This window comes from Pseudomonas sp. (assembly GCF_049653025.1).
In the GTDB taxonomy this organism is placed as follows: Bacteria; Pseudomonadota; Gammaproteobacteria; order Pseudomonadales; family Pseudomonadaceae; genus Aquipseudomonas.
In genome coordinates, this window is sequence record NZ_JBASFM010000023.1 from 1 (window position 1) to 57,671 (window position 57,671).

The following is a 57,671-nucleotide window of genomic DNA, read 5'->3' on the forward strand; positions in this document are numbered from 1 at the left end:
ATGGCGCAGCGGACGGGACTCGAACCCGCGACCCCCGGCGTGACAGGCCGGTATTCTAACCGACTGAACTACCGCTGCATGTCGGTGGACTTACGTCCGTACAACTCTTGCTTCATCTGATGCATCAGCCTGCTAGGGCTTTTCCATCTCAGCTTGAGCGAACTCAAGCTGGAAAATATGGCGCAGCGGACGGGACTCGAACCCGCGACCCCCGGCGTGACAGGCCGGTATTCTAACCGACTGAACTACCGCTGCGCGTCGGTGGACTTTCGTCCAGTTTCACAAGAGTGGTGGGTGATGACGGGATCGAACCGCCGACCCTCTGCTTGTAAGGCAGATGCTCTCCCAGCTGAGCTAATCACCCGCTGCTTGCGAGGCGCGAAATTTACGCAAGGGCCGCACCTAAGTCAATACCCTGCTTCAAGTTTTTCTAAAAAGATGGAAAAGCCGATGCGCCCATCCAGTGCTCAAGCACAGCGCCATGCACTGTAATGCAGCTAGAGCAGGCCGTTACTGGGCAACCCTCAGGCTCAGCCGTGCAGCCACCAGATTGTCGCCACCACGATCCAGACCCGCCTCGGCGATCTGCACGCCCTGCTCCTGCAAGGCGGCAAACCAACGCAACAACTGGGCAAAGGGCGCCGCCTGCACGCTGACCTGCAACACGCCCTCGCCGTCGCTATCCAGGCGTTCAATGGTCAGGCCCTGAGTCGTGGCGCTAGCCGTCACCAGCCCTTGCAGCCGCGCGGGGTCGACACTGGCCTGCGGAACGCTCGCCAGGCTGCGCGCCAAGGGTGCCTGGCTGTGCAGGTAGGCATTCAGCTCGCGTTGCGTCTCGAACGCCGCGCGCGCCGCCGCCAAACGCTGCTGCGCCGGCTGCCAGAGCGTCAGGTACAGCAACACCAACAGCAGGAACCCGGCCAGGCTGGCCAGCGACAGTTGCTCACGCGGGGCCAGGGCGCGCCAGCGTTGTAGCAGCACCGAGCTGTCCAGCTGGGCGGTAAAACCTTTGTTTGCCTGACTCATGTTCATCCTCCGATCACCACGCGTGCGCTGACGCCCGCCGCTTCGCGACTGGCCGAACCCAACTGCACGGCCAGGCCGCTGGCCTGCAAGCGTTCACGCAAGCGCTCCAGTTCGGCAAAGCCGGCGGCCTGTACCTGCATGGCCAGGTCACCACGGCTTTCGCTGAAATCGACCTGACTGACTTGCACCCGCGCGCCTTCGGCCACCAGCGCCTCACTGACCTGCGCGAGCAGACCCAGCAGACGTGTTTGCCCGCTCGGTGCGCCGGCGTTCAGGTGCTGATCAAACTGCGCACGCAGGTTCACCAGTTTGCTGTCTTGCGGAAATAATTCCTGATAGAGCGCGGCGCTGGCGGCGGCATAGTCATCGGCCTGGCGCTGCAAGTGCCACGCCTGCGCCAAGTTGAACCCCCATTGCAGCAGCAGCCACATGCCCACCACGCCCAGCAAGGGTCGCCAGCGCTGCCAGTGCGCATTACTGCTTTGCGCGGCGAACTCGCCCTGCGCCAGGTTGTTGCGCAGCGGCTGTTGCGCCAGCCAGGCAAACGGTTCGGTAACCTGCACGCACTCGTCCAGTGGCTGCGGTGGCGCTTGTCCTGGCATGCACCAGGCCAGATGCGGCGACGCGCACAGGGCGCTCAGCTGCGGCCAATCCTGCGTAGCCAGTGCCATTCGGCTGACGTTCTCGCCACCCAGCAACCAACGACCATGCAGCGGCAGTAAGGGGCTGCCTTGCGCGGGCAGCAGGTCGGCGTCCACGGCAATTGCCTGGGGCGGCGTGGCGCACAGCGCCAACCAGGCGCTTAGCCAGCTGCGGCGCACGGCAAACACCCGGTGACGCCCATCGGCCAGCTCCTCGCCCAATGCCAGGTGCATCAGTTCAACATCTTCTGCGAGCAGCTCTTCCACCGCGAACGGCAGGGCCTGACGCAACCAGCGCGCCTTGCGCGTCGGCAGATTGACCGCACAAGCGGTCACCGCCTCGACGGGCAGCACCAGGGTCCAGCTGCCACCAGGCTGCGCCTCGGCAAATGACAGGGACTCACTGATCCCGGCGACCACCTGTTGCACCGGCAAATCTGCCCGCGCCCCGTGACAGGCGGCGGGTGGTAGAAACACATAGGTCTGACTCATGGCTCGACTTCCTCGACGGGCGCAGGCGGCATACCGCCCTGCCCCAGATCACGGGCTAGAACATACACCTGGCCATCAGTGGCGCGCTGCAAGGTGCTGCGTAAAACCTGACGACGATCACCGACACTGACTTCGCTGATCACCTGAAAATACTGGCTGCCGACGGCCAGGGCCTGGCTCTGCACCTTCAGCCCGCCCAGCTGGGCGGTAAAGCTCGGCACATCGCGATAACCTTCGGCACCGCGCGCGGCGACCAGGCCTTGCGCAGTGCTCAGCGGCAAGCCGTCGGCCAGACTGGCCAGCACCCGCGCACTGGCGGTGTTGACGTTAAGCGTGGCATCCGCCGGCAAGGTACTGACATAGGGCAACAGGCGCTGATAATCCACCTCGCTCATTTCCAGCAGCAGGCGCAGTTCCGAGACATCGGCCAATACTCGATTGCCGGTTCGGTAAGCGGGTTGCGCCAGCAGGTATTGATTGTCTTCCGCGCCATAACCGCCAGTCGGCTGCTCGTCGCCATCCAGCCAATCGAGCAGGCGTTCGGCGTAGGGCGCATCGATCTGCAGCCCCAACAACAGACGCCGAAATTGCGCCATGGCGGCCTCGTTGGGCTGGCCCTGTCGCAGCAGACTGTTGAGGTTGAAACGCCCGCTCGGGTCACTGATCTGCACCCGCAGCGCGCCACCTTCATCCAGGGCAAAGGGTGCGCGGGACTTGGCCCAGGCCTCGCCCAGATGATCCACCGGCGCGCGCGGATCACCCTGGCGCAGGTCACGCTGCAGAATCGCCTTGGCCAGGGTTTCGCCGCCCAAGGCGTAGTGCCAGGCCTGACGCACATGCAGCTGATTGGCGCTGCTGCGGATCGACAGCTGCTGACGGGCGATGATCCCGGCACTGACCACGGTAACCACCGCCACCACCAGCAGGACCGTGATCAAGGCCATGCCACGTTGCCGGCTCATGACTGCGGCTCCACTGGAGTCTCGCCACCGGGCTCGGCAGGGTCTTCGGGATTCGACCCAGGGGCCTTCTCCAGACGTTCGGGCAAACCTTCTGGCAGGCGCAGCAGACGGCGCAACTCGCCATAACGGCGATGTTCGAGGATCAGTTCGACGGCGTGCGGCAAGGCGATCAAGGCATCGGCCGGATTCTTCTGCTCGGGCGGCCAGCTGTCATGCCAGGCCCCTTTCTGATCGCGGTAGCGCAGCTGCAGTCGCGTCACTCCGTCCAGCGCCTGTTGCACCTGGGGTTGGCTGTCCTGGGCCTGGTCCAGCACCGTCCAGTACAGACGCTGCCATTGTTCGCCGCTGCGCTGCCAGCGCACCCGCTGCACGGTCGCGCGCGCCTGCCCCAGTGGGTTGCGCCAGCCGCTGCGCGTCAGTTCCAGGGCTGGGCTTTCGCCCTCTTCGCCGAGCAGCGCGGCGCGCGGCTCGCCAAAGGCATCACGCGCCGGGCGCGCCTGCACTTGCAGCAGGTCACGCTCGAACGCCGCCATGGCGCGCACCAGCTCACGCAACTGCTGCTCGTGGGCGCGGGTAACCTTGTCGGTTTGCAGCACACTGTCGAGCATGCGGTAGGTGCCCAATCCCAGCAGGGCGAAAATGGCGATGGCGATCAGCAGTTCAAGCAGGGTAAACCCGCGCGCGGCCTTCATTGCATCGCCCCGAGAAAGCCGTTGAGGCTGACCACCGCCCGCTCGCGCAGGTCCGTGGCGAAACGCTCATCGGTCAGCGGCGCGACCCACAGGATGACGCGGCGCATGTCCGGCTCGCTGGTGGCCTCAACCTCGCTCTGCCACTGCCAGCGCCGCCCGGCGAATTCCAGCTCGCCCTGCTCGCGGCCATCGGCCACTGGGCTTTGCGCCAGTTGCAGCTCAGTCAGGCGGTTATCGGCAATCCACATCGCCAGGGTCTTGTCTTCCAGGCGCGAGGCGGTTTGCAGGCTGCGCGCAGTGGCGGTCAGCACACTGGCGGCGACCAGGGCGAAAATCGCCAGGGCCACCAGCACTTCCAACAGGGTGAAACCGCCGCTGCGCTTCATCGGCTGCGCCCTGCCGGCTGTTCGACCTCGACCTTGGGCAACTGGAAACCATCGCTGAGCAGTTGCAGGCGCAAGCCGTCGGCGCGGCGCTCGGCCAGACGCAAACGAAACGGGCTGATCTCACCACTTGAAAGCAGCAACAGCTGCGGCACCAGCGCGGCCTTGGCCGGTTTCTCACCCTCCGCTGCCGGCAACCCGAGGGCCGCGCCGTCCAGCTCGACACTCAGTTCGGCCCAGCCCGGCAGCTGATGGGGCTTAGCCGACAAAGCCTGCCAGCCCTGCTTCGCCGAGTCGTAACGCAACACCTGGTAGGCCTCGCGACTGAGCAACAGGCCGTACTCCTGGTTATCCAGCACCGCCTCCTCGGCCAGCACGCCAATCAACCCCGCCAGTCGCTCGGCTTCGTTGTGCAGCTCGCGCCCAGGGCCAGCGATGCCCACACCGAGCACCGCAATACCGATCAGGCTGCCGAGAATCACCAGCACCACCAGCAGCTCGATCAGGGTAAAACCCCTGGTTTGATTCGGTTGCTGGCGCATGGGCGATTAGAGGTCCCAGTTACCGATATCAGTATCCTGATCGGCGCCGCCTTCCTTGCTGTCGGCCCCCAGGGAATACAGGTCGAAGGGGCCCTTGGTGCCCGGTGCCAGGTACTGGTAGACGTTGCCCCACGGATCAATCGGCAGGCGCTTGAGGTAGCCGTCGCGGTTCCAGTTCTTTGGCTGCGGATTGCCTGAAGGCTTCTTCACCAGAGCCTCAAGGCCCTGCTGGGTGCTCGGATAGGCATGGTTGTCCAGCTTGTACATATCCAGTGCGGCGGCGACCGCCTTGATATCACCCTTGGCCACAGTGACCTTGGCCTGGTCGGGCCGGCTCATCACCTGCGGCACCACCAGGGCAGCCAGAATCCCCAAGATGACCACCACCACCATGATTTCGATCAGCGTAAAACCGGATTGACGCTTGTTCACTGCTTAGCCCACCAATTGATTGAGAGACAGAATCGGCAGCAGGATGGCCAGTACGATCACCAGCACCACCGCCCCCATAAAGACCAGCATAAAGGGCTCGAACAGCCCGACCAGCAGCGCCACCTGGGCACCCAGATCGTTTTCCTGATTGCGCGCAGTACGTGCCAGCATCTGGTCCAGTTCGCCGGAGCGCTCACCGCTGGCGATCATATGCAGCATCATCGGCGGAAACTGGCCGCTGGCTTCCAGCGCGCGGGTCAGGCTGCCGCCCTCACGAACCTTTTGCGCGGCAATCACCACATCGGCGCGAATCACCCGGTTGGCGATCACCTGGGCACCGATGCCGAGCGCCTCCACCAAGGGCACGCCGCTGCGGGTGAGAATCGCCAGGGTCGAGGCGAAACGCGCGCAGTCGGTGGCGCGAATCAAGCGCCCCACCAGCGGGATGCGCAACAGAAAACCATGCCAGCGCGCCTTGACCGCGTCATCACGCAACGCCCAACGCAGGGCGAACATGCCGAGCACCGCAATAATCACCGCCAGCCAGCCCCAGCCCTTGACCCAGTCGCTCAGGGCAATCAGGCCGCGGGTCAGCGCCGGCAGTTGCTGGCCGGAGTCGATAAATACGCGCACCACGTCCGGCACCACATAGCCGAGCAGAAAGCCGACGATCAGCAATGACGCGCACATCAGAATCAACGGATAGAGCAGCGCCAGCTGGATCTTCTGCCGCGACTGCTGACGTTGTTCGGTGTAGTCGGCCAGCTGTTCCAGTACCGGGCCGAGGTGACCAGCATGCTCACCCGCCGCCACCGTAGCGCGGTACAGCTCGGGGAAGGCCGAGGGGAATTCTTTCAGGCTGCTGGCCAGGTCATGACCTTCCAGCACCCGCGCGCGCACCGCCAGCAACATGCTTTGGATACGTGGTGAGCTGGCCTGCGCGGCCGCCGCGCGCAGGGACTCTTCAATGGGCAAGGCGGCCTGCACCAACGTGGCCAGCTGGCGGGTGATCAGCGCCAGATCACGCGCCGAAATGCCCCGGGTAAAACTGAAGTGCCCTGCAGCGCTGACATTTTCCCGGGTGCGGGTGGCTTTGACGTCCAGCGGAGCCAGTTGCCGCTCGCGCAGGATCTGCCGCACCTGCCGCGCGCTGTCGGCTTCCAGCACACCTTTCTGTTGGCGGCCATTGCCATCCAGGGCGAGGTATTCGAAGGCGGCCATTATTCTTCCCTGCTCATTCTTCGCGAGTCACGCGCAACACTTCCTCGACCGTGGTCGCGCCTTCCAGCACCTTGCGCCGGCCATCCTCACGGATGCTCGGGCCGAGGCTGCGAGCGTGGCGGGTCATGTCCTGCTCGGAGGCAGCGTTGTGGATCAGGGTGCGCAGGTGATCGTCAAACACCACCAATTCATAGATACCGGTACGGCCGCGGTAGCCTTGCTGATGGCACTCGGTGCAGCCACGGGCGTGATACAGGGTCGGCGGCTGGGCGAACGGCACGCCGAGCAATTTGCACTCGGCTTCGTCGGCCTGGTAAGCCTGTTTGCAATGTGGGCAGAGCACCCGCACCAGGCGCTGGGCCAGCACGCCGAGCAAGGACGACGACAGCAGGAACGGCTCAATGCCCATATCCACCAGGCGGGTAATCGCGCCGATGGCACTGTTGGTGTGCAGGGTCGAAAGCACCAGGTGACCGGTCAGGGAGGCCTGCACAGCGATCTCGGCGGTTTCCTTGTCGCGAATCTCGCCGACCATCACCACATCCGGGTCCTGGCGCAGGATGGCGCGCAGGCCGCGGGCGAAGGTCATGTCGACCTTGGAATTGACCTGGGTCTGGCCGATGCCTTCGAGGTGGTATTCGATCGGGTCTTCGACCGTGAGGATATTGCGTGTGCGGTCATTCAGGCTGACCAGGCTGGCGTACAGCGTGGTGGTCTTGCCCGAGCCGGTGGGACCGGTGACCAGCAGAATACCGTGGGGCTTGCGTACGGTGGCTTCCATCAGGTCGCGGTCGCGTGCGCTCATGCCCAGATGCTGCAGGTTGAGGCGTCCGGCCTGCTTATCGAGCAGACGCAACACCACCCGCTCGCCATTGGCCGACGGCAGGGTCGAAACCCGCACATCCACCTCGCGACCGCCGACTTTCAGGGAAATACGCCCGTCCTGAGGGATGCGTTTTTCGGCAATATCCAGGCGCGCCATCACCTTAATCCGCGACACCAGCAAGGCCGCCAGTTCGCGCTTGGGTTCGAGCACCTCACGCAGGATGCCGTCCACGCGGAAGCGTACGACTAAACGTTTCTCGAAGGTTTCCAGGTGAATATCCGAGGCGTTTTCCTTGATCGCCTCGCCGAGGATGGCGTTGATCAAGCGGATGATCGGCGCGTCGTCTTCCTGCTCCAGCAGGTCTTCGGTTTCCGGTACCTGCTCGGCCAAGGCGGCCAGATCGAGGCTGCCGCCGATGTCCTCGGCCAGCTGCATGGAGGCCGAGTCGTGCTGATAAGCCTTGGCCAATGCCTGCTCGAAAGCTTCAAGCGACAGCGCGTGCAGTGGCAACTGCGCGCCCACAAAGCGCTGCGCCTCGGCCAGTGCCACCAGTTCTACGCCTGGACGATAGGCCAGGCCCGGCACGCCATCAGCCGTCAGCAGGACCACGCCATGGCGCCGGGCAAAGCTGAATGGCAATCGCCTTGAGGGCACTTCGATAAGCAGCGCATTCATTCGTAACATGCCTTAAGCACAATAACCCGACGCGACATCAAAAGACGCTAAACGAAGACTAGGAAGCCAGGGTTCTGTGAATTAATTGTTGTAAGTTGCTCACAGTCGAGCGAAAACAGCGCGCTATCTTTAGCACATTGAGCTGACCGACACACTACCCCATGGGGGGGCTGCCAAATGCTTGGCAAGTGTCTATGATCAGCGCGCGATCCACGCCACATAATAATAAGTTCCGGAGTGACGCCCCTTGCCCCTTTTGGCTTCCCAACGCTGGCTGCAGCGGCACGCCACCACCCTGGTGGGTATTGCCCTGATCCTGGCCATGAGCGTCAGCCTGGCCTGGCAGAGTGCCGATTGGCTGCGCCTGCTGCGCACCCCGACGACCACCAGCAGCAACGCCCCCGACGCCCAACCGCCAGCCATCGACAACCCGCAGATCAGCGAACTGTTCGGCGGCAGCGCAGTGTCTGGCGGCTCGCCAGCGCCGAGCACCAGCCTGCGCCTGACCCTGCTCGGCAGCTTCGTGCATGCCGACCCCAAACGCTCCAGCGCCATTATCCGCAGCGAGGGCAGCAGCGCGCAGCGCTACACCATCGACAGCGAAATCAGCAGCGGCGTGCGCCTGCACTCGGTCGCCGCCGACCGCGTCGAGCTGCTACGCAATGGCCGCCGCGAAAGCCTCAGTTTCCCACTCAGCGGCTCGTCGAGCAGCGACCTGCTGTCGAGCAACAACAGCGAGGCCAGCGTCGACCCGCTCGCCCAGCTCAGCGACCTGGAAGCCGACAACCTGAGCCAACTGCGCGAGCGCATGGACGCCCTGCGCCAACAGATGGAAAGCGCCGACACTGTGCCGACAGATGCAGAACCCACCGATCAGCCCACGGAAAACAACTGACACGATGACCCCGACACTCTCGCGCCTTACCATCGCCCTGCTGGCCGTGGGCCTCACCTGCAGCCCGTTGCCGCTGAGCGCCGCGGTCACCGCCATTGCGCCAAGCGCCAGCCAGCAGGAAGAAAGCTGGACCATCAACCTCAAGGGTGCCGATATCCGTGAGTTTATCGACCAGGTCGCGCAGATCAGCGGGCAAACCTTTGTCGTCGACCCGCGGGTCAAGGGCCAGGTCAGCGTGGTGTCCAACAGCCCGCTGACACTGACCGAGGTCTACCAGCTGTTTCTCTCGGTGATGGCCACCCACGGTTTCAGCGTGATCACCCAGGGCGACCAGGCGCGCATCGTGCCCAACGCCGAGGCCAAGGCCGACGCGGATGCCGGCCGCAACGCCCCGGACCGCCTGGAAACCCGACTGATCCAGGTGCAGCACGGCTCGGCCACCGAACTGATTCCGCTGATCCGTCCACTGGTGCCGCAATACGGCCACCTGGCGGCGATCAGCAGTGCCAACGCGATCATCATCAGCGACCGCACGGCCAATATCGAACGCATCGAAGACCTGCTGCGCCAGCTCGACCAGAAGGGCCAACACGACTACAGCGTGCTCAACCTGCAACACGCCTGGGTGATGGACACCGCCGAAGTGCTGCGTAACGCCGTGGACCGCGGCCAGGCCAAGGGGGCGTCTGGCACCCAGGTGATTGCCGACGGTCGCACCAACCGCCTGATTCTGCTCGGCCCGCCGGCCGCTCGGGCCAAATTGATGACCCTGGCGCAATCGCTGGACACCCCCACCAGCCGCTCGGCCAATACCCGGGTGATCCGCCTGCGCCATGGCGATGCCAAGAGCCTGGCAGAAACCCTCGGTGAGATTTCCGAGAAGCTCAAACCGGAAACCGGCGGCGAAACCACCGGCAAGCCGCAGACCATCCTGATCCGCGCCGACGAGAGCCTCAACGCCCTGGTGCTGTTGGCCGAACCTGATGTGGTGGCGACCCTGGAAGACATCGTGCGTCAACTCGACGTACCGCGTGCCCAGGTAATGGTCGAAGCAGCGATTGTCGAAGTGTCCGGCGATATCAGCGACGCCCTCGGCGTGCAGTGGGCGGTAGATGCCCGTGGCGGCACCGGCGGCCTGGGTGGCACCAACTTCAGCGGCACCGGTTTATCGATTGGCAGCGTGCTGCAGGCGATTCAGGACAAGGATAAGGACACCGACAACAACACCCTGGCCAACCTGCCGGACGGTGCGATCATCGGCCTGGGCACCGACAGCTTCGGCGTGCTGATCACCGCACTGTCGGCCAACAGCAAGAGCAACCTGCTGTCGACGCCAAGCCTGCTGACCCTCGATCACCAGAAAGCGGAAATCCTGGTCGGGCAGAACGTGCCGTTCCAGACCGGCTCCTTCACCACCAGCGCCTCGGGTGCCGACAACCCCTTCACCACCATCGAGCGCCAGGACATCGGCGTGACCCTCAAGGTCACTCCGCATATCAACGAAGGCGCCTCCCTGCGCCTGGAAATCGAGCAGGAAATCTCCTCGATCGCCCCCACCAGCCAGGGCGTCAATGCCGTCGACCTGATCACCAACAAGCGCTCGATCAAGAGCACCATCCTCGCCGAGAACGGCCAGGTCATCGTGCTCGGTGGGCTGATTCAGGATGACGTCACTCAGGCTGACTCCAAGGTGCCGCTGCTCGGCGACCTGCCCCTGATCGGCCGGCTGTTCCGCTCGACCAAGGAAACCCGGGTCAAGCGCAACCTGATGGTCTTTCTGCGCCCCACCGTGATCCGCGACGGCGCAGGCATGGCGGCGTTGTCCGGGAAGAAATACAGCGATATCCGCGTACTCGGCGATGTGCGTGAGGACTACAGCCCAGGCATCCTGCCGAGCAACCCGGAGCATCTGTTCGACAAGGCAGCGCCAGGGGCCGTCGATCTGCGCCAATAAACCCGCAAGCGCTAGGAAGCGGCAATAAAAAAGGCCTCGGTATCACTACCGAGGCCTTTTGCTTTACTGCGTTTAACGCTTACTTGTCTTCGTTGCGCTGGTGCTTGAAGAACACCCCGTTGTCGCCGAAGGCCGAGGCGATAAACGCCGAGGTTAGCTCCATCTCGCCGATCTTCACCGCGCTGCTGCGACGCTGGGCGGCGTAGCTGCGGCTGATCGAAGGGATGATCGAGGTCTTGATCTCCATCGAGGTGGCGTACACGTCATAGACCTTGGTGCCGGCAGTCAGCGTCTGCAGGTCCGCGCGGAAATCATGCGCCGTGCTGGCAAAGCGGTTGCGCAGCTCCGTGCGTGGCACAAAGTAGATTTGCGTCGGTGCCTTTGGCTTGGCCACCACCGCGCCGTTCTGACTGACTTCTGACATATCGTTGAGCAGCAGCAAGGTCGGTTTCAGGCTCACCGCCGAGAACAGAATGGTGGTGCCCAGAGTGTCGTTGACTTCCGGCACCACGTACTGCGACAGCTCGTTGGCGAAGAAATTATGGTTAGTGCCCTGCCCGCTCAGGGTGTAGAGCGCCGAGACGTTCTCCGACGGTTTGCCATCGACGAAGGCTTTCCACGCCAGGCCCGGAGCGAAGCCGCGATCGGCGGGGTCACCGGTCACCGACAAGCGCAGCAAACCGCTGTCGGAGCCTTGGAACAGGCCGCTGAAGGGGTTATTTGGCACTGCGACGAACTTGACCTTGGCCATCACACCATGGGGGTGAATCGGCTTCTCGTAACCGGCTGGCGCCACATCGCTGCGGGTTTTCACCTTGTTCCACAGGATCGAGCTGATCAGCCCACCGATATCCACCGGCTGCAAGGTCGGCAGCTTGTCTGCGGCGTACTGGGTGCGCAGCGCACCGTTGACCCAGAGGTTTTCCTGTTTGCCGGCAGCTGGCCAGCTTTCGTAATCGTCGGGGATATTCAGGCCCCAGGGTTTGAAGGCGTTTTCCACGCCGACCAGGCTGGCTTGCAGCTGTGGGTTATGCCGACGCAGCACATCGACCATGGTGGTGTGTTCGACCCAGTCGATCCCTTCCTGGGTGTACACCTCGGGACGGTAGTCCTTGGTGTAGAAGCGGTCGGCCATCAGGCGGCGCGAGGCGTTCATGATGAAAATCTGGAACGCCGTTTCACCGAAGGCAAAGCCCTCTGGGCGCACGGTTTCGGCCAGCTGACCAACCAGGGTGTCGATCTTCTCGATGTCGTTGTTGTACAGGCGCTTGAGCTCGGCCAGGGTCGCCGCGTCCTTGGTCAGGTCCTCGAACTTGGTGATCGGGTTGAGGCCGATCTGCCGGCGGAACTCGTTGTAGCGCGGCACGCCACGCTCGCGGTCACGCAGCACGTCGATGGCGGCCAGGTCGATATCGCCCACCAGTGGCATCGACAGGTTACGCAGGACGTTCGGGTAGTTGTTCAGCGTCAGCGAACCCGGGTTGGTGATGCCGAAGGAGTACCACAGGCGCTCCGGGCGCTCGTCGTTGAGCAGGGTCTCGGCGTCGCGGTCACGGGTGTTCTGTAGCGCGATGGTGCGCGCGACCTGGTTCGAGCCGATGTCATACACCTGCACGTTGTCGCGCATCAGCGGGTGCATGCGGTACACCGCGACAAACTCCTCAGTGAGGGTGAACGGCACGCCGTAGTTGTTCGGCGCAGTGGAACCGACGATGCCGGTCAAGGCGTGGTCGATGGCGCTGTTGCCGACACCCGGGGCAACGTTCGGGTCGAAACCAAGGATGCGTTTGACGAAGGAGTCGGACTTGGCCAGATCCGCCTGCAGCATGCGCACTTCGGCCTGGAAGTCGTCACGCGGGCCACCCTGACCGAGCAGGCCCCACCAGTTGGAATACATGGCGCGCTCGGTGATCGGGTTGGCGATCACCGCCGGGGTCCACTCCACGGTATGGATCTTGGCCATCAGCGCCGAGTTGATCAGGCGCGCACGGTCGTACAGCCACTGATCGCTCTGCGCCGGATACTTCTGCTTGAGCTTGCTGGCAATGGCGTTGTGTTCGAGGGTGAACAGCTGATGCAGCATGCTCAGGCCCACCCACCAGTTTTCGTTGAACCCGGTGACCGGTTTGCCGCTGAGCAGCTCGTGCGGCAGCGTGCCGTCGGCATTGACCTTAAGCTTGCCGTCGACGAAGGAACGCACCTTGTCGTTGGTTTCCTTGCTGCTGCCATACAACTGCGAACCATCCCACCAGTGGGTGTTGTGGTTGCGGTAGGTCTGCGGCTTGCCGGCGTCGGCACCACTGCGAGTCGGGTCAGGCTGGGTCCGCTTGACCGACATGCTGCCGCTGCCTAGCACATCGCCAGGCGGCAGCGGGAACTGGATCGGCTCGGCATCGGCATTCGGGCCGTGGTCGAACCAGTCGTGCACCATAAATTGAATCCAGGCAGCGGCGATAAAGTTCAGGCTGGCGGCCGGCTTGAACTCATCGCGCGCCATCAACTTGTTACTCACTTCACGCGGGTTAGGCGTGAGCAAGGTGGTGGTTTCACCCTGGGTCACCGCAGGGTTGACGTTACGCCCGAAGCGCCGATACACCGAACCCTCGGCCGGGTTACTGAGAATGTTGCAGGTCCCGTCTTCGGTACGAGCCGCCTGGCTGCGCGCATCACAGGTGATGGTGGCGTTGTAGCCGGCGTAGTTTTCGACATCGAAGAGGTTGTTCTCGAACAACGACTGGCGCTCAACCGCCAGCACCAGTAGCCCGGAGACTACGCCCAGCGTTCCCAGCTTGGTCAAAGCTGGCCAAGTGACCCATACCGACATGGCTAATGCTCCCGTTTTTATTGTTGTACGGACAAGGCGGCTACTGACATAGCAGCGCAGGATCAAGCCTATCGACGGGTACGGCGCAACGCCCCCTTCCAGCGGAGGGGCTATGGCCAATCAGTTATGCAGAGCGATTTAGCTGAGCGAGGCGCGCGGCCGTACGGCGAGAATCGCCTCGGTGCGGCTGGAGACGTTGAGCTTGGAATAGATGTTTTTCAGGTGCCACTTGGTGGTGGACAAGGCAATCCCGGTCTTGTCGCTGATCTGGGTGTTCGACAGGCCGCTGAGCAGGCACTCGAACACTTCCACTTCGCGCCCGGTCAGCAGGTGGGTGGACAGCGGGCTGGTTTCTGGCAGCTGTTGCGCCGGCTGGAAAAACTCAGCGTAGTGCTCACGGTACTTCTCCGGAACGCTGAGCAACCCGGCCTGCGCCAGGCTCAGCACGCCCGCACCGAAACCCGGTGCTTCATCAAAGACCGAACGGTTGATATTGACGATGCCGTAGGTCTCGACCAGGCCACCCAAGGCCTCCAGTTGCTGGCTCTTGCTCTGCGCCGGGGCCGCCAGCACCAGACGGTTGGCTTCGACGATCAGCAGCCGCGCGCGCATCTCGCTTTGCCGCAATGAGGCCGCCAGCACTTTGAGAATCCGCTCGGCCTGGGCCTGCGCGCCGCGCGCGCGCAGCCAGTAGACGCAGGCCAAGCCCAGGCGCTCCCAGTTTTCGTCATAGGGCTGTGCGGTTTGCCAGTCGCCCGCTTGCAAGCGTTCGGCCAGGCCATAGCGCTGAGCCACGGTATCCATGGCAGCACTCTTACCGCTCAGGTACGCCTGGCGCATGCTTTCCTGGGCCACCTGGCTGACAAAGCGCGCGTAGTTGCCCAACTGCAGAATGCACGACAATTGGTCGAGCAAGCGGCTGGCGCGCGCCGTCTGCTGCTGCCGATGTAGCAGCCGCGACAAGGTGATGTAGACCGTGGCAATCGCCTCGGTGGCCGAGGACGAGTTGACCATTGCCATCAGCTCGTCACACAGCTGCTGCGCCTCGACCAGCTGATTCTGCTCATACAGCACCACCACCATCGCCGTCGCGCGGTTGACCCAGGCCGGGGCGGCTTTGTCGGTGCGCAGGTAATCGCTGCACACCTCTTTGCGCGCATGAGTGGCGCGCCCGGCATTGCGGTGGCAGAGCGCGATGATCAGATCGGTGTAACTCTCCAGAAAGCTGTGCCCGCACTGCGCGAGCAACTGTTTGGACTCGCTGGCGAAGCGGATGGCGTCCTGCAGGCGCGCCGCCAACAGATGCCAGTAGGCAATCACCACCAGGGTGCAGGCACGGATTTCCAGGTCCTGGCCTGGCCCGAGCAATTCACGCCAGGCGGATGGCAGCACAAAGTCCTTGTCCTGCTCGAACAAGCCCAGCAACAGCGCCAGAAACTGCCGGGTAGCCGCTTCTACAGGCATTCCAGTCGGGCCGCTGCCGAGGGTGTCGAGCAATTCCAAGTAGTAATGCGCCTGATGAAAACGCCGCGACAGCGACAGCGCTGCGACCAGCCAACCGAGCAACTTGGGTTGCGCCAACAGCAACGCCTCCGGCAACGGCTCCAGCCAACGCAGGATGTCGCCGAACTGGCCACTGCGTACCCAGCTGGCGCAACTGCCTTCGAGCATGCCGAGAAAAATCGTCTGCTCGCTGCAACGCTGGGCATGCTGCAAGGCCTGCTCATGCTCGCCCAGGCTCAGGTAATAGTCGGCGGCGCGGCTGTGCAGCTGATCCAGGCGTGCATATTCCTCGACCAGCAGGCGGCGACAGAGAAAATCCTGCAACAGGGCATGGAAACGGAACCAGCCCGGCTGGTTCTCCACAGGCAACAGGAACAGCTGGCGTTCGGCCAGTTCCTCAAGCAGCAAAGCCGAGCCCGTGCGCTGCATGACATAGTCGCAAAGCGCACCATCGAAGCGCTCGAACAGGCCGCTGCAGAGCAGGAATTCGCGCAGGTGCGGCGGCAACTGGCGCAGCACCACATGGCCGAAATAATCGACGATTTCCGGTTGGCTGCCGTTGAACCGCTCTAGCGCCTGGGTACCAAAACGCGCATAGGCCAGCAGAGCAATCTTCACTCCGGCTACCCAGCCCTCGGTCATACCCAGCAGGCTACCGACATAGGCATCGCTCAAGGCATGCCCGCCCAAGTGCGCGTTGAGCTGCTGCACCTGCACGGGTGACAGACGCAGATCGTGCTGGTCGATGCACAGCAGGCGGTTTTCCAGCTTCAGCTGGCTCAGGGAAAAGCCAGGGTGGTTACGGCTGGCCAGAATCAGCCGCACATTGGCCGGCAACTGCGCAAGCACGCTGGCCACCACCTCGAGGATGCTCGGGCAATCGATCCACTGAAAATCGTCCAGCACGATAAACAGCGGTTGCTCAATCCGCTCCAGCGCGTCGCTGAGCAGATCACTGAGCAGTTGCGGCGACAGGCTGGCGGCCACCGCCAAGGGGTTGAACCAGGACGTGTCGAAGTCACTCACCTGGGCGCGGATGCTGTCAGCCAAACGGCGAAAAAAACACAGAGGGTCGTTGTCCCGCGCTTGCAGCGGGTAATGCACCACCGTCGCCGCACAACGGGCGCGCCAGTGTTGCAACAGCGTCGATTTGCCCGAACCGGCCGGAGCCAGCAGTAAGGTCAGGGAAAAGCGTTCACTGCGCGCCAGCAGTTCCAGCAAGCTTTCGCGCAGCACACCATTGGCCAGCAGCACGAATGGCGGTGGATGATCCATACGCAGGCACCCTTGTCAGGCGTCGATTTATTATTTTCACGCTGTCAGGCGCAGCGCTTGGCGGTGGATGCTAGCGCCTGCGCGCCCTCAGACTTTGAAGTGCGTCATGTTTTGCCGGCCGCTAACCAAAGGTTTGCCCACAGCCATACGCGCCAGAGAATTTGGCGAGGCGATGGAGGGCGATTGGGGAGAAATGAAGCAACCTGGCGGACAAGCTCGCCAGGTTTTAAGAACGGCTTAGAGTGCCGCCAGACCGCGGGCCAGATCCGCCTGCAAGTCCACTAGGTCTTCCAGGCCGACCGCGACGCGGATCAGGTTGTCGCGGATACCGGCGTTAGCACGCTCGGCGGGGCTCAAACGACCGTGCGAGGTGGTCGCCGGATGGGCGATGGTGGTCTTGGTGTCACCGAGGTTGGTGGTGATCGAAATCACCCGCGTGGCATCGATAAAACGCCAGGCCGCCTCTTTGCCGCCCTTGACCTCAAAACTCACCACGGCACCGAACGCGCTTTGCTGGCGCTTGGCCAATTCATGCTGCGGGTGGCTGGGCAAGCCGGCGTAGTAGACATGTTCGATGCCTGGCTGCTGCTCCAGCCACTGCGCCAATTGCAGCGCGCTGGCGCAATGCGCTTGCATACGAATGCGCAGGGTTTCCAGACCCTTGAGGAAGATCCAGGCGTTAAACGGGCTGAGCGTCGGCCCGGCGGTACGCAGAAAACCTACCACTTCGGTCATCAGCTTGGCCGAGCCTGCGACCACACCGCCCATGCTGCGGCCCTGACCGTCGATGTACTTGGTCGCCGAATGCATGACCACGTCGGCACCGAGCTTGAGTGGCTGCTGCAACGCCGGGGTGCAGAAGCAGTTGTCCACCGCCAGCAGCGCGCCCTTGCTGTGGGCGATGTCTGCCAAGGCAGCGATATCCACCAGTTCGGCCAACGGATTGGATGGCGACTCGACAAACAACAGCTTGGTATTGGCCTTGAAGGCAGCAGCCCAGCCATCCAAATCCGCCAGCGGCACGTAGTCGACCTGCACGCCAAAGCGCTTGAGGTACTTCTCGAACAGGCTAATGGTCGAACCGAATACGCTGCGCGACACCAGCACATGGTCACCGGCGCTGCACAGGCTCATGACGATGGCCAGAATCGCCGACATACCGGAGGACGTCGCCACCGCCTGCTCAGCCCCTTCCAGGGCAGCGATGCGCCCCTCGAAGGCGCGCACAGTCGGGTTGGTGTAACGCGAGTAGACGTTGCCCGGCACTTCACCGGCAAAACGCGCGGCTGCATCGGCCGCGGTGCGGAACACATAGCTGGAGGTCGGATAGATCGCCTCGCTGTGCTCACCTTCCGGCGAGCGGTGCTGACCGGCACGCACCGCCAGGGTATCGAAACCGACGCCGTCGAGATCGCTGTCCAGACGCCCGGCTTGCCATTCAATCGTCATTGCCAATCCCCTCAACCGGCCCGCCGTAACGGCCCGGGCTGCAACCTAGTTGTTGTACAGGTCGATAATCGCGCTGACCGCCTGGGACTTGATCTTCGAGGCGTCATTGCGCGCCTGTTCGATCTTGTTCAGGTACGCCTCGTCGACGTCACCGGTGACATATTTACCATCGAACACCGCGCAGTCGAAGTTCTCGATCTTCACCTTGCCGCCACCGACCGCCTCAATCAGGTCCGGCAGGTCCTGATAGACCAGCCAGTCGGCACCGATCAGTTCGGCGACTTCCTCGGTGCTACGGTTGTGCGCGATCAGCTCGTGGGCGCTGGGCATGTCGATGCCGTACACGTTCGGGTAACGCACCGCCGGCGCAGCCGAGCAGAAGTACACGTTCTTCGCCCCGGCTTCGCGGGCCATCTGGATGATCTGCTTGCAGGTGGTGCCACGGACGATGGAGTCGTCCACCAGCATCACGTTCTTGCCGCGGAATTCCAGCTCGATGGCGTTGAGCTTCTGCCGCACGGATTTCTTGCGTGCCGCCTGGCCCGGCATGATAAAGGTGCGGCCGATATAGCGGTTCTTGACGAAGCCTTCGCGGAACTTCACGCCCAGGTGGTTGGCCAGCTCCAGCGCCGCCGTGCGGCTGGTATCCGGAATCGGGATGACCACGTCGATGTCGTGCTGCGGACGTTCGTGCAGAATCTTCTCGGCGAGTTTCTCGCCCATGCGCAGGCGCGCCTTGTACACCGAGACGCCGTCGATGATCGAGTCCGGGCGGGCCAGGTAGACGTGTTCGAAGATGCATGGAGTCAATTTGGGGTTGGTCGCGCACTGACGGGTATAGAGCTTGCCGTCTTCGGTGATGTACACCGCTTCACCCGGCGCGAGGTCGCGAATCAGAGTGAAGCCGAGCACGTCCAGCGACACGCTTTCCGAGGCGATCATGTATTCCACGCCTTCGTCGGTATGACGCTGGCCGAAGACGATCGGGCGAATGCCATTGGGGTCGCGGAAGCCGACGATGCCGTAACCGGTGATCATCGCCACCACCGCGTAACCGCCCAAGCAACGTTTGTGCACGTCGGTGACGGCTGCGAACACGTCATCCTCGGTCGGCTGCAACTTGCCGCGCTGGGCCAGTTCATGAGCAAACACGTTGAGCAGCACTTCCGAGTCGGAATTGGTATTCACGTGGCGCAGGTCAGACTCATAGATTTCCTTGGCCAGTTGCTCGACATTGGTCAAGTTGCCGTTGTGCGCCAGGGTGATGCCGTACGGCGAGTTGACGTAGAACGGCTGCGCCTCGGCCGAGGTGGAGCTGCCCGCCGTCGGGTAGCGCACGTGGCCAATACCCATATGGCCAACCAGGCGCTGCATGTGGCGTTGCTGGAACACGTCACGCACCAGACCGTTGTCCTTGCGCAGGAACAGACGGCCATCATGGCTGGTGACAATACCGGCAGCATCCTGGCCGCGGTGCTGGAGGACGGTCAGCCCGTCATACAGCGCCTGATTGACGTTCGATTTACCGACGATACCGACAATGCCGCACATGTGACGCAACCCCTACTCAATGAAACGGAAGATTCTTAACAGACCAGGCCTGCTATGCGCTTAGGGCAGTTTAGGCCCCGACAGCGCCTCTTTGAACGGTAACTCAACCGGTGCCGTAACACCGCTGGCAAGCCATTGACTGGACATGCCGAGAATCAGGTTTTTCGACCAATCGGCCACCATCAGAAAATGCGGCAACAGCGCCGATTGCTGCCACCAACTGTCTTGCTGCACCGGAGCCAGGCTGATCAACCCGACCAGCACCACGACCAGCAGGCCGCCGCGCGCCGCGCCGAAGACCATGCCGAGAAAACGATCAGTACCCGAGAGGCCGGTGACACGAATCAGCTCGCCGATCAAGAAGTTGACCAGGGCTCCAACCAGCAAGGTGACGACAAAGAGAATGGCGCACCCGGCGATCACACGCGCCGAGGGCGTTTCGATAAAACCGGCAAGGTGCTGCGACAGCGCGCCGCCGAACATCCAGGCGACCACACCGGCAATGATCCAGGTGAGCAACGACAGGGCTTCCTTGACGAAGCCACGGCTCAGGCTGATCAAACTTGAAATGGTGACAACGGCGATAATCGCCCAATCGACCCAGGTGAATGCCACGATGCAGGTTACCGACGGGAAAGGCGCTGCATTTTAACAGAGCGCCTGTCTCGGGGTAAGCAAAGGATTAAGCGACCGCTGAAATGCAGGATCGCAATGCACATGGAGCAGCGACTGTCCTGGCTGCACAGCGTGCACAACCAGGCCAGCGCCCAGACAATCAGCCCGCTTCTGGCTGGAAACGCACCACGAAACCGTTGAGTTTGTGCTGGCGATTGAGCTGATCACGCAGGCGATCCGCTTCGGCGCGTTCAATCAGGGGGCCGACGAACACCCGGTTCATGCCGTCCACGCTACGGATATAGGCGTTATAACCCTGGCTGCGCAGGGTTTTCTGCAGGTTCTGCGCGCCATCGCTACTGGACAGGCTCGCCAACTGCACCGACCAGCTGATCGGCAGACTGTTGGCGTCCAGCTTACTCGGCGCAGGCTGAGGCGGCGTTACAACAGGTTCAGGCGCTGCCGTGGGCACAGAGGGAGTGATTGGCGCAGCCGGTTGCTCGGCCACAACGGGCCGATCTGGTTCCAGGCTTTGCGCAGCTTCGGCATCAACCGGCTCATCCGGCAACAATTGCGGCTCCGGAACGGCAACCGGTTGCAGCTCGACTTCCGGCATAGCCGGCGCGGCAGGCATCTCAGGCGCATCGACCAGCACGCGGCGCGATTCATCTTCACGCGACAGCAGCATCGGCAGGAAAATCACTGCCAGCGCCAACAATACCAGCGCACCGACCATGCGCTGCTTCAATCCTTTATCCAGCAAAGCCATCCTGCACGCCCCCATTGGCTTGGCGGGCCAGCCAATCCAGGGCCTCGGCCACGCAGTAGAAAGATCCGAACAGCAGTATTTCATCACCACTCGCGGCCTGCACACACTGAGCCTCAAGCGCAGCCTGCACACTGGCATGTGCCGTCACCTGGGCACCACTGTTGTGCAGACAAGCCTGCAACTCGGCGGCACTACGCGTGCGGCTGGTCGGCAAGGCCGCCACAGCCCATGCCGCGACCTCACTCAGCAGCGGTGCCACCACGCCGGGCAAGTCCTTATCGGCAAGCAGACCGAAAACCGCCAGGCGCTTACCCGACAGCGGCCTACTGGCCAGGCGCTGGGCCAGATACTCGGCGGCATGGGGATTATGCCCAACATCGAGCAGCAGGGTGAGTGACTTACCCTGCCAATTGAGCATTCTGCGGTCCAGTCGCCCAGTCACCCGAGTGCGCTGCAAGGCACTAACAAGCGACTGCGCCTGCCAAGGCAGCTGCAGCACCGCATACGCCTGCAAGGCCAGGGCCGCGTTTTCCATCGGCAGATCGAGCAGTGGCAGCTGTTCCAGACGCAGAACTTCGCCCAGATGATTCAAACCATACCAGGACCAGCCCTGCTCACCAACGCTCAGGTCATAGTCACGGCCGCGTAGATAAAAGGGGCTATCGAGTAACGCCACCTGATCGAGCAACGGTTGCGGCGGCTCCAGGTCGCCACACAGAGCCGGCTTGCCGGCGCGAAAAATACCGGCCTTTTCAAACGCCACCGACTCGCGGGTATCGCCCAGCCAATCGGCATGGTCGATGCCGATACTGGTGACCAGAGCAACGTCGGCATCCACCAGATTCACCGCATCCAGACGACCACCGAGGCCCACTTCAAGCACCAGGGCATCCAACCCCGCCTGCTGAAACAGCCAAAAGGCCGCCAGGGTGCCCATTTCGAAATAAGTCAGGGAAGTTTCGCCGCGCGCCGCCTCAACCACGGCGAAGGCCTGGCAGAGCATGGCGTCGCTGGCTTCTACGCCAGCAATCTGCACACGCTCGTTGTAACGCAACAGGTGGGGTGAGCTGTACACCCCGACCTTGAGCCCCTGCTCTTGCAGCAGTGAGGCGAGAAAAGCACAGGTCGAACCCTTGCCGTTGGTACCGGTGACCGTGATCACCCGTGGCGCAAGCTTGGTCAGACCAAGCCGCTGCGCCACTTCCCGGGAGCGCTCCAGGCCCATATCAATGGCGCTTGGATGCAGCTGCTCGAGGTAGGCCAGCCAATCGGCGAGGGAACGTTCGATCATGCAGTGGCCGGCACGGCTACAGGCGACGGCAGCCCCATAAACTGGGCCAACAGACGCGCCAGGCGCGGACGCAACTCGGCGCGATGAATGATCATGTCGATGGCACCGTGCTCCAGCAGGAACTCACTGCGCTGGAAGCCTTCCGGGAGTTTTTCGCGCACGGTCTGCTCGATCACCCGCGGGCCGGCAAAACCGATCAGCGCACGGGGCTCGGCGACAATCACATCACCGAGCATGGCCAGGCTGGCGGACACGCCGCCATACACCGGGTCGGTCAATACCGAAATAAACGGAATACCCTCTTCGCGCAGGCGCGCCAGCACGGCCGAGGTCTTGGCCATCTGCATCAGCGAGATCAGTGCTTCCTGCATGCGTGCGCCGCCGGATGCGGAGAAACACACCAGCGGGCAACGCTGTTCGAGCGCGGCATTGGCGGCACGCACGAAACGCTCGCCAACAATTGCGCCCATCGAGCCGCCCATAAAGGAGAACTCAAAGGCGCAGGTGACGATCGGCATGCCTTCCAGGGTGCCACGAATGGACACTAGGGCATCTTTCTCGCCGGTCTGCTTCTGCGCGCCAACCAGGCGATCCTTGTACTTCTTGCTGTCGCGGAATTTCAGGCGATCGACCGGCTCGAGGTCTGCCCCCAGCTCTTCGCGACCCTCGGCATCGAGGAAGATATCCAGGCGCGCACGCGCGTCGATGCGCATGTGGTGATTGCACTTGGGGCAAACATCCAGGGTCTTTTCCAACTCCGGCTTGTACAACACCGCGTCGCATGACGGGCACTTGTGCCACAAGCCTTCCGGCACCGAACTCTTTTTGACCTCGGAACGCATGATCGATGGGATCAGTTTGTCTACCAACCAGTTGCTCATGCTCTTGACTCTCCAAAGCGGTTAACCGGCCGACCTGTGGACTATGCGACCAGGCCTGGCCGGGAAAATTCATGAGTGCAGTCGCTTCAGGGGCCTGCGCATTGCCGATGCGAAATGCCTAGCGCGCAACCCGCCACCTTGTATAACGATTGCCTACAGCGTTCATACTTACTGCAACAGGGTTATGGACGGCCAAGCCTACAGCGCCGTCACATCGACCCGCGCTGCGCCTCAGCCGGCTTTTACCGCCTGCATAAACGCGCGAATCTTCTCGGCATCTTTGATGCCCTTCTGCGCCTCGACACCGCCGCTGACATCCACCGCGTACGGCCGCACCTGGGCGATTGCCGCAGCAACGTTGCCGGCATGCAAACCACCAGCGAGGATGATCGGCTTGGCCAGGCCCTGCGGCACCAACGACCAATCAAATGTTTCACCCGTGCCGCCAGGAATTCCTGGCACATAGGTATCGAGCAAAACCCCGGACGCATTCTGATAACGCTCGACCTGGGCGGCAATGTCATCACCCGGTTTGACCCGCAGCGCCTTGATATAGGGCCGCTGAAAACCGTCGCAGTCAGCCGGGCTTTCGTCACCGTGGAACTGCAACAGGTCGAGCGGCACCAGCTCGAGAATTTCATTGAGCTCGCAGCGGCTGGCGTCGACAAACAGTCCTACAGTGGTCACGAACGGCGGCAATTGGGCGATGATCGCGCGCGCCTGCTGCGCCGTAACGGCTCGCGGACTCTTGGCATAAAACACCAGGCCAATCGCATCCGCGCCAGCATCCACGGCCAACAATGCGTCTTCTATCCGGGTAATGCCACAGATCTTGCTGCGAACGGCTGTCAACAGGATGACCTCAACAAATTCAGTTAACGCCGGATGCTAGCAAATAGCCGCTCAGGCGTCAGCCGCCACATCCGGCAAGCCGGAGAGAAAATGCGGCCCCAGGTAGCGCTTGGGCAGGTCGAACTCCGGCGGATAATCGACCTGCACCAGGTACAGCCCATAGGGGTGCGCTGTCACGCCACCCGTACGCCGCACGCGGGTTTCCAGCACCTCTTGTGCCCACTCGGTCGGCCGCTCACCCGCACCGATGGTCATCAGCACGCCGGCGATGTTGCGCACCATATGGTGGAGGAAGGCATTGGCGCGGATGTCGAGCACGATAAACCGCCCGTGTTGGAGTAACTCCAGGTGATGCACGGTCTTGATCGGCGACTTGGCCTGGCACTGGCGCGCACGGAATGCGCTGAAGTCATGGGTGCCAATAAACGCCTTGGCAGCCTCGCGCATGCGTTCGACATCCAGCGGCCGATGGTTCCAAGTCACTTCCTCGGCCATATGGGCCGGGCGGATCTGGTCGTTGTAGATCACGTACCGGTAGCGCCGCGCCTGAGCGCAGAAGCGCGCATCGAAATGCGCCGGCATCGACTTGGCCCAGGTCACGCTGATATCGCCGGGCAGGTTCATGTTCGCACCCATGACCCAGGCGTGCATGGAGCGCTCAACCGGCGTCGTGAAATGCACCACCTGAGCACTGGCATGCACCAGGGCATCGGTGCGCCCCGCGCAGCTCAGCACCACCGGCGCGCCACCGGCGACTTTTGACAGGGCTTTTTCCAGGGATTCCTGAATCGAAGGCACGCCCGCCCGCTGACGCTGAAAGCCGCGATAACGCGAGCCTTTGTATTCGACACCGAGGGCGATTTTGAAAACGCCAACGGCAGCCGAAGCGGCTGCCGTTGTAGTGAGACCATCAGACATGTATCAAACCAATTTAGCGATCAGCTCGCGAGCTTCCTGTTGCTGACCTTCGTTACCTTCAGTGATGACCTCATCGAGGATGTCACGGGCACCTTCGGTATCGCCCATGTCGATGTAGGCGCGCGCCAGGTCGAGCTTGGTCGCGGTCTCATCGGTCCCGGAGAGGAAGTCGAAGTCATCATCATTGTCCAGCGCCGCGCTGGAAGCAGCGGCGACCGGCATATCCAGCTCGACCGATTGATCGAGATCATCAGCAAGCAAATCCAGCTCAGCATTCACTTCATCGAGCTGGGCCGCAAAGCTATCGCCGGAAGGCTGAGCCGGCGCTTCATCATTCAGCGACAGATCGAAATCGGCCGGCAGATCGAACGCACCACCCGCCTCTTCTTCAGCTGGCAAGTCGAAACTTGGCGCTGGCGCAACCGGCGCAGCGCTTGGCTCATCATCCAGGCTCAGAAGGAAATCATCTTCGGCAGCAGCGGAAGGCTTGCTTGGCTCATCCAGATCCAGGCTGAAGTCAGCCAGGTCGCCATCCAGATCCAGGCTGTCACTGCCAGTATCGGCCAGGCTCAGATCAAAGCCCAGGTCGTCATCGGTGTTATTGGCTTGCTCAACTGGCGAACTGAAGTCCAGATCGCTGTCCAGCGACAGGCTGTCCAAGTCATTCAGTGCAGCAGAGTCACCCGCAGCTTGCAGGTCACGATCCAGCTCCGACTCAAGATCATCCAGGCTCAGGTCGAAACCATCATCCTGATCGGCAACAGCTGCCTTGGCAGTCGGTTCGTCGAGGGTCAGGTCATCCAGGCTGAAGCTGTCCAGGCTCTCTTCGGCGGCCACGGCAGCAAGGCCGGCAGCGGCGATCATGGCTGGATACTTGGCCTTGATCTGATCAAGCTCGGCAGCACTGCCACCGATTTCACGTAGTTCATTTTCCTGACGGGCAAAACCATTACGGTCGCCCATCTCGGCATAGACTTCCATCAGTTTCAGGCGCAGGTCGCCGCGTTGCGGCTCGTCGTTGATAGCACCCTGCAGCAATTCGGCAGCCTGAGGGAAACGACCGTAGGCGATGTAGATATCCGCCTCGCCCAGCGCATCGCCGGTTTGCGCGGTCACACGCTCTTCACCTGCGGCAGTGCTCTGCTGGCTATCGGCCAGATCGTCAGCCAAACCATCAAAACTGTCGCCCGGCAGATCGATGCCGCCCAGCTCGCCAGCGTGCTCGTCAGCCGCCAGGCTTTCCTGCAACTCGGCTTCTTTCATGGCATTGCGGCGCGACAGCATCATCAGCGCGACCAGCAGCACCAACAACGCGCCGCCACCGGCGACACCCAACAGCATCGGGTTGGCCAGCAGATCATCAATAGCGCTGCTATCTACTGCTACTTCCTCAACGGGCGGCGTTGCCACTGCCGGAGCAGCAGGCTCGACCACTTCAGGAGCAGGAACAACGACCGGAGCCGGCTCTGGCGCAACCACTTCAGGCTTGGCCGCTTCTTCGCTGTAGTTGAAATCCTGTTCGGCAGGTACCGCCGGTACTACTGGCGCAGCGGCCGCTGGCTCTTGGGCCGTAACAACTGGCGCTGGCTCTACAGGTGCAGGCTCGGCTGCTACCACTGGCGTTTCTGCCACAGCTGCCGGTGCAACTGGGACGACTGGGGCGGCTTTGCCCTGAGCGGCCAGATCGGCTTGCAACTTGGCCATCTGGTCGTCTTTGAGCTGAATCAGACGCTGCAGCTTGTCCAATTGGCTTTGCAGGTCGCCCATGCGGCCTTTCAGTTCGTCGTTCTCACGACGGCTGGAATCGAGACTTTCCTGGGTGACCGCCAGCTTGTCGGTCAGAGCCTTGCTGTCAGGCGCGCCCTTGTCGCTGCCGGCAGTGGCTTTGCCGCTATCGGCAGCCACCAGCTTCAGCTTGTCGCCGGTAGCGACCTTGGCCGGAGTGTCTGCCGCCGAGGTACGCTTGGTTGCATCCAGCTGCCGCGCACTGGCCGCGACACTGCGACCTTCGCGCCATGCGGCATTCTGTTCGGCGACCTGAGCGATAGCTTCGCCCTGGGCACGGCTCTTGATCTGCTGCTCATCGGGCAGGCGCAGCACTTGGCCGTTCTTCAAGCGATTGATGTTGCCGCCAACAAAGGCATCCGGATTCAGATCCTGAATCGCCAGCATGGCTTGGTGCACGCTGCCGCCATCGCGTACGCGCTGGGCAATTTCCCAGAGGGTGTCGTTGGCGGTGGTTTTGTATTCATTGCCTTCCAGCGGGGTCGCAGCTGGAGCGGCAGGCGCTGTTGGCGCAGCAGGGCGTACTGGCGCAGTAGCGGCTGGAGCGGCAGCCACCGGGCGCGGCGCAACGGCTGGGGCCTGCACACGCGGTGCCGGGGCTGCAGCGGCTACCGGCAGACGGGCAGCAGCCGGAATCACGCTTTGCGGGGTGTAGAGCGGCGGGTCGAGCAGCAGGGTGTACTCACGCAGCAAGCGGCCATTGGGCCACAGCACCTCTACCAGGAAGTTCAGGTAAGGCTCACGCATGGGTTTGCTGGAGGTCACCCGAATAACGCTTTTGCCATTGGGCTTGAGCACCGGGGTGAACTTCAGGTCAGTCAGAAAATACTGACGATCCACACCGGCTTTGTTGAATGCTTCCGGGGACGCCAGGGTCGGCAGGACTTCATTGGAAGCCAGGTCGCGCACTTCCAGCAACTCAATCTCAGCCACCAAAGGCTGATTGAGCGCCGATTGCAAGGTCACTTCACCCAGCCCCAGCGCATGCGCCATACCGGATGACAGTGCCGAAGCAGCTGCGATTGCCAGCACCAGTTTGCGAACCCGAACCATAGCGTTATCCCTTGTTTTATCTTTTTTTCTCGACAAGCGAGAGGATCTTGAAAATTGCTGCCTGCCCCACCCGAAGGTGTAACCCCGCACAGCAATCAACTCAGCCAGTATTGCCAAGCTCGAAAGATTCTTCAAATTTCTAGGTAAGTATCTTTTACAGATAGTGTTTTATCAACAACTCGGCTATTTGCACAGCATTCAGCGCCGCGCCTTTTCGCACATTATCAGACGCAATCCACAAATTGAGTTCGGCCGGATCAGCCAAACCGGCGCGCACCCGGCCAACATAGACCACATCTTGGCCGACAGCATCGCCAACCGCCGTCGGATAATCGCCCAGCTCAACCAATTCCAGTGCGGGCGCGGCGTCCAATGCGGCGTAGACCTGTTTCAGGTCAATGGCCGATTCAGCCTGCAGCGACACACTCAAGCTGTCGCCAAAAAACACCGGTGCCTGGATGCAGGACACCGCGACCTGCAACTGCGGCAACCCCAACAGCTCTTTAAGTTCAGCGGCGATCTGCCGTTCCAGCACGCCATGCCCCTGCTCATCGCCTTGATCGACCTGCGCCAGCAGGTTGAATGCCATTTGCCGATCAAACAGCTGCGGCTCGAAAGAGCGACCATTAAGCAGCTCAGCGGTCTGCCGCGCCAGCTCAGAGACTCCTTCACGCCCGCGACTGGAAACCGCCAGGCAAGCCGTCACGATCACCCGCCGAATATTGATCTGCTCAGGCAACGCCGCCAGCACGGCGGCCAAGGCAATACTTGGAGCACTTGGACTGGTCAACAGATAGGGGGCGGTCAGCCCAGCCAGCACGTCGGGGTTAACTTCCGGAATAACCCGCGGAGCCTGCTCGGACGGCAGGCCTGCGGCCAAATCGATCACCGCGCAACCGGCAGCGCCGGCCTGCGCCGCATATTTCTGCGTCACTTTGCTGCCGGCGGCGAAAAACACCAGACGCACACTGGCAAAATCAAAGGTTTCCAGATCACGTACGCGCAGATTCTTGCCCTTGTAAGACAAGGAGCGCCCAGCCGACTCACCGCTGGCCACCAGATGCAGATTGGCCGCCGGAAACTCGCGCTCCTCCAGCAGCTGCACCAAGGCCTCGCCCACGCTACCGGTGGCACCAATGACGGCAATTTCAAAAGTACGGGTCATGACAAGGCTCGCGGAAATAAGCCCAGCACTGTATAGCTGCACCCGCCAAATGCAAAGGAGCGGACTGACGGGCGCTCGATTTGACTCGTTCACCCGCCAGCCCGCTCCTCGCAGACAGCCTGTTTGCGTATCAGCGCAGCGCGATTAACGCTCCAGCAGGATGCGCAGCATGCGCCGCAGCGGCTCGGCCGCGCCCCACAGCAGCTGGTCACCCACGGTGAACGCGCCGAGGTATTGCGAGCCCATATTGAGCTTGCGCAGACGCCCAACCGGTACGCTCAAGGTGCCGGTTACAGCAGTCGGGCCCAGCTCGCGGATGCTCGCTTCACGCTGGTTTGGCACCAGTTTGACCCAAGGATTGTGCTGGCTGATCAGGCCTTCGATGTCCGACAGCGGTACATCTTTGTTCAACTTGATGGTTAATGCCTGGCTGTGGCAGCGCATCGCGCCGATACGCACGCACAGGCCGTCGACCGGGATCGGGCTCTTGAAGCGACCGAGGATCTTGTTGGTTTCCGCCTGGCCTTTCCACTCTTCACGGCTCTGGCCGTTCGGCAGTTCCTTGTCGATGTATGGGATCAGGCTGCCGGCCAGCGGTACGCCGAAGTTGTCCACCGGGAACGACTCGCCGCGCATGGCTTGCGCCACCTTGCGGTCGATATCCAGGATGGCGCTGGCCGGGTCAGCCAGTTCATCGGCCACACTGGCGTTGATCGCGCCCATCTGCTTGATCAGCTCACGCATATTCTGCGCGCCGGCACCGGATGCCGCCTGATAGGTCATGGCGCTCATCCACTCGACCAGGCCGGCTTCATACAGGCCGCCTAGGGCCATCAGCATCAGGCTGACGGTGCAGTTGCCGCCGATGTAGTTCTTGGTACCGGCATCCAGCTGCTGGTCGATGACCTTGCGGTTGACCGGGTCGAGCACGATGACCGAGCTGTCGTCCATGCGCAGCGACGAGGCGGCATCGATCCAGTAACCCTGCCAGCCAGCTTCGCGCAGCTTGGGGAAGACTTCATTGGTGTAGTCGCCACCCTGACAAGTGAGGATCACGTCCAGGCTTTTCAGCTCGTCAATGCTGTAGGCGTCCTTCAAGGGCGCCGTTTCCTTGCCAATCGCCGGGCCTTGGCCGCCGACATTGGAGGTGGTGAAGAACACCGGCTCGATCAAGTCGAAATCCTGCTCTTCCAGCATGCGTTGCATCAGCACGGAACCGACCATGCCGCGCCAACCGATCAGACCTACACGTTTCATAACCACTACACCTATATGAGCTGACCGCCGGAGACCCTCAGGCGAGCCAGGAAGATTACCAGGCTGTTGAAAAACTACCTACGTTGCCATCACTGCGTTAAAAACAGGCTCAAAATGCTCATTTACAACTCGTAAACTCCGCTTTTTCGCCTGTTTTTGCCTTGCGCTGGCTGCCTCGCTAACGTTTTTCACCGGCCTGTTACAGACTACGCAGCGCTTCGACTACCGCATCACCCATTGCCGCGGTGCCGACCTTGGTCGTGCCGGCGCTATGGATATCACCAGTGCGCAGGCCCTGATCGAGCACCTTGCTCACGGCCAGTTCGATGGCATCGGCTGCAGCCGTCTGATTGAAGCTGTAACGCAGCATCATCGACACCGACAGAATGGTCGCCAACGGGTTGGCAATGCCATGCCCGGCGATATCCGGCGCGCTGCCGTGGCACGGCTCGTACATGCCCTTGTTGTTGGCATCCAGCGACGCCGACGGCAGCATGCCGATGGAGCCGGTGAGCATGGAGGCTTCATCCGAAAGGATGTCGCCGAACATGTTGTCGGTGACCATCACGTCGAACTGCTTCGGTGCGCGCACCAGCTGCATGGCGGCGTTATCCACGTACATGTGGCTCAGTTCAACGTCCGGGTAATCCTTGGCCACTTCAATCACCACGGCGCGCCAGAGTTGGCTGGAGGCCAGCACGTTGGCCTTGTCCACCGAGCAGAGCTTCTTGCCACGTACACGGGCCATGTCGAAGCCGACCCGGGCAATACGACGGATTTCACTCTCGCTGTACGGCAGGGTGTCGTAGGCCATGCGCTCGCCGTTTTCCAGCACCTTGCTCTCGCGCGGTTGGCCGAAATAGATGCCACCGGTCAGCTCACGCACGATGAGGATATCCAGACCGGCGACGATCTCGCGCTTGAGGCTGGAGGCATCGGCCAGTTGCGGATAGAGAATCGCCGGGCGCAGGTTGCCGAACAGGCCCAGCTGCGAGCGAATCTTCAGCAGGCCGCGCTCCGGGCGGATCGCCGGGTCAATGGCGTCCCACTTCGGGCCGCCCACAGCGCCGAGCAGAATGGCATCGGCGGCCTTGGCGCGAGCCAGGGTTTCGTCAGCCAGCGGCACGCCGTAACGGTCGATGGCCGCGCCACCGAGGTCATCGAAGCTCAGCTCGAAACCCAGGTTGTACTTGTCGTTGGCCAGGTTCAGCACCTTGACCGCTTCGGCCATGATTTCCGGGCCGATACCGTCGCCGGGGAGAATCAAAATCTGTTTGGACATGCTTTTCTCAACTCATTAATCGGCGAGTGGTGGATACACTCGCCCGCTGATTACTTGATTGCGCCGAACAGCCAAGGGCTGCGCTGCTGATATGTGGTTTCAAAGGTCTTGATCGCATCGCTGTCCTGCAGGGTCAGGCCGATATCGTCCAGGCCATTGAGCAGGCAATGCTTGCGGAAAGCATCGACCTCGAAGCTGTACTGCACGCCATCCGGACGGGTCACGGTTTGCGCAGCCAGGTCGACGGTCAGTTGGTAGCCAACAGCGGCCTCCGCCTGCTGGAACAACGCATCGACCTCTTCTTCTTTAAGGATGATCGGCAGCAAACCGTTCTTAAAGCTGTTGTTGAAGAAGATATCGGCAAAGCTCGGCGCGATGATCGTGCGGAAACCGTACTCTTCAAGCGCCCAAGGCGCGTGTTCGCGGCTCGAACCGCAACCGAAGTTCTCCCGCGCCAGCAGCACGCTGGCACCCTGGTAACGCGCGAAGTTCAGCACGAACTCCTGATTCACCGGGCGCTTGGAGTTGTCTTGGTTCGGCTGGCCGACATCGTGGTAACGCCACTCATCGAACAGGTTGGGGCCGAAGCCTGAGCGCTTGATCGACTTCAAGAACTGCTTGGGGATGATCTGGTCGGTGTCGACGTTGGCCCGATCGAGCGGTGCAACGAGACCGGTGTGTTGGGTAAAGGCTTTCATGGTCGGTCTCCTCAGGCCTGGATCAATTCGCGCACATCGATAAAGCGGCCGGTCACCGCAGCGGCGGCGGCCATCGCCGGGCTGACCAGATGGGTACGCCCACCGGCCCCCTGACGGCCTTCGAAGTTGCGGTTGGAGGTGGACGCGCAATGCTCGCCACTGCCGAGTTTGTCCGGGTTCATCGCCAAGCACATCGAGCAACCCGGCTCGCGCCATTCAAAACCGGCTTCGATGAAGATGTGGTGCAAACCTTCTTTTTCCGCCTGGGCTTTGACCAGGCCGGAGCCCGGCACCACCATCGCCTGCTTGATGGTGCTGGCGACCTTGCGGCCCTTGGCGACCTCAGCGGCAGCGCGCAGGTCTTCGATGCGCGAGTTGGTGCAGGAGCCGATGAATACGCGGTCCAGCTGGATATCGGTGATTGCCTGATTGGCCTGCAAACCCATGTATTTCAGGGCGCGGATGATCGAATCCTTCTTCACCGGATCGCTTTCGGCGGCCGGGTCCGGCACGTTCTGATCCACCGCCAGCACCATTTCCGGCGAAGTGCCCCAGCTGACCTGCGGCTTGATGTCCTCGGCACGCAATTCGACCACGGTGTCGAAATGCGCATCGGCATCGGACACCAGGTCCTGCCACTGCGCCACAGCGGCGGCCCAATCGGCACCTTTCGGGGCAAACGGACGACCTTCGACGTAGGCGATGGTCTTCTCATCCACCGCAACCAGGCCGACGCGGGCACCGGCTTCGATGGACATGTTGCAGATGGTCATGCGCCCTTCCAGCGACAAGTCGCGGATCGCGCTACCGGTGAACTCCAACGCATGGCCATTGCCGCCGGCGGTGCCAATCTTGCCGATCACCGCGAGGACGATGTCCTTGGCGGTCACGCCGAACGGCAACTGGCCTTCGACCGCGACCTTCATGTTCTTCATCTTCTTCGCCACCAGGCACTGGGTGGCCAGCACATGCTCGACCTCCGAGGTGCCAATGCCATGCGCCAGCGCGCCGAATGCGCCGTGGGTCGAGGTGTGCGAGTCGCCGCAGACCACGGTCATGCCCGGCAAGGTCGCGCCCTGCTCCGGGCCGACCACGTGGACGATGCCCTGGCGGATGTCGTTCATCTTGAATTCGAGGATGCCGAAGTCATCGCAGTTCTCATCCAGGGTTTGCACCTGAATCCGCGACACTTCATCGGCGATGGCTTCCAGTCCGCCCTGACGCTCGGCCTTGGTGGTCGGCACGTTGTGGTCCGGGGTGGCGATGTTGGCGTCGATGCGCCACGGTTTGCGGCTGGCCAGACGCAAGCCTTCAAAGGCCTGGGGCGAGGTCACTTCGTGGAGGATATGCCGGTCGATGTAGATCAGCGACGAACCATCGTCGCGGCGCTTCACTTCGTGCATGTCCCAGAGCTTGTCGTAGAGCGTTTTGCCGGCCATCAGCTTTCCCTCATCAACCTATTTCTATGCCAGGGCAAATGGCCCTTCGGCTTATGGGGTAATCCTATGGGCTTGAATTAAATTACTCAAATTCATATTTTTCATCCGAAGGATTCCTCATTGGAATACAAGTAAGCTTGAGTCGCGCGCAATGCGCTCCGCCCACTGCCAGGAACAGCCGCATGGACCTCGCCACCCTGAATGCCTTTATTGCCATCGCCGAGCTCGGCAGCTTTTCCGAAGCGGCGGAGCGCCTGCACCTGACCCAGCCGGCGGTGAGCAAACGCATCGCCAGCCTGGAGCAACAGCTCAATGTGCGCCTGTTCGATCGCCTGGGCCGCGAGGTCAGCCTGACCGAGGCCGGCCGCGCGCTGTTGCCGCGGGCTTACCAGATTCTCAATGTGCTCGATGATACGCGCCGTGCGCTGACCAATCTGAATGGCGAGATAAGCGGCCGCTTGACCTTGGCCACCAGCCACCATATTGGCCTGCATCGCCTGCCGCCGTTGCTGCGCGCCTTTACCCGCGCGCACCCGCAGGTGGCGCTGGATATCCAGTTTCTCGACTCCGAAGTGGCCTATGAAGAAGTGCTGCACGGCCGCGCCGAGCTGGCAGTCATCACCCTGGCCCCGGAAACCCGTGAGCCGGTGCATGCGGTGGCCGTGTGGGACGACCCGTTGGACTTCGTCGCCGCGCCGGAACACCCGCTGGCGCGCAACGGCGCAGTCAGCCTGGCCGATGTGGCGCATCACCCGGCGGTATTTCCCGGCGGCAACACCTTCACCCACCATATCGTGCGCCGCCTGTTCGAGGCCCAGGGGCTGACGCCGAACATCGCCATGAGCACCAACTACCTGGAAACCATCAAGATGATGGTTTCCATCGGCCTGGCCTGGAGCGTGCTGCCGCGCACCATGCTCGATGAGCAGGTCGCGCGCCTGCCTCTGCCGGGCATTCAGCTGACGCGCCAGCTGGGCTATATCAGCCATACCGAACGCACCCTTTCCAACGCTGCGCGAGCCTTTATGGACCTGCTGGATGCCCAGCGTGATGGCCTTGCAATGGCCAGGGACTAAGGGCTAACGTGGGCTTATAACGATAAGAAAGGTTTCTGCATGACTCAGCCCAGTTGCTCAGCCAGCGACCACGAAACCCACGCATGCACAGGAAGAGTTGGTCGTGGCTAAATCCAGTGATCGCCGTCCGCCCCTGCCCTTTATCCCGGCACTCGATCCCGCCGAGTTCGAAAACACTTGGAATGATGCACCGCGCCTGCTGCGCGCCCTCAATGGGGCCAACCTGGGAGCCTGGTACTGGGATATCGAAAGCGGCCGAGTCAGCTGGTCGCGCGGCGCGCAGGCATTGTTCGGCCTTGACCCCAAAAAGCCGCTGCGCAAACAGATCGACTATATCGAGCTGATCCCCGAAGAGGATCGTGCCGGCGTCCTGCTGCTATTCGAGCAACTGCTCGCCGGCAACCCGAGCAACCGCGCCTTTCGCCACCGCATCCGTTGGCCCGACGGCAGCCTGCACTGGCTGGAAATCAGCGGCAGCCTGCAGCAGGACGCCGACGGCAAGCCACGGGTGATGGGTGTCATCCGTGACATCAGCAATCAGCAATCGCGCGACCAGGCGCTGCGCAGCAGCGAGGAAAAATTCGCCCAGGCCTTCAACTACAGCCCCGACGCGGTGGTGATCACCGACAAGAGCAGCGGACGCTTTATCGAAGTCAACGCCGGGTTCGAACGCCAGTTTGGCTGGAGCAGCGAGCAAACCCTGGGGCGCACCTCGCTGGAAATGGGCATCTGGGCGCGCCTGGAAGACCGTCAACGGATGATGGATGCGGTCAAGAACAACACACTCAACGGCCTTGAGATCCCGCTTTATCACCGCGACGGCAGCATCCGCAAAAACCTGATATTTGGCGGTGAAATCACCCTCGACGGCATGCCCTGCCTGGTCCTGTCGCTGCGCGACATCACCCTGCAACGCCAGCAGGAGCAGGCCCTGCAAGACAGCCAGGAACGCCTGAACCTGGCCCTGGACTCCGCCGACCTGGGCACCTGGGACTGGCATATCCCCAGCAATATGTTGTTCGGCTCGGCGCGCGCCGCAAAGCTGCACGGCCTGGCGGACGAGCCCTTCCATGACGATTTCCGCAAATTCTTCAGCTACGTACCGCTGGAAGATCGCCAAGCCATGCGCAAACACTTCAATCACCTGGCGCAGGGCCTTACCCAGGACTACCAGGTGACCTACCGCGCGGTCTATGCCAACCAGCAAGTGCACTACCTGGAAAGCACCGCCAAGCTCTACCGCGATGCCGACGGCAAGCCCGAGCGCATGGCCGGCATCCTGATCGACATCAGCGAACGGGTGCGCCGCGAACAGAGCCTGGCCGCCTCCGAGGAGAAGTTTGCCAGCCTGTTCCAGGCCAGCCCCGACCCGATTTCTCTGACCACCTTGCCCGACGGCATCGCCCTGGAAATCAATGCCAGCTTCAGTCAGGCCTTCGGCTGGCAACCCGAGGAGGTGATCGGGCACAAGATGACCGACATCAAACTGTGGGCCGATCTCAATCAACGCAATCGCCTCGCAGGAAAGCTCAAGCACGACCAAGTTCTGCACAACGAAGTTGCAGACTACCGCGCCAAAAATGGCCGCATCATTACGTGCGTGGTCTCCTCTCGGGTTGTACTTGTCAGCAACCAGCGCTGCATTCTTACCACCTTCCGCGATATCAGCGAACGGCAGAAAGCCCAAGCCGAGCTGCAAGCCAGCCAGGAGAAATTCGCCCTGGCGTTCCACTCCAGCCCCGACGCCATCACCATTACCGAACGCGACAACGGCCGCTATATCGAGGTCAACGAAGGCTTCGGCCGCCTCACTGGCTATGCACCCAATGAAGTAATCGGCCGCAGTGCCATGGAGCTCAACGTCTGGGCGGACCTGAGCGAACGTGAGCAGATGGTGCAGCGACTCAAGCGCGACGGCCATGTCTACCACATGGAAATGCGCGGCAAGCACCGTGACGGCACGATCAAGCTGGTCGAGGTGTCGGTCGAACCCATCGAACTCAACAACACCCCCTGCCTGCTGCTCACCGCCCGCGACATCGGCGAGCTGAAAAGCGCCCAAGCCCAGATACAACACCTGGCCTACCACGACTCGCTGACCAACCTGCCCAACCGCGCCCTGCTGCTCGACCGCCTGACCCAGCAGATCGCCCTGCTCAAACGCCATCAGTTGCGCGGCGCGCTGCTGTTTATCGACCTCGACCACTTCAAGCACATCAACGACTCGCTCGGTCACCCGGTCGGCGATGCCGTGCTCAAGCTGGTTACCGCACGCCTGGAAGCCAGCGTGCGCCAGGAAGACACGGTGGCGCGCCTCGGCGGCGATGAGTTTGTCGTGCTGATCTCCGGCCTCGAAGGCAAGCGCGCGAGCGTGGTCCAGCATGTGCGCGCCGTGGCGGAGAAGCTGCGCCAGTTGCTAGCCGAACCGATGCTGCTCGACGGTCACCAGTTGCAGGTCACTCCGAGCATCGGCATCGCCCTGATTCCCGACCATGGCGACACCCCAGCCGACCTGCTGAAACGTGCCGATATCGCCCTTTACCGCGCCAAGGATTCCGGGCGCAATACCATCCAGCTGTTTCGCAACACCATGCAGAAGGCCGCCAGCGAACGCCTGCGCCTGGAGAACGACCTGCGCCTGGCCCTCGCCAGGGGCGAGTTCGAGCTGTATTTCCAACCCCAGGTGGATGCGCGCAACAACCAAATCATTGGTGCCGAAGCCCTGCTGCGCTGGATGCACCCGACACTGGGCGCACAATCGCCGGCGCTGTTTATCCACATCCTGGAAGAAAGCGGGCTGATTCTCGAAGTCGGCGGCTGGGTACTCGCCGAAGCCTGCCACAGCTGCGCGCAACTGCTCGCCCAGGGCCTGGTCGAGTCCCACGAGTTCAGCCTGTGTGTAAACATCAGCCCACGCCAGTTCCGCCAGCCGGACTTCGTCGAGCGAGTGGAAACCAGCCTGGCCAACAGTCAGCTGCCGCCGGCCATGCTCAAACTGGAAATCACCGAAGGCATCGTGATCCAGAACATCGACGACACCATCGCCAAGATGAACCGCCTCAAGCGCCTCGGCGTGAGCTTCGCCATGGATGACTTCGGCACCGGCTACAGCTCGCTGACCTACCTCAAGCGCCTGCCGGTGGATGTGCTGAAGATCGACCAGTCCTTCGTCCGCGACGCCACCCTGGACGTCAACGACGCCGAAATCATCCGCGCCATCGTCGCCATGGCCCGCAGCCTGGGCCTGGCCATGATTGCCGAGGGCGTCGAACAAGCCGACCAGCTGGAGTTCCTCCAGCAACAAGGCTGCCACCACTACCAGGGCTACCTGTTCAGCAAACCGGTGCCGCTGCCACAGTTCCGCCAGCTGCTGAGCGACAGCCCGCAGCAAGCCAGGCGCTGAAACAAAAAAGGGCACCTAGATAGGTGCCCTTCTCATCCGCAACTAACCGCGTGGCTTAGCTGTGCAACACGCTGCGGCCTGCACCGATCGGGATGCGCTTGGCCTTGGCCTCTTCCGGCACGATGCGCACCAGGTCGATATTCAGCAGGCCGTTGACCAGGCTGGCGGACTTGACCTCGATATGGTCGGCCAAGCGGAACGACAGTTTGAACGCACGCTGGGCGATGCCCTGGTACAGATAAATCACGCTCTCGGCGCTGGTGTCGCGCTTGCCGCCGGTAACGGTCAACACGCCGCGCTCGACCTGCAGCTCCAGGTCGTCTTCCTGGAAACCGGCCGCCGCGACGACGATGCGGTATTGGTCGTCGGCATACTTCTCGACGTTGTAGGGTGGATAGCTGCTACCCGCCTCGTTGCGCATGGCCGACTCGAACAGGTCATTGAAACGGTCGAAACCAACGGACTGACGAAACAGTGGGGTCATGGAAAAAGCAGTCATGTCTAGATCTCCTGAGATTCAGCGAGTGGTTAATGCGGGACCCGACTTCGGCATCCCACACCCCTAAAAATGTGGCTACTCAGGTAGATTTCAAGCCTCTGCAAAATTTTCTTACAGGGAGCAATTCGATGAGCAAGGTCATGCTGATCACCGGTGCCAGCCGCGGTATCGGTGCCGCCACCGCCAGGCTCGCGGCCGCCCAGGGTTACGCGCTGTGCCTGAACTACCACCGGCAACAGGCAGCGGCTGAAGCGCTGGTGAGCGAGATCACCCAGGCAGGTGGCCAGGCCATTGCCGTGCAGGCCGATGTGGCCGATGAAGGCCAGATGATGCAGCTGTTCGCCCGCCTCGATCAGCACTTTGGCCGCCTCGATGTACTGGTCAACAACGCCGGCATGCTGGAGACGCAGATGCGCCTTGAGCAGATGGATCTGGCGCGTTGGCAGCGGGTATTCGCCACCAATGTGTTCGGCAGTTTCCTGTGCAGCCGCGAAGCGATCAAACGCATGTCGACCCGCCTGGGCGGCCATGGCGGCGTCATCGTCAACCTGTCGTCAATCGCCGCGCGAATCGGCGCACCGGGCGAATATATCGACTACGCCGCCGCCAAAGGCGCGATCGACAGCATGACCCTGGGTCTGGCCAAGGAAGTGGCGGCTGAAGGTATTCGCGTCAACGCGGTGCGACCTGGGGTGATTGAGACTGAGATTCACGCCAGCGGTGGCGAGCCAGAGCGGGTCGCGCGAATCAGCCAGAGCATCCCCATGGGCCGTGGCGGCCTGGCCAGTGAAGTGGCCGAAGCGATTCTCTGGCTGGCCAGCGAACAGGCCTCGTACACCAACGGCGCGCTGCTGGATGTTAGCGGTGGACGCTAATCGTCAGGCGCTCGCCTGCTGCTGGCATTCGGCTTCGACAAAGTCGATACCGAGCAAGGCATCAATGCGCAGGCAGTCGCTTTCGCGGCGCAGCAGGTTGAACAGCTCGGTGGCCTCGGGGTAGCTGCGGGTCAGCATGGCCAGCCATTGCTTGAGCCGCCCCGGTGCGTAGCGCGGCGACATTTTGCGCCGTGCCTGCAGCCAAAAATCGGCGAGCAAAGGCTGAAACTCGGCCCAGCTCATTTCAACCACCGTCTGCCCCGCCTTGGCAGCGGCGATCTGCCGGGCCAGATCCGGCCGCGCCACCAGGCCGCGACCAAGCATGATGTCCTCGACCCCGCTGACTTCGCGGCAACGCCGCCAGTCATCCAGGGTCCACACCTCGCCATTGGCGAATACCGGCACTTTGACCGCTTCCTGCACCCGCGCCACCCATTCCCAATGCGCCGGCGGCTTATAGCCTTCGACCTTGGTCCGCGCATGCACCACAATCTGCGCCGCACCGCCATCGGCCAGGGCCTGGGCGCACTCCAGGGCATCGTCCTTATGGTCGAAACCTAGGCGCATCTTGGCGGTGACCGGGATATGTGCCGGCACCGTACGACGCACCTCGCGGACGATGGCATGCAGCAGCTCGGGCTCCTTGAGCAGCACCGCGCCGCCGCGGGACTTGTTCACCGTCTTGGCGGGGCAGCCGAAGTTGAGGTCAATCACCGGCGCGCCCAGGGTGCAGGCGAAGGCGGCGTTATCGGCCAGGCAAGCGGGATCGGAACCCAGCAGCTGTACACGCAGCGGCGTACCGGCAGCCGTTTGCGCGCCGCGGAACAGCTCTGAGGCAAGTCTCTCGTAAGTGCTAACGGGCAACACACGCTCGGTCACCCGGATAAATTCAGTCACGCACCAGTCGATGCCGCCGACCCGGGTCAGCACATCGCGAAGAATGTCGTCGACCAACCCCTCCATCGGGGCCAGGGCGATTTGCATAGGCAGTCTCTTAACAATTCCCACGCCCGAGATAAAAGGCGCAGATAGAAAAACGCCGCGTAGTGTACGCGGCGAGGCAGTTCAACGGTCAGCCTTTAGCCCAACGGCGTTACAACTCCATAGGGAACGCCGGCTGCAACGCCGCACCGTAGCCTTCGACAAACTCCGACGGCATACGCTTGGGCTTGCCGCTGGAAAGTTCGATGCAGACGAAGGTGGTTTTAGCCCGCAACAGGGTCACGCCATCTTCCGGACGAATCAGCTGGAAACGCCGGTCCATCTTCAGGCGCTGGTCGGACTCGACGATCCAGGTGGCCATCTGCAGCTCTTGATCCTCATAGGCGCTGGCCAGGTAGTCGATCTCATGGCGCAGCACCGCCATGGCGCGGTCGAGGCGGCGGTATTCGCTCAGGTCCAGGCCGAGAAACTGCGAATGGCGCCAGGCGCAGCGTTCCAGCCAGCTGACGTACACCGCGTTGTTGGCATGGCCCAGGCCGTCGATATCGTCGGCGGTGACCTGAATGTCGATGACGAAGGGATTGCTCAACTCCCAGCTCATGATGCCTGCTCCAGACTACCGGCCAGAGCACGGGCCTCGGCAGCCAGCTGGGTGATCTGGTCCCAGGCGCGGGCGCGCACCAGGTTGCTCGGGGCGATCCAGGTGCCGCCGACGCAGGCGACGTTGGGCAGGCGTAGGAAGCCCAGCAGGTTATCCGGCGTCACCCCGCCAGTCGGGCAGAAACGAATGCCGGTAAAGGGGCCTTTGAAGCTCTTGAGCATCTTGATGCTGGTGGCCCCATCGGCCGGAAACAGCTTCAGCGAGCGATAGCCGTATTCCAGCGCCAGCAGCACTTCGGACGGCGTCATCACCCCTGGCAGGTACGGCAGGCCGGAATCTTCCGCCGCTGCGGCCAGACGCTCGGTGCAGCCAGGGCTGACGGCGAACTGCGCACCGGCCTCGCGGGCTTCGAGAAACTGCTCGGCGTGGATCACCGTGCCCGCGCCGATCAACAGGTCCGGCAGCTCCTTGCGCATAGCCGCCAGGGCATCCAGTGCCCGCGGCGTGCGCAGGGTCACTTCCAGCACGCGAATCCCGCCGACGTGCAGCGCACGGGCCAGGTCCACCGCCAGGCTGATGTCTTCGATCACCAGCACCGGCAACACCGGGCGGGCCTGTTGCAGCACCGCATCCATCGTCAGGCTCATGCTTTGCTCCCTCGCTTAATCTTCAAATAGGCTGCTGGCACCCTGTTCGGCCGTACCGACCAGACGCCGTTGCGCGGCAAACATCTCCAGGCCAAAACCCAACTCCAGCTCGGCCGTGGCCGAACTCAATGGTCGCGCGGCCAACTGTTGCTCGCCCAGCTCGACCTGCAGAATGCCCTGTTGCGCATCCAGCAGCAGCCAGTCACCGTCCTGCAAGCGCGCCAAGGCACCACCGGCGGCCGCTTCCGGGCAGACGTGCAGCGCCGTAGCCACCTGGCCCGACGCGCCCGACATGCGCCCGTCGGTGACCAGCGCCACACGCTGCCCGGCCTGCTGCAGATTGGCCAGCAGCGGCATCAGTTTGTGCAGCTCCGGCATGCCATTGGCCCGTGGGCCTTGGAAGCGCACCACCAGCACCAGGTCACCTTGCAGCTCTCCGGCCGTATAGGCCGCCTGCACGGCCGCCTCGGTTTCGAAAACTCGCGCTTGGGCATGAATGCGCCAGAACGCCGGGTCGACCGCTGAGGTTTTCAGGATCGCCCGCCCCAGGTTGCCCTCGAGCAGCACCAACCCGCCCTCCTCGGCAAACGGCTCAGCGACATGCCGGACAATATCTGGAGCCGGGCTCTGCGCCGGCAGCTCGCGCCAGGCCAGGCGCTCGCCATCCAGCCAGGCTTCACGGGTATAGGCGTGCAAGCCATGCCCGGCGGCGGTGGCCACATCCTCATGCAGCAAGCCCGCCCCCAGCAGTTCACGCAGCAACCAGGCGGGGCCGCCAGCGGCCTGGAACTGATTCACGTCCGCCGCGCCATTGGGATACACCCGCGCCAACAACGGCACCACCTTGGACAGCGCGGCGAAATCATCCCAGATCAGTTCATAGCCAGCGGCCCGGGCAATGGCCGGTAGGTGCAGGGTGTGATTGGTCGAACCACCGCTGGCGAGCAAGGCCACCACGGCATTGATCAAGGCATGGGAATCAATCTGCTGGCCGACCGGCAGATAACGCTCGCCCTGGCGACTGTTGTGCGCGACCAGGCGCGCGGCCTCATCGGTGATGGCATCGCGCAGCGGCGTGTAGGGGTGAATAAAGGCGCTGCCCGGCACGTGCAGACCCATGGCTTCCATTAACAGCTGGTTGGTATTGGCGGTGCCGTAGAAGGTGCAAGTGCCGGCCTGATGGTAAGCGGCCAGCTCGGCAGCCAGCAGCTCATCACGGCTGGCTTCACCACGGGCGTAACGCTGGCGGACGGCGGCTTTTTCCTTGTTGGGCAAACCCGACTGCATGGGCCCGGCCGGTACAAATACCGCTGGCAGATGGCCGAAGTGCAAAGCCCCGATCAGCAGGCCGGGGACAATCTTGTCGCATACACCGAGGTACAGCGCGCCGTCGAAAATCCCGTGGGTCAGGCCAATGGCGGCAGCCTGGGCAATCAGGTCGCGGGAAAACAGCGACAGCTGCATACCGCCCTCGCCCTGGGTGATGCCGTCGCACATGGCCGGCACGCCAGCGGCGAACTGCGAGGTGGCGCCGGCCTTGGCCAGCGCCACTTTCAGGCGCTCGGGATAATCCCGGAGCGGCGCATGGGCCGAGAGCAGATCGTTGTAGCTGGAGATGATCGCGACATGCGGCGAACCGCCCTGTTTCATGATCAGCCGCGCATCATCGGGCTGCGCCGCCAGGGCATGGGCCAGGTTGGAGCAGCCCAGCGCCTGGTGCGCAGTGCGCCCGGCCGCCAGGGCCAGACGCTGCAAATAGCGTTCGCGGCGCTTGGCCGAACGCTTTTCCAGTGCGGCGGTAACCTGCTCAACAACCGGATGCAACATGACGGGTCCCTTTATCGGCGAGTACATACTTGCAGTGTAACGGCTTAAAGCCTGCTTTTAACGCAGCAGAACCGACGCGCAGCAGACATTAGATAGTCCCTCAGAACCTGTTTACGATCTCGCGAGCTAGAGCCAGACAAGGCAAAAACAGCCGAGGAAGCGGAGTTTACGAGCTGTAAATGAGCATTCCGAGGCTGTTTTTAACGCCGGATGGCCGACGCGCAGCAGATCGTAAACAGGTTCTCAGGGTGCCCAGTAGATATTGACCGGCCTTGGGCTGCGCTGCAGCCAGGCATACAAGGGCAACTCACGCACCGCCGGCTGATCGGCCAGTACCGCATCGATCAACTCGCGCTTGCGCGCCCCGAATGCCAGCAAGCCCAGCCACTGCCCGCTCTGCAGCATTGCCAGGTTCAGCGACAGACGCTCACGCGGCTCCTGCGGGGCCAGCGCCAGCAAGGCCGCAGGCGCGGCTTCGGGGTCGAGCGCTGCCGCGAGGTCAGGCATGCCGGGAAACAGCGAGGCGATATGGCCGTCTTCCCCCATGCCCAGCAGCACCGCGCTAAACGGTTGCCACTGGGTAAGCTGCTCAGCCCAACCCAGTGCCGCCTGCGCCGGCGTCGCGCCCTGACGCGGGTCCAGGCAGTTGGCCCCGGGCAAGCCCTGCTGCAACAGCTGCCAATTGCTTTCAGCTGCCTGCGCCGGCACCCAGCGCTCATCACTGGGGCTGAGGTCGATCAGCTGGCTATCCACCTGCTGCGCCAGCAACGGCAGCAAGGCCTGCGGGCTGCTGCCGCCGGGCAATAACAGGCGCACCCGCGGCTGCTGCGCCAAGCTATGCTGAATTTGTGCACGCAACGCGGCGGCCAGCGCCTGCAGGCACTCGCTGCGCTGAGCATGACAATGCAGTGTATTTCGACTCATAAGCCGCCCTGGATAAGCTATCGGTATGCCATAAGGCCGCGTAATAATGCGCCATTGTTGTGTGTTACGAACATTCGCCCCCATGAGTATCTTGTGTGACTGCGTTGCTGCGCGTACTCCTGCTGCTGTTACTGCCGGCCCTCAGCCAGGCAGCGGCCCTGCCTCTGGTGGCAGGCGAATCACCGTTGCTGCCCGGGCCGCTTATGCAGGTCTGGCATGACCCGCAGGGCCAGGCAGATATCCATACGGTGCGTCAGCTGCCCGATTCAGCCTGGCAAGAGGTAGCCCGCCGCGATGCCAGCTTCGGCTACACCGGGCACACCTACTGGCTGCGCATCACCTTGCACAACCCCAGCGAGCAGCCGATCGACTGGGTCTTGCTGGTCGGCAACCCGCTGCTCGACTACCTGGACGTCTATGGCCTGGATGGCGAGCGGGTGTATCGCGGCGGCGATCAACGCCCCTTCGATGAGCGCTGGGTCAATCACCGCCAGTTGGTCTTGCCGCTGAATCTGGCTGGCAGCGAGCAGCGCGAGCTGATCCTGCGCATGCAGACCGACGGCTCAGCCAACCTCAGCGCCAGCCTGATGAGCAGCGCAGCCTTCAGCCACTACGAACAGCGCATGCTGCTGTTGCAGGGACTGTTCTTCGGCGCACTGCTGGTGATGCTGATTTACAACCTGTCGATCTTCGTCATCACCCGTGACCGCAACTACCTGTGGTACAGCCTGTTCGTGGCCTGCTTTAGCCTCTACCAATTTATTCAGCTGGGCTTTGCCTTGCAGTGGCTATGGCCGCAGGCATTGGCCTGGCACCAGCTGAGCTTTCCGCTCAGCTCGGCCCTGGCGACCTTCTTCGGCATTTTGTTCACCTATGGCGTGCTCGACCTCAAAGCCGGGCCAGCGGCCTACACCTGGATCTGCCGGGTGCTGCTGGCGTGCAGCCTGCTGGTGATGGTACTGGCCTTCAGCGCCCCCTACACCGTTGCGCTGATTGGCAGTTTTGTCCTGATGGTGGTTTGCGCCATCTTCGCCTGCCTGTTCACCCTGCTGCGCTGGCGCGCCGGGTATCAGCCGGCCAAGCTATTCGCCCTGGGCTGGTCAGCCCTGATTGTGGCCAGCCTGTTCAGCATCCTCAGCGGCACCGGAATCATCGCCAACTCCCTGCTGACCCTGCACGCCCAGCAGATCGGCGGCCTGCTCGAACTGGTGATCTTCTCGATTGCCCTCGGCGCACGCATTCGCCAGGCGCAGCGCGCCCAACAGCGGGCCCAGGAGCAGCTATACGCCAACGAGCATCAGCTGCTTCTGGAACAGGCCAAGAGCCTCGACCTGCAGAAACAGATCAACGAAGGCCTGGAAGCGCGCGTACACGAACGCACGGCCTCGCTGCAGCACGCCCTGGAGGGATTAGCCGCCGCCAACCAGCGCCTGGCGGAGCTGAGCCGGCACGACAACCTCACCGGCCTGTTCAACCGCCAGGTACTCAACGAAGAACTGGAGCGCATGCTGGCGCAGGCCAAACGCAGCCAACGGCCAATTGCCATGCTGATGATGGATCTCGACCACTTCAAACAGGTCAACGACCAGCACGGCCACCTCGCCGGAGATGCCTGCCTGCAACATGCCGCGCAGCGCATGCAGCAACGCATGCGCAGTAACGACCTGCTCGCCCGTTTCGGTGGCGAGGAGTTCGCTGCCATTCTCTGCGACACCGATCAAACAGGTGCCTACGACCTGGCGGAGCAACTGCGCGAGGACCTCGCCAACCACCCCGGCCTGTATCAGGGCCTGAGCATCACGCTAAGCCTGAGCATTGGTGTGTGTGCATTGATCCCGGATGCCCAGAGCAACCGCGAACAGCTGCTGCGCCAGGCCGACCAGGCCCTGTATCAGGCCAAAGCCGCCGGACGCAACCGGGTGGCGTGCTACGAGGCCAGCACCCGCGACGGGGCCTGACTCACCGACTCGAGCAACTGCAATACCGCCTGCACCACCTGCGGATCGGCCAACACGCGCTGATGCCCGCCCGCTTCCAGGCGCAGTAAACGGCTGTCGAACCAGTTCTGGTGAATCGCCTCGGCTTCGCTGAATGGCACCATCGGATCATCCACCGCGTGCACGATCAAACCGGGAAAATCCAACTGATAGCGGGCACTGTCCAGTTGCCCGGCGGGAATCCCGGCCTGCTCTTCGACCAGGCGGACAAAATGCGCCTGGGCCTGACGTGGCAAGCCCATAAAACGCGAGAAGCGCCGCAACATGGTGAGAATCCGGCTCGGTGCGGCAATGCTGACCAGTGCATCGGTGCGCAGGCCCAATTGCGTCGCCAGCAAGGCACTCGCGCCACCCATCGAATGGCCGATGACTGCCTTCAGCGGTGGTAGCTCGCTGGCTGCCTCCAGCAAGGCGCGAGCAAACAGCACCACATTGGCTTCATGTCCGGGTGAACGGCCATGCGCCGGCGCATCCAGCGCCACCACGCCATAGCCGGCATTGACCAAGGCCTTGATCAGCTCGGCGAACTGCGTCGGCCGGCCTTCCCAGCCATGCATCAGCAACACCGCCGGGCCACTGCCCCAGCGCAGGGCCGACAAGCCAAAACGCAGGGTGATGCGCTCGGACTGCGCCAGCAACGGCAGCTCCCAGTCGCGCGGCGGCAATGTGTGCGGCGTCATAAATTGACGCCGCAGCTTGCTGGCCAATGCATGCGGAGCCAGCAGACCCACCGAGGCATTGAAGCCACGAATCCAGTTCAGGTTGTTCATTGCCATTCTCCTCAAACGATTGCCGACTTGGCGGCACGCAAGACGCGGTCAGACAACTCACCAGGGCCCAGCGCCCGCGCCAGCGCCAGCCCCCCTACCATCAATGCGAGATCAGCCAACACCTTGTTGGCATCCTCCGGAGTGGCAGCCAGCTGTGCGCTCATCATCTCGACATACTCGGCCAGCACCGTGCGGAAACCCTCCGACAGGCGCGTCAGCTCACCCAGCGAACTGGGCAGCGGACAGCCCTGGTCGCTGGCATCGCGGTGCTTGCGCGACAGGTAGAACGCCGCCAACAGCGCGCGGCGCTCCTCAGCCGGCAACTGGCTGTCCATCTGCTCAATCAGCTCGCGGCGCTGGCAGAGCATCTGCTGGAACACTTCCAGCATCAGCGCGTCCTTGCTGTCGAAGTGCGCGTAGAAGCCGCCTACCGTCAGCCCGGCCGCACCCATCACTTCGCCGACGCTGGGTTCAGCAGGGCCGCGCTGCAGCAAGGCGGCGCTGGCTGCGGCGAGAATGCGTTCACGGGTCTGAGCTTTCTTGTCGTTCATCGCTGCCTCCGAATATTACGCTTGAAATATTATGCTCGTAATAATTTTAAGCAAGCGCCAATCACGACCATTGGTCGGCTGCATTCGGGCAAAAGGAAATTTTCGGGCTGAAAAAACAAAAGGGCCATTCCATAAGAATGACCCTTCAAAATCCCGCAGAACGGGCAAAAATGGCGTCCCCTAGGGGACTCGAACCCCTGTTACCGCCGTGAAAGGGCGGTGTCCTAGGCCACTAGACGAAGGGGACGAAACCTTCGAAGAACAAGGCCAGCTTTACGCTGGCCCCGTGGCAGTTGTTGCTACTGCAAAATTGGTGGAGATAAACGGGATCGAACCGTTGACCTCTTGCATGCCATGCAAGCGCTCTCCCAGCTGAGCTATACCCCCAGATTTATCGCCTCTCGGCTCACAGCCCAAACCGGCACTGCTTTTTGAAACTGGCGTCCCCTAGGGGACTCGAACCCCTGTTACCGCCGTGAAAGGGCGGTGTCCTAGGCCACTAGACGAAGGGGACGTAACCCTTCTACAACGCAACCAGCTCTGGAGCTGATTGTGGCAAGCCTTGCGGCTTTGAAGATGGTGGAGCTAAACGGGATCGAACCGTTGACCTCTTGCATGCCATGCAAGCGCTCTCCCAGCTGAGCTATAGCCCCATCTCAAGGACGGGGCGCATGTTAAGAGCACGCCCCACCGCTGTCAACAATATTTTTACCTACACCTGCATTCTTTATGCTGACAGAACAACCACTTACCCCATCCCGGCGCGCCAAAACGACGGCCGGACGGGGCAATCAGCGGCTTAGAACCTGCTTCGGAGCTCGCGAGCTAGAGCGAGATAAGGCAAAAATGGCCGAGGAAGCAGAGTTTACGGGCTGTAAATGAGCATTCCGAGGCCATTTTTAACGCAGTATCGCCGACGCGCAGCAGATCCGAAGCAGGTTCTTAGGCGATGGCCGCCAGCAGTTTCTCCCATTCCTTGTTTTCCTTCTTCGACACGCCACCGAGCAGCTCGATGGCCTGACGCAGACGGAAGCGAGTCAGGTCCGGACCGATAATTTCCATGGCATCCAGCACCGACACCGAGCTGGCATGCCCGGTGATAGCGGCAAACATCAGCGGCATGGCATCGCGCAGCTTCAGCTCCAGGTGCTCAACCACCGCCTGGATGCAGCCGGTGATCTTGTCTTTCTCCCACTGACGCAGCGCTTCCAGCTTCCACAGGATCAGCTGCATGACCTGGCGCACCTGCTCGGCCGAGAGCTTCTTGTGCTCAAACAGCGCGGCATCCGGGGCCACGCCACCGGCGAAGAAGAAGCTGGCCAACGGCGCGATCTGACTGAAGGTCTCGACCCGACCCTGCACGTGCGGCGCGATCTGCATCAGGTAGTTGCTGTTGAACGCCCATTTCTGCGCGCCAGCGGCGAATTCTTCGACGCTCAATTCACGCATCCACTGGCCGTTGAGCCAGGACAGCTTCTCCAGGTCGAAGATCGGCCCGCCGAGGGAAACCCTGTTGATGTCGAAGTGCGCGACCATCTCGTCGAGGCTGAACTTCTCGCGCTCGTCGGGCATCGACCAGCCCATGCGGCCAAGGTAGTTGAGCATCGCCTGCGGCAGGAAGCCCATGCGCTCGTAGAAGGTGATCGAGGTCGGGTTCTTGCGCTTGGACAGCTTGCTCTTGTCTGGGTTACGCAGCAGCGGCATATAGCACAGCTGCGGCTTGTCCCAGCCGAAGTACTCGTACAGCAGGATCAGCTTGGGCGCCGACGGCAGCCATTCTTCGCCGCGCAGCACATGGGTAATGCCCATCAGATGATCGTCGACCACGTTGGCCAGGAAGTAGGTCGGCAGGCCATCGGTCTTCATCAGCACCTGCATGTCCATGCGATCCCAGGGGATCTCCACTTCACCACGCAGCATATCCGGCACCACGCACACGCCTTCGCTCGGCACCTTCATGCGTACTACGTTCGGCTCGCCTGCGGTCAGGCGCTGCTGCACTTCCGCGGCGGGTAGGTGCATGCAGTGGCCGTCATAACGCGGCGTCTGCTTGGCCTCCATCTGCTCGGCACGCAGCTTGTCCAGGCGCTCGGCGCTGCAGAAGCAGTGGAAGGCATGGCCCTTGTCCACCAACTCGGCGCTGTATTTCTGGTAGATATGGCCGCGCTCGCTCTGTCGATACGGGCCGTGCGGGCCGCCGACATCCGGACCTTCGCTCCACTCGATACCCAGCCAGCGCAGAGCGTCGTAGATCTGTTGTTCCGACTCGCGGGTCGAACGCACCTGGTCGGTATCTTCAATACGCAGGATAAATTCGCCACCGTGCTGACGGGCAAAGCACAGGTTAAACAGGGCGATATAGGCGGTGCCTACGTGCGGATCGCCAGTGGGTGACGGCGCGATACGGGTGCGGACGGTGGTCATGGAGAGTCTCGAAGAATTGCAGTGAACGCGGATTAAGGCGGCGATCTTAACAGGCCTGCCATGGCCGGCTCCAGCAGCCGACCATCCGACAACGGCAGAGCGTGCATGAGGAAATCCAGGAAGGTTTTCACTTTCATCGCCTGAAACCGCCGCGACGGGTAGACCGCATACAACTCGCCCACCGGCAGGCTGGCCTGCGGCAAGAGCTCAAGCAAGCGCCCCTGCTGCACGGCCAGATCGCTGATCATGATCGGCAAGCCAGCAATCCCGGCCCCGGCCAGCGCCGCCTCGCGGGCAAAGGTGATGTTGTTGCACGACAACACCCGCTGGCAGCCGATGCTTTCGCCGAGCAGCGGCCAATAACGTGGCGAATCATTCGGCAGCAGAATCGCCCGGTGCCCCGCCAGCTCGGCCACCGTCTGCGGCGTACCATGCTGGGCCAGGTAATCCGGACTGGCATACAGCCGGCGGCTGGTTTCGAGCACCTTGCGCGCGATCAGGGTGGAATCCTGCGGCCGGCCAACCAGGATGGCGATATCGATGCCCTCCTCGACCGGGTCGACATGCCGCGAGGTCAGCTCCACTTCGGCGCTGATCTGCGGGTACTGGCGCATAAAGTCGCCCAGCACCTGACCGAGAAACAGCTGGCCGAACTCGATCGGTGCGGTGATCCGCAGCAAGCCGGAAGGCTCCAGCTGCAATTGCATCACCGCCTGCTCGGCCTCGGCGAAGTCGAGCATGATCTGCCGGCAGCGCTCGTAGTAGGCCTGGCCGACTTCGGTCAGGCGCAGCTTGCGCGTGGTGCGATTGAGCAAACGCACCCCGAGGCGCTCCTCGAGCAAGGCAATCCGCCGACTGACTGTCGACTTCTGCATACCCAAGCCCTGCGCCGCCTGGGTAAAGCTGTGGCACTCGACCACACGGGTAAAGATCAACGCATCATCCAAGCCCATTATTGTTCCCTATAAGCAACAAAGTTTCCGAAGTCTAACGACTACAGGCGCGAAAGGAACACTGTTAGATTTGCTTACACTTTTGCCCGAGCTTCGAGCGCCTGCCATGCCTGCCCAACTGCAACGCCGACTGTTTATCTTCCTGGCCATCCTCGGCCTGATCATCGCGGCCTTCTTCGGCCATTGGCTGCTGATCGGCCGCTACCTAGAAAGCACCGACAACGCCTATGTGCAGGGCGAGATAACCCGCGTGTCGAGCCAGCTAGGCGCGCGTATCGACAAGGTCTTGGTGCAGGACAACCAGCACGTCGAACAAGGCGAGTTGCTGCTGGTGCTGGAAAGCGCCGACTTCGAACTGGCCAAGCAACGCGCCCAGGCCACCCTGGCCACCCGCGAGGCCGAGCTGAGCCAGGCGCGCAGCACCCTGGACCAACAGGACAGCCTGATTGCCGCCAGCCGCGCCGATGTCTCGGCCAGCGAAGCCACTCTGGGCCGCACGCAGATCGACCTGTCCCGCGCGCAAACCCTGCGCAAGCCCGGCTTCGTCTCCGAAGAGCGCGTCACCACCCTGGCCGCCGACAGCCGCATCGCCCGCTCGCACGTGAGCAAGGCGCAGGCCGACCTGCAAGCCCAGCGCCAGCAGATCAGCACCCTGCAAGCCGAGATCAAGCGCCTCGAAGCACAGATCAGCAGCGCGCGCACCGACCTGGCCCAGGCCGAGCTGAATATCGCCCGCACCGAGATTCGCGCGCCGATCAGCGGCTTTATCGGCCAGCGCGCCGCGCGCCAAGGCCAATATGTACAGACCGGTGCCTACCTGCTGTCGCTAGTGCCGGATCAGGACATCTGGATTCAGGCCAACTTCAAGGAAACCCAGATCGGCCATATGCGCCCCGGGCAAAGCGCCGAGCTGATCTTCGACAGCTTCCCTGACACGCCAATCGAGGCGCAGGTCGAAAGCCTGTTCGCCGCCTCCGGCGCGCAGTTCAGCCTGCTGCCGCCGGACAACGCCACCGGCAACTTCACCAAGGTGGTACAGCGGATTCCGGTCAAGCTGACCTTTGCTGCGGACAACCCGCTCAAAGGCCTGATCCGCCCGGGCATGTCGGTTGAGGTCAAGGTCGATATCGCCAGCGCAGCACAACATGGCGGCTGATGCGCTGATTCGCCCCACCGGCGAACCGAGCCGGCGCGACTGGATCGCGGTGATGAGTGTGATGCTCGGTGCCTTTATGGCCGTGCTGGACATCCAGATCACCAACTCATCGCTCAAAGACATCCAGGGCGCGCTGTCGGCCACCCTGGAAGAAGGCTCGTGGATTTCCACCTCCTACCTGGTGGCGGAAATCATCATGATTCCGCTCACCGCCTGGCTGGTGCAGCTGCTTTCGGCGCGCCGCCTGGCGGTGTGGGTGTCGCTGGGCTTCCTCGCTTCATCCTTGCTCTGCTCGATGGCCTGGAGCCTGGAGAGCATGATCGTGTTCCGCGCCATGCAGGGCTTTACCGGCGGCGCGCTGATCCCGCTGGCGTTCACCCTGACCCTGATCAAGCTGCCGGAACACCACCGGGCCAAGGGCATGGCGCTGTTCGCCCTGACCGCCACGTTCGCGCCGTCAATCGGCCCGACCCTGGGAGGTTGGCTGACGGAAAACTGGGGCTGGGAATACATCTTCTATATCAACGTGCCGCCCGGCCTACTGATGATCGCAGGGCTGATGTACGGCCTGGAGAAGAAGGCCGCGGATTGGCAGTTGCTGAAAAGCACCGATTACGCCGGTATCGTCACCCTCGGCATGGGACTCGGCTGTTTGCAGGTGTTTCTCGAAGAAGGCCACCGCAAGGACTGGTTGGAATCCAGCCTGATTAGCGGGCTGGGCAGCATTGCCGCGATCAGCCTGGTGTTGTTCGTCATCCTGCAGCTGTCGCGGCCCAACCCGCTGATCAACCTCGGCGTGCTGCGTGAGCGCAACTTCGGCCTGTCGAGTATTTCCAGCATCGGCCTGGGCATGGGTCTGTATGGCTCGATCTATGTGCTGCCGCTGTACCTGGCGCAGATCCAGGGCTACAACGCCCTGCAGATCGGCGAGGTGATCATGTGGATGGGCGTGCCACAGCTGTTTCTGATTCCGCTGGTGCCGCTGCTGATGAAAGTGGTGTCGCCGAAATGGCTGTGCGCCATGGGCTTTGGCCTGTTCGGCCTGGCCAGCTTCCTTTCGGGCGTGCTCAACCCGGACTTCGCCGGCGAGCAGTTCAACCATATCCAGCTGTTGCGCGCGCTCGGCCAGCCGCTGGTGATGGTGACCATCTCGCTGATCGCCACCGCCTATACCCTGCCGCAGGATGCCGGCTCGGCGTCGAGTCTGTTCAACATCCTGCGCAACCTCGGCGGAGCCATCGGCATCGCCCTGCTCGCCACGCTGCTCGATAGCCGCGCCAAGGTGTATTTCGATTACCTGCGCGAGTCGCTGGTACCGAGTAACCCGCAGGTCGCCGAACGCCTCGCGCTGCTGGCGGAAAAACTCGGCAGCGAACAGGCGGCACTGGCCAAGCTCAGCGAGATCGCCCATCAGCAGGCCGCAATCATGGCCTACAATGACGCCTTTCATTGCATCGGCATCGCCCTCGGCATCAGCATGCTGGCTGTACTGCTGACCCGCAAATTGCCCGCCGGCACCACCGGTGGTGCCGCGCACTAATCCATCCCGCGCGTCGTTTAACGGCGCGCTGCTGCTTCAGGTCATCCATGTCCGTTTCTGCTTCGCGCGCCCGCACATTGCTGCTGATTGGTGCTTTCGCCACGATTTACATCGGCTGGGGCACCACCTACCTAGCCAACCACTTCCTCCTGCTGGAGTTGCCGCCCTTCGTTATCGGCAGCCTGCGCTTCTCGATTGCTGGGGCTCTGGCGCTGGCCTGGGTAATTCTCAGCCGTCAATTGCACATCCAGCGCAGCGACTGGAGTGGTGTGCTGATCGGCAGCCTGGCGCTGATTGCGGTCGGCCAGGGCGCGCTGATCTATGCCAACCAGTATTTGCCGACCGGCATGCTGGCGATGCTCTACACCACCCTGCCGTTATGGAGCGTGGCGCTGGAATGGCTGCTCGGCGAGCGCCCACCGCTGTGGGTAATGGCCGGCCTGGCGCTGGCCTGCGCGGGCATCGTGCTGCTGATGAACAACGGCCTGGATCACCAGGCCTCGGCTGAACAATGGTTCGCCGGCCTGTTAGTGGTGTTCGCCACCCTGCTCTGGGCCGGCGGCGCCTGGCTGATGCGCCAGCGTCCGCCATTTCGCTCCAGCTGGCTGGGTCTGAGCCTACAAATGCTGATCGGCGCACTGCTGCTGGCGTTGTTCGGCTGGTGGCACGGCGACTGGCAGGCGCTCGATCTGCGCGCCATTAGCCAGCAGGGTTGGCTGTGGCTGGCGTATCTGGTGCTGCCGGTAAGCCTGGGCGTATACCCGGCCTACTTCTGGCTGCTGCGTGAAGTGCGGCCGAGCCTGGTGTCGACCTTCGCCTTCGTCAACCCGGTGGTGGCATTACTGCTGGGCTACCTGCTGCTGGGTGAACGCCTCAGCCTGCTGGCGATGCTGGCATGCGGCATCACGCTGGGCGGTGTAGTGCTGATTATCTTCGGCCGCCGTTAATCGCAAACTTTGTAGGAGGGGCTTTAGCCGCGACAGGGGACAGCTTGTTCGCGGCTAAAGCCCCTCCCACACAATACCCCTCTCACATTCGCTAAATCACACCTGCAACAACCGCTCGCGCAGCTTGTGAATCTCGTCGCGCAGCTGCGCTGCGGCCTCGAACTCCAGGTCGCGGGCCAGGGCGTACATCTTCTCTTCGAGTTGGCGGATGCGCTTGCTGATTTCGCTCGGTGAGCGCAGCTCGTTCTCGTAACGCGCGCTTTCTTCGGCGGCCTGGGCCATGCCCTTGCGCTTCTTGCTGCGCGAGCCAGGGACGACGGAGCCTTCGAGGATGTCCTGGACGTCCTTGAACACACCCTTGGGGATGATGCCGTTGGCTTCGTTGAAGGCGATCTGTTTGTTGCGCCGCCGCTCGGTCTCGCCGATGGCGCGCTCCATCGAGCCAGTCATACGGTCGGCGTAGAGAATCGCCCGGCCGTTGAGGTTACGCGCGGCGCGGCCGATGGTCTGGATCAGCGAACGCTCGGAACGCAGAAAGCCCTCCTTGTCGGCATCGAGAATCGCCACCAGCGACACTTCCGGCATATCCAAGCCTTCGCGCAGCAGGTTGATGCCCACCAGCACATCAAACGCGCCGATGCGCAGGTCGCGGATAATCTCGACCCGCTCTACCGTATCGATGTCCGAGTGCAGGTAACGCACCTTGACGCCGTGATCGGCCAGGTAATCGGTCAGGTCCTCGGCCATGCGCTTGGTCAGGGTGGTGACCAGCACGCGTTCCTCGATGGCCACGCGTTTGTGGATTTCCGAAAGCAGGTCGTCGACCTGGGTCAGCGCCGGGCGCACCTCGATCTGCGGGTCGACCAGGCCGGTCGGCCGCACCAATTGCTCGATCACTCGCCCGGCATGCTCGGCTTCGTAGTTGCCCGGCGTAGCGGAGACGAAGATGGTCTGCGGGCTGGCCGCCTCCCACTCCTCGAAACGCATCGGCCGGTTATCCAGCGCCGAGGGCAGGCGGAAGCCGTATTCGACCAGGGTTTCCTTGCGCGAACGGTCGCCCTTGTACATCGCGCCAACCTGCGGCACCGAGACGTGGGACTCGTCGATCACCAGCAGCGCCTGATCCGGCAGGTAGTCATACAGCGTCGGCGGCGGCTGGCCGGAATCGCGCCCGGACAGGTAGCGCGAGTAATTTTCGATGCCGTTGCAGTAACCCAGCTCGATGATCATCTCCAGGTCGAAACGGGTGCGCTGCTCCAGGCGTTGGGCCTCCACCAGCTTGTTATTGCTGCGCAGGTAGTCCAGACGCTCAACCAGCTCGACTTTGATCTTCTCCACCGCTTCCAGCAGCACCTCGCGCGGGGTGACGTAGTGGCTCTTGGGGTAGAAGGTGAAGCGCGGCAGCTTGCGGATCACCTCGCCGGTCAGCGGATCGAAGGCCGAGATGCTTTCCACCTCGTCGTCGAACAGCTCGACGCGGATGGCTTCCAGGTCCGATTCGGCCGGGTAGATGTCGATCACATCGCCGCGCACGCGGAAGGTGGCGCGGGCGAAGTCCATGTCGTTGCGGGTGTATTGCAGGTCAGCCAGGCGACGCAGCAAGGCGCGCTGGTCCATTTTATCGCCACGGTCAACGTGCAGCACCATCTTCAAATACGACTCGGGGCTGCCCAGGCCGTAGATGCACGACACGGTGGTGACGATGATCGCGTCCGGCCGTTCCAGCAGCGCCTTGGTCGCCGACAGGCGCATCTGCTCGATATGGTCGTTGATCGAGGCGTCCTTCTCGATAAAGGTATCCGAGGACGGCACGTAGGCTTCAGGCTGGTAGTAGTCGTAATAGGAGACGAAGTACTCCACCGCGTTGTTCGGAAAGAAGCTCTTGAACTCGCCATACAGCTGCGCTGCCAGGGTCTTGTTGGGGGCCAGCACCAGGGTCGGGCGCTGGATCTGCGCGATTACATTGGCGATGGAAAACGTCTTGCCGGAGCCGGTCACGCCCAGCAGGGTCTGGTGCGACAACCCCGCCTCCAGCCCCTCGACCATCTGCCGAATAGCCTCCGGCTGATCGCCGGCTGGCTGGAAACGGGTGACCAATTGAAACTCGGACATGACTGACCTCGACAAACGACTGTGACGCGATCTGAAAGCGTACGTCATAACAACTGAAATGCGTGTGCGCGCTGTCGCGACACACGGTATGGGTCGTTATACTAACGGCCCACTTACGCAACCCCTAGCCCCAGTCGTAGCAGGTGTTGCCCGACCCTCATCTCTCCTCTTCAGAGCTGTCGCATCCATGAGTCTGTTCTCTGCCGTCGAAATGGCACCGCGCGATCCCATCCTGGGCCTCAATGAAGCGTTCAACGCCGATACCCGGACCGACAAGGTCAACCTGGGCGTTGGTGTCTACTTTACCGAGGAAGGCCGCATTCCCTTGCTGCGTGCCGTAGCCGAGGCCGAGAAGGCCCGCATTGAAGCTCACGCACCGCGCGGCTATCTGCCGATCGAAGGCATCGCCGCCTACGACAGTGCCGTGCAGAAATTGCTGCTGGGTGCCGACTCCGAACTGATCGCCTCCGGCCGGGTGATTACCACCCAAGCCATTGGCGGCACCGGCGCACTGAAGACCGGTGCCGACTTCCTCAAGCGCCTGCTGCCAGGCGCAGTGGTCGCGATCAGCGACCCAAGCTGGGAAAACCACCGCGCGCTGTTCGAGTCCGCCGGCTTCCCGGTACAGAACTACCGCTATTACGACGCGGCCAGCCACGGGGTAAACCGTGCCGGCATGCTCGAAGACCTGAAGAACCTGCCGGCGCGCTCGGTGGTCGTGCTGCACGCCTGCTGCCACAACCCGACCGGCGTCGACCTGTCGCTGGACGACTGGAAAGCCGTGCTGGAGGTGCTGCGCGAGCGCGAGCACGTGCCGTTCCTCGACATCGCCTACCAGGGCTTTGGTGCCGGGATCGAGCAGGACGCCTTTGCCGTGCGCCTGTTTGCCGCGTCCGGCATACCGTTCCTGGTGTCCAGCTCGTTCTCGAAATCCTTCTCGCTGTACGGCGAGCGCGTCGGCGCGCTGTCCATCGTCACCGGCAGCCAGGAAGAGGCCGGCCGCGTGCTGTCGCAAGCCAAGCGCGTGATCCGCACCAACTATTCCAACCCGCCCACCCACGGTGCCACCGTGGTCGCCA

General features: G+C 62.5%; 46 protein-coding genes and 7 tRNA genes (1 of these 53 running past the window's edge). 10 read left to right on the forward strand and 43 right to left on the reverse strand.

Translation table 11 applies throughout. The features are described 5' to 3' along the window. Position 1: 1 nt before the first annotated feature. The 12 genes from WBK23_RS18170 to gspE form a co-directional block, all read right to left on the reverse strand. A tRNA-Asp gene (locus WBK23_RS18170) sits at positions 2 to 78 on the reverse strand. 100 nt (positions 79 to 178) lie between these two features. Beyond that, positions 179 to 255, reverse strand: a tRNA-Asp gene (locus tag WBK23_RS18175). Positions 256 to 288: 33 nt separating this feature from the next. Beyond that, positions 289 to 364 (reverse strand) — tRNA-Val (locus WBK23_RS18180). A gap of 146 nt (positions 365 to 510) precedes the next feature. Then, positions 511 to 1,026, reverse strand: a complete 516-nt coding sequence (locus WBK23_RS18185; RefSeq protein ID WP_424485339.1) for a type II secretion system protein M — start codon at positions 1,024 to 1,026, stop codon at positions 511 to 513. Between the two features lie 2 nt (positions 1,027 to 1,028). Beyond that, complete coding sequence (gene gspL / locus WBK23_RS18190) at positions 1,029 to 2,159, reverse strand: type II secretion system protein GspL (RefSeq protein ID WP_424485340.1); 1,131 nt, start codon at positions 2,157 to 2,159, stop codon at positions 1,029 to 1,031. Continuing rightward, positions 2,156 to 3,121, reverse strand: coding sequence for a type II secretion system minor pseudopilin GspK (gspK, locus tag WBK23_RS18195; RefSeq protein WP_424485341.1), 966 nt, complete (start codon positions 3,119 to 3,121; stop codon positions 2,156 to 2,158). The genes gspL and gspK overlap by 4 nt, the downstream gene beginning before the upstream one ends. Next, positions 3,118 to 3,813, reverse strand: coding sequence for a type II secretion system minor pseudopilin GspJ (gene gspJ, locus WBK23_RS18200; protein ID WP_424485342.1), 696 nt, complete (start codon positions 3,811 to 3,813; stop codon positions 3,118 to 3,120). The genes gspK and gspJ overlap by 4 nt, the downstream gene beginning before the upstream one ends. Next, the gene (gene gspI, locus WBK23_RS18205; protein ID WP_424485343.1) at positions 3,810 to 4,199 is read right to left on the reverse strand and encodes a type II secretion system minor pseudopilin GspI; all 390 of its coding nucleotides are present in this window, start codon (positions 4,197 to 4,199) and stop codon (positions 3,810 to 3,812) included. The genes gspJ and gspI overlap by 4 nt, the downstream gene beginning before the upstream one ends. After that, the gene (gene gspH / locus WBK23_RS18210) at positions 4,196 to 4,738 is read right to left on the reverse strand and encodes a type II secretion system minor pseudopilin GspH (protein WP_424485344.1); all 543 of its coding nucleotides are present in this window, start codon (positions 4,736 to 4,738) and stop codon (positions 4,196 to 4,198) included. Before gspH ends, gspI begins: the two co-directional genes overlap by 4 nt. Positions 4,739 to 4,744: 6 nt before the next feature. Then, positions 4,745 to 5,131 (reverse strand): type II secretion system major pseudopilin GspG, encoded by a 387-nt coding sequence (gene gspG / locus WBK23_RS18215; protein ID WP_424485471.1) that lies wholly within the window; start codon positions 5,129 to 5,131, stop codon positions 4,745 to 4,747. Between the two features lie 42 nt (positions 5,132 to 5,173). Further along, positions 5,174 to 6,391, reverse strand: a complete 1,218-nt coding sequence (xcpS, locus tag WBK23_RS18220; protein WP_424485345.1) for a GspF family T2SS innner membrane protein variant XcpS — start codon at positions 6,389 to 6,391, stop codon at positions 5,174 to 5,176. Between the two features lie 13 nt (positions 6,392 to 6,404). Continuing rightward, positions 6,405 to 7,892 (reverse strand): type II secretion system ATPase GspE, encoded by a 1,488-nt coding sequence (gene gspE, locus WBK23_RS18225; RefSeq protein WP_424485346.1) that lies wholly within the window; start codon positions 7,890 to 7,892, stop codon positions 6,405 to 6,407. 247 nt (positions 7,893 to 8,139) lie between these two features. Here gspE and WBK23_RS18230 point away from each other — a divergent pair, with 247 nt between their 5' ends. Together WBK23_RS18230 and gspD are read left to right on the forward strand one after the other, a co-directional pair. Beyond that, the gene (locus WBK23_RS18230; RefSeq protein WP_424485347.1) at positions 8,140 to 8,787 is read left to right on the forward strand and encodes a type II secretion system protein N; all 648 of its coding nucleotides are present in this window, start codon (positions 8,140 to 8,142) and stop codon (positions 8,785 to 8,787) included. 4 nt (positions 8,788 to 8,791) lie between these two features. Continuing rightward, entirely contained in the window at positions 8,792 to 10,741 is a 1,950-nt protein-coding gene (gene gspD / locus WBK23_RS18235) for a type II secretion system secretin GspD (RefSeq protein WP_424485348.1), read from the forward strand. 79 nt (positions 10,742 to 10,820) lie between these two features. Here the strand turns inward: gspD and WBK23_RS18240 are convergent, their stop codons facing one another. The 16 genes from WBK23_RS18240 to leuC all read right to left on the reverse strand — a co-directional run bounded on the left by WBK23_RS18240 (position 10,821) and on the right by leuC (position 33,348). After that, positions 10,821 to 13,565 carry a peroxidase family protein gene (locus tag WBK23_RS18240; protein ID WP_424485349.1) on the reverse strand — a complete coding sequence of 915 codons (2,745 nt, stop codon included), beginning with the start codon at positions 13,563 to 13,565 and terminating at the stop codon, positions 10,821 to 10,823. Positions 13,566 to 13,703: 138 nt separating this feature from the next. After that, entirely contained in the window at positions 13,704 to 16,343 is a 2,640-nt protein-coding gene (locus tag WBK23_RS18245) for a LuxR C-terminal-related transcriptional regulator (protein WP_424485350.1), read from the reverse strand. A gap of 237 nt (positions 16,344 to 16,580) precedes the next feature. Further along, positions 16,581 to 17,792 carry an O-succinylhomoserine sulfhydrylase gene (locus WBK23_RS18250; RefSeq protein ID WP_424485351.1) on the reverse strand — a complete coding sequence of 404 codons (1,212 nt, stop codon included), beginning with the start codon at positions 17,790 to 17,792 and terminating at the stop codon, positions 16,581 to 16,583. A gap of 45 nt (positions 17,793 to 17,837) precedes the next feature. Beyond that, positions 17,838 to 19,343, reverse strand: coding sequence for an amidophosphoribosyltransferase (purF, locus tag WBK23_RS18255; RefSeq protein WP_424485472.1), 1,506 nt, complete (start codon positions 19,341 to 19,343; stop codon positions 17,838 to 17,840). A gap of 60 nt (positions 19,344 to 19,403) precedes the next feature. Continuing rightward, the gene (locus WBK23_RS18260; RefSeq protein ID WP_424485352.1) at positions 19,404 to 19,958 is read right to left on the reverse strand and encodes a CvpA family protein; all 555 of its coding nucleotides are present in this window, start codon (positions 19,956 to 19,958) and stop codon (positions 19,404 to 19,406) included. Positions 19,959 to 20,118: 160 nt separating this feature from the next. After that, positions 20,119 to 20,727, reverse strand: a complete 609-nt coding sequence (locus tag WBK23_RS18265; RefSeq protein WP_424485353.1) for an SPOR domain-containing protein — start codon at positions 20,725 to 20,727, stop codon at positions 20,119 to 20,121. Beyond that, positions 20,711 to 22,018: a bifunctional tetrahydrofolate synthase/dihydrofolate synthase gene (folC, locus tag WBK23_RS18270; protein ID WP_424485354.1), complete on the reverse strand. Its 1,308-nt coding sequence runs from the start codon at positions 22,016 to 22,018 to the stop codon at positions 20,711 to 20,713. Before folC ends, WBK23_RS18265 begins: the two co-directional genes overlap by 17 nt. Next, positions 22,015 to 22,899, reverse strand: a complete 885-nt coding sequence (gene accD / locus WBK23_RS18275; protein WP_424485355.1) for an acetyl-CoA carboxylase, carboxyltransferase subunit beta — start codon at positions 22,897 to 22,899, stop codon at positions 22,015 to 22,017. Before accD ends, folC begins: the two co-directional genes overlap by 4 nt. Positions 22,900 to 23,130: 231 nt before the next feature. Further along, on the reverse strand, positions 23,131 to 23,751 hold the full coding sequence (locus WBK23_RS18280) for a phosphoribosylanthranilate isomerase (RefSeq protein ID WP_424485356.1): 621 nt from the start codon (positions 23,749 to 23,751) through the stop codon (positions 23,131 to 23,133). 51 nt (positions 23,752 to 23,802) lie between these two features. Further along, positions 23,803 to 24,669: a tRNA pseudouridine(38-40) synthase TruA gene (gene truA, locus WBK23_RS18285; protein WP_424485357.1), complete on the reverse strand. Its 867-nt coding sequence runs from the start codon at positions 24,667 to 24,669 to the stop codon at positions 23,803 to 23,805. A gap of 3 nt (positions 24,670 to 24,672) precedes the next feature. Next, positions 24,673 to 27,507 carry a FimV/HubP family polar landmark protein gene (locus WBK23_RS18290; RefSeq protein ID WP_424485358.1) on the reverse strand — a complete coding sequence of 945 codons (2,835 nt, stop codon included), beginning with the start codon at positions 27,505 to 27,507 and terminating at the stop codon, positions 24,673 to 24,675. Positions 27,508 to 27,661: 154 nt separating this feature from the next. Then, positions 27,662 to 28,672, reverse strand: coding sequence for an aspartate-semialdehyde dehydrogenase (locus tag WBK23_RS18295; RefSeq protein ID WP_424485359.1), 1,011 nt, complete (start codon positions 28,670 to 28,672; stop codon positions 27,662 to 27,664). A 144-nt stretch (positions 28,673 to 28,816) separates the two neighbouring features. Next, positions 28,817 to 29,929, reverse strand: coding sequence for an aspartate-semialdehyde dehydrogenase (gene asd / locus WBK23_RS18300; RefSeq protein ID WP_424485360.1), 1,113 nt, complete (start codon positions 29,927 to 29,929; stop codon positions 28,817 to 28,819). A gap of 199 nt (positions 29,930 to 30,128) precedes the next feature. Further along, complete coding sequence (leuB, locus tag WBK23_RS18305; RefSeq protein WP_424485361.1) at positions 30,129 to 31,211, reverse strand: 3-isopropylmalate dehydrogenase; 1,083 nt, start codon at positions 31,209 to 31,211, stop codon at positions 30,129 to 30,131. A 50-nt stretch (positions 31,212 to 31,261) separates the two neighbouring features. Further along, the gene (leuD, locus tag WBK23_RS18310; RefSeq protein ID WP_424485362.1) at positions 31,262 to 31,909 is read right to left on the reverse strand and encodes a 3-isopropylmalate dehydratase small subunit; all 648 of its coding nucleotides are present in this window, start codon (positions 31,907 to 31,909) and stop codon (positions 31,262 to 31,264) included. A gap of 11 nt (positions 31,910 to 31,920) precedes the next feature. Next, positions 31,921 to 33,348 (reverse strand): 3-isopropylmalate dehydratase large subunit, encoded by a 1,428-nt coding sequence (gene leuC, locus WBK23_RS18315; RefSeq protein WP_424485363.1) that lies wholly within the window; start codon positions 33,346 to 33,348, stop codon positions 31,921 to 31,923. Positions 33,349 to 33,530: 182 nt separating this feature from the next. On the opposite strand from leuC, the gene WBK23_RS18320 reads away from it, so the two are divergent. Then, the gene (locus WBK23_RS18320; RefSeq protein ID WP_424485364.1) at positions 33,531 to 34,424 is read left to right on the forward strand and encodes a LysR family transcriptional regulator; all 894 of its coding nucleotides are present in this window, start codon (positions 33,531 to 33,533) and stop codon (positions 34,422 to 34,424) included. Positions 34,425 to 34,527: 103 nt separating this feature from the next. After that, a complete protein-coding gene (locus tag WBK23_RS18325) occupies positions 34,528 to 37,827 on the forward strand; it encodes a PAS domain S-box protein (RefSeq protein ID WP_424485365.1) in 3,300 nt (1,099 codons plus the stop codon). Between the two features lie 55 nt (positions 37,828 to 37,882). On the opposite strand, the gene WBK23_RS18330 is transcribed toward WBK23_RS18325, so the two are convergent. Beyond that, on the reverse strand, positions 37,883 to 38,326 hold the full coding sequence (locus WBK23_RS18330) for an Hsp20 family protein (RefSeq protein WP_424485366.1): 444 nt from the start codon (positions 38,324 to 38,326) through the stop codon (positions 37,883 to 37,885). A gap of 128 nt (positions 38,327 to 38,454) precedes the next feature. Here WBK23_RS18330 and WBK23_RS18335 point away from each other — a divergent pair, with 128 nt between their 5' ends. Further along, entirely contained in the window at positions 38,455 to 39,201 is a 747-nt protein-coding gene (locus tag WBK23_RS18335; RefSeq protein WP_424485367.1) for an SDR family oxidoreductase, read from the forward strand. Between the two features lie 3 nt (positions 39,202 to 39,204). On the opposite strand, the gene WBK23_RS18340 is transcribed toward WBK23_RS18335, so the two are convergent. The 5 genes from WBK23_RS18340 to WBK23_RS18360 all read right to left on the reverse strand — a co-directional run bounded on the left by WBK23_RS18340 (position 39,205) and on the right by WBK23_RS18360 (position 44,142). Beyond that, positions 39,205 to 40,185: a tRNA dihydrouridine synthase gene (locus tag WBK23_RS18340; protein WP_424485368.1), complete on the reverse strand. Its 981-nt coding sequence runs from the start codon at positions 40,183 to 40,185 to the stop codon at positions 39,205 to 39,207. A gap of 109 nt (positions 40,186 to 40,294) precedes the next feature. Next, positions 40,295 to 40,744: an acyl-CoA thioesterase gene (locus WBK23_RS18345; RefSeq protein ID WP_424485369.1), complete on the reverse strand. Its 450-nt coding sequence runs from the start codon at positions 40,742 to 40,744 to the stop codon at positions 40,295 to 40,297. Then, complete coding sequence (locus tag WBK23_RS18350; RefSeq protein WP_424485370.1) at positions 40,741 to 41,391, reverse strand: bifunctional 4-hydroxy-2-oxoglutarate aldolase/2-dehydro-3-deoxy-phosphogluconate aldolase; 651 nt, start codon at positions 41,389 to 41,391, stop codon at positions 40,741 to 40,743. The genes WBK23_RS18345 and WBK23_RS18350 overlap by 4 nt, the downstream gene beginning before the upstream one ends. A gap of 15 nt (positions 41,392 to 41,406) precedes the next feature. Further along, positions 41,407 to 43,215 carry a phosphogluconate dehydratase gene (gene edd / locus WBK23_RS18355; RefSeq protein WP_424485473.1) on the reverse strand — a complete coding sequence of 603 codons (1,809 nt, stop codon included), beginning with the start codon at positions 43,213 to 43,215 and terminating at the stop codon, positions 41,407 to 41,409. A gap of 246 nt (positions 43,216 to 43,461) precedes the next feature. Continuing rightward, positions 43,462 to 44,142 carry a 6-phosphogluconolactonase gene (locus WBK23_RS18360; protein WP_424485371.1) on the reverse strand — a complete coding sequence of 227 codons (681 nt, stop codon included), beginning with the start codon at positions 44,140 to 44,142 and terminating at the stop codon, positions 43,462 to 43,464. A 95-nt stretch (positions 44,143 to 44,237) separates the two neighbouring features. Between WBK23_RS18360 and WBK23_RS18365 the strand changes: the two genes are divergently transcribed. Then, entirely contained in the window at positions 44,238 to 46,100 is a 1,863-nt protein-coding gene (locus WBK23_RS18365; RefSeq protein WP_424485372.1) for a sensor domain-containing diguanylate cyclase, read from the forward strand. Here the strand turns inward: WBK23_RS18365 and WBK23_RS18370 are convergent. The 8 genes from WBK23_RS18370 to WBK23_RS18405 form a co-directional block, all read right to left on the reverse strand. After that, positions 46,070 to 46,909 (reverse strand): alpha/beta fold hydrolase, encoded by an 840-nt coding sequence (locus WBK23_RS18370; protein WP_424485373.1) that lies wholly within the window; start codon positions 46,907 to 46,909, stop codon positions 46,070 to 46,072. The genes WBK23_RS18365 and WBK23_RS18370 overlap by 31 nt on opposite strands. A gap of 11 nt (positions 46,910 to 46,920) precedes the next feature. Further along, positions 46,921 to 47,460 (reverse strand): TetR/AcrR family transcriptional regulator, encoded by a 540-nt coding sequence (locus WBK23_RS18375; protein WP_424485374.1) that lies wholly within the window; start codon positions 47,458 to 47,460, stop codon positions 46,921 to 46,923. Between the two features lie 171 nt (positions 47,461 to 47,631). Then, positions 47,632 to 47,707: transfer RNA gene (locus WBK23_RS18380), tRNA-Glu, on the reverse strand. 64 nt (positions 47,708 to 47,771) lie between these two features. Further along, positions 47,772 to 47,847: transfer RNA gene (locus WBK23_RS18385), tRNA-Ala, on the reverse strand. 51 nt (positions 47,848 to 47,898) lie between these two features. After that, positions 47,899 to 47,974 (reverse strand) — tRNA-Glu (locus WBK23_RS18390). A gap of 63 nt (positions 47,975 to 48,037) precedes the next feature. Further along, positions 48,038 to 48,113, reverse strand: a tRNA-Ala gene (locus tag WBK23_RS18395). A gap of 289 nt (positions 48,114 to 48,402) precedes the next feature. Beyond that, positions 48,403 to 49,884 (reverse strand): glutamate--tRNA ligase, encoded by a 1,482-nt coding sequence (gene gltX, locus WBK23_RS18400; protein ID WP_424485375.1) that lies wholly within the window; start codon positions 49,882 to 49,884, stop codon positions 48,403 to 48,405. 32 nt (positions 49,885 to 49,916) lie between these two features. After that, the gene (locus WBK23_RS18405; protein WP_424485376.1) at positions 49,917 to 50,837 is read right to left on the reverse strand and encodes a LysR family transcriptional regulator; all 921 of its coding nucleotides are present in this window, start codon (positions 50,835 to 50,837) and stop codon (positions 49,917 to 49,919) included. A gap of 106 nt (positions 50,838 to 50,943) precedes the next feature. Between WBK23_RS18405 and WBK23_RS18410 the strand changes: the two genes are divergently transcribed. From WBK23_RS18410 to WBK23_RS18420, 3 genes are read left to right on the forward strand one after another with little or no spacing between them, the layout of a single operon-like run. After that, positions 50,944 to 51,993: an HlyD family secretion protein gene (locus WBK23_RS18410; protein WP_424485377.1), complete on the forward strand. Its 1,050-nt coding sequence runs from the start codon at positions 50,944 to 50,946 to the stop codon at positions 51,991 to 51,993. A 49-nt stretch (positions 51,994 to 52,042) separates the two neighbouring features. Further along, on the forward strand, positions 52,043 to 53,533 hold the full coding sequence (locus tag WBK23_RS18415; RefSeq protein ID WP_424485474.1) for an MDR family MFS transporter: 1,491 nt from the start codon (positions 52,043 to 52,045) through the stop codon (positions 53,531 to 53,533). 47 nt (positions 53,534 to 53,580) lie between these two features. Further along, entirely contained in the window at positions 53,581 to 54,480 is a 900-nt protein-coding gene (locus WBK23_RS18420) for an EamA family transporter (protein WP_424485378.1), read from the forward strand. Between the two features lie 96 nt (positions 54,481 to 54,576). On the opposite strand, the gene uvrB is transcribed toward WBK23_RS18420, so the two are convergent. Then, on the reverse strand, positions 54,577 to 56,592 hold the full coding sequence (gene uvrB / locus WBK23_RS18425) for an excinuclease ABC subunit UvrB (protein ID WP_424485379.1): 2,016 nt from the start codon (positions 56,590 to 56,592) through the stop codon (positions 54,577 to 54,579). A gap of 187 nt (positions 56,593 to 56,779) precedes the next feature. Here uvrB and WBK23_RS18430 point away from each other — a divergent pair, with 187 nt between their 5' ends. Then, positions 56,780 to 57,671 carry the 5' portion of an amino acid aminotransferase gene (locus WBK23_RS18430; protein WP_424485380.1) on the forward strand. Its footprint extends 305 nt past the window's final position, so only the first 892 of its 1,197 coding nucleotides appear in the window; it begins with the start codon at positions 56,780 to 56,782; the stop codon falls past the right edge of the window.

Excerpts from the sequence above, each read along its gene's own strand:
- asd (WP_424485360.1), bottom strand. The coding sequence starts at position 29,929 with ATGAAACGTGTAGGTCTGATCGGTTGGCGCGGCATGGTCGGTTCCGTG.
- gspK (WP_424485341.1), bottom strand. The coding sequence starts at position 3,121 with ATGAGCCGGCAACGTGGCATGGCCTTGATCACGGTCCTGCTGGTGGTG.
- gltX (WP_424485375.1), bottom strand. The coding sequence starts at position 49,884 with ATGACCACCGTCCGCACCCGTATCGCGCCGTCACCCACTGGCGATCCG.
- leuB (WP_424485361.1), bottom strand. The coding sequence starts at position 31,211 with ATGTCCAAACAGATTTTGATTCTCCCCGGCGACGGTATCGGCCCGGAA.
- gspE (WP_424485346.1), bottom strand. The coding sequence starts at position 7,892 with ATGAATGCGCTGCTTATCGAAGTGCCCTCAAGGCGATTGCCATTCAGC.
- WBK23_RS18405 (WP_424485376.1), bottom strand. The coding sequence starts at position 50,837 with ATGGGCTTGGATGATGCGTTGATCTTTACCCGTGTGGTCGAGTGCCAC.
- WBK23_RS18245 (WP_424485350.1), bottom strand. The coding sequence starts at position 16,343 with ATGGATCATCCACCGCCATTCGTGCTGCTGGCCAATGGTGTGCTGCGC.
- WBK23_RS18320 (WP_424485364.1), top strand. The coding sequence starts at position 33,531 with ATGGACCTCGCCACCCTGAATGCCTTTATTGCCATCGCCGAGCTCGGC.
- WBK23_RS18250 (WP_424485351.1), bottom strand. The coding sequence starts at position 17,792 with ATGACGATTGAATGGCAAGCCGGGCGTCTGGACAGCGATCTCGACGGC.
- gspH (WP_424485344.1), bottom strand. The coding sequence starts at position 4,738 with ATGCGCCAGCAACCGAATCAAACCAGGGGTTTTACCCTGATCGAGCTG.
- WBK23_RS18330 (WP_424485366.1), bottom strand. The coding sequence starts at position 38,326 with ATGACTGCTTTTTCCATGACCCCACTGTTTCGTCAGTCCGTTGGTTTC.
- WBK23_RS18240 (WP_424485349.1), bottom strand. The coding sequence starts at position 13,565 with ATGTCGGTATGGGTCACTTGGCCAGCTTTGACCAAGCTGGGAACGCTG.
- leuC (WP_424485363.1), bottom strand. The coding sequence starts at position 33,348 with ATGGCCGGCAAAACGCTCTACGACAAGCTCTGGGACATGCACGAAGTG.
- gspG (WP_424485471.1), bottom strand. The coding sequence starts at position 5,131 with ATGGTGGTGGTGGTCATCTTGGGGATTCTGGCTGCCCTGGTGGTGCCG.
- WBK23_RS18265 (WP_424485353.1), bottom strand. The coding sequence starts at position 20,727 with ATGGCTTTGCTGGATAAAGGATTGAAGCAGCGCATGGTCGGTGCGCTG.
- gspD (WP_424485348.1), top strand. The coding sequence starts at position 8,792 with ATGACCCCGACACTCTCGCGCCTTACCATCGCCCTGCTGGCCGTGGGC.
- WBK23_RS18185 (WP_424485339.1), bottom strand. The coding sequence starts at position 1,026 with ATGAGTCAGGCAAACAAAGGTTTTACCGCCCAGCTGGACAGCTCGGTG.
- WBK23_RS18295 (WP_424485359.1), bottom strand. The coding sequence starts at position 28,672 with ATGACCCGTACTTTTGAAATTGCCGTCATTGGTGCCACCGGTAGCGTG.
- WBK23_RS18335 (WP_424485367.1), top strand. The coding sequence starts at position 38,455 with ATGAGCAAGGTCATGCTGATCACCGGTGCCAGCCGCGGTATCGGTGCC.
- uvrB (WP_424485379.1), bottom strand. The coding sequence starts at position 56,592 with ATGTCCGAGTTTCAATTGGTCACCCGTTTCCAGCCAGCCGGCGATCAG.
- purF (WP_424485472.1), bottom strand. The coding sequence starts at position 19,343 with ATGTGCGGCATTGTCGGTATCGTCGGTAAATCGAACGTCAATCAGGCG.
- truA (WP_424485357.1), bottom strand. The coding sequence starts at position 24,669 with ATGTCTGATGGTCTCACTACAACGGCAGCCGCTTCGGCTGCCGTTGGC.
- leuD (WP_424485362.1), bottom strand. The coding sequence starts at position 31,909 with ATGAAAGCCTTTACCCAACACACCGGTCTCGTTGCACCGCTCGATCGG.
- WBK23_RS18410 (WP_424485377.1), top strand. The coding sequence starts at position 50,944 with ATGCCTGCCCAACTGCAACGCCGACTGTTTATCTTCCTGGCCATCCTC.
- folC (WP_424485354.1), bottom strand. The coding sequence starts at position 22,018 with ATGATCGAACGTTCCCTCGCCGATTGGCTGGCCTACCTCGAGCAGCTG.
- WBK23_RS18345 (WP_424485369.1), bottom strand. The coding sequence starts at position 40,744 with ATGAGCTGGGAGTTGAGCAATCCCTTCGTCATCGACATTCAGGTCACC.
- WBK23_RS18340 (WP_424485368.1), bottom strand. The coding sequence starts at position 40,185 with ATGCAAATCGCCCTGGCCCCGATGGAGGGGTTGGTCGACGACATTCTT.
- gspJ (WP_424485342.1), bottom strand. The coding sequence starts at position 3,813 with ATGAAGGCCGCGCGCGGGTTTACCCTGCTTGAACTGCTGATCGCCATC.
- xcpS (WP_424485345.1), bottom strand. The coding sequence starts at position 6,391 with ATGGCCGCCTTCGAATACCTCGCCCTGGATGGCAATGGCCGCCAACAG.
- WBK23_RS18370 (WP_424485373.1), bottom strand. The coding sequence starts at position 46,909 with ATGAACAACCTGAACTGGATTCGTGGCTTCAATGCCTCGGTGGGTCTG.
- WBK23_RS18420 (WP_424485378.1), top strand. The coding sequence starts at position 53,581 with ATGTCCGTTTCTGCTTCGCGCGCCCGCACATTGCTGCTGATTGGTGCT.
- WBK23_RS18350 (WP_424485370.1), bottom strand. The coding sequence starts at position 41,391 with ATGAGCCTGACGATGGATGCGGTGCTGCAACAGGCCCGCCCGGTGTTG.
- gspI (WP_424485343.1), bottom strand. The coding sequence starts at position 4,199 with ATGAAGCGCAGCGGCGGTTTCACCCTGTTGGAAGTGCTGGTGGCCCTG.
- WBK23_RS18375 (WP_424485374.1), bottom strand. The coding sequence starts at position 47,460 with ATGAACGACAAGAAAGCTCAGACCCGTGAACGCATTCTCGCCGCAGCC.
- WBK23_RS18290 (WP_424485358.1), bottom strand. The coding sequence starts at position 27,507 with ATGGTTCGGGTTCGCAAACTGGTGCTGGCAATCGCAGCTGCTTCGGCA.
- WBK23_RS18360 (WP_424485371.1), bottom strand. The coding sequence starts at position 44,142 with ATGAGTCGAAATACACTGCATTGTCATGCTCAGCGCAGCGAGTGCCTG.
- accD (WP_424485355.1), bottom strand. The coding sequence starts at position 22,899 with ATGAGCAACTGGTTGGTAGACAAACTGATCCCATCGATCATGCGTTCC.
- gspL (WP_424485340.1), bottom strand. The coding sequence starts at position 2,159 with ATGAGTCAGACCTATGTGTTTCTACCACCCGCCGCCTGTCACGGGGCG.